The sequence below is a fragment of the Geofilum sp. OHC36d9 genome, from assembly GCF_052400685.1.
In the GTDB taxonomy this organism is placed as follows: Bacteria; Bacteroidota; Bacteroidia; order Bacteroidales; family Marinilabiliaceae; genus CAZHHH01.
The window spans coordinates 115344-173014 of sequence record NZ_JBQTGJ010000001.1; the positions used below are offsets into that span (position 1 = coordinate 115344).

Annotated in this window: 38 protein-coding genes (2 of these 38 cut by a window edge); 15 read left to right on the top strand and 23 right to left on the bottom strand. The window is 40.0% G+C overall.

Going from position 1 to position 57671, the window contains the following annotated elements; translation table 11 throughout:
• The 4 genes from ACT3CD_RS00435 to ACT3CD_RS00450 all read left to right on the top strand — a co-directional run.
• A protein-coding gene (locus tag ACT3CD_RS00435; RefSeq protein WP_444641865.1) for a SusC/RagA family TonB-linked outer membrane protein crosses the window boundary here: on the top strand, positions 1–1247 show its end. Its footprint begins 1960 nt before the window's first position; 1247 of the gene's 3207 nt are visible here — the last part of the coding sequence; its start codon lies off the left edge, out of view; the stop codon is at positions 1245–1247.
• Positions 1248–1259: 12 nt separating this feature from the next.
• A complete protein-coding gene (locus ACT3CD_RS00440; RefSeq protein ID WP_444641867.1) occupies positions 1260–2897 on the top strand; it encodes a hypothetical protein in 1638 nt (545 codons plus the stop codon).
• A 490-nt stretch (positions 2898–3387) separates the two neighbouring features.
• Positions 3388–6543: a LamG-like jellyroll fold domain-containing protein gene (locus tag ACT3CD_RS00445; RefSeq protein ID WP_444641869.1), complete on the top strand. Its 3156-nt coding sequence runs from the start codon at positions 3388–3390 to the stop codon at positions 6541–6543.
• 631 nt (positions 6544–7174) lie between these two features.
• Positions 7175–8017, top strand: a complete 843-nt coding sequence (locus tag ACT3CD_RS00450) for a tetratricopeptide repeat protein (protein ID WP_444641870.1) — start codon at positions 7175–7177, stop codon at positions 8015–8017.
• Between the two features lie 22 nt (positions 8018–8039).
• Here ACT3CD_RS00450 and ACT3CD_RS00455 read toward each other — a convergent pair whose 3' ends face one another.
• On the bottom strand, positions 8040–12182 hold the full coding sequence (locus tag ACT3CD_RS00455; protein WP_444641872.1) for a hybrid sensor histidine kinase/response regulator transcription factor: 4143 nt from the start codon (positions 12180–12182) through the stop codon (positions 8040–8042).
• Between the two features lie 731 nt (positions 12183–12913).
• Between ACT3CD_RS00455 and ACT3CD_RS00460 the strand changes: the two genes are divergently transcribed.
• The 3 genes from ACT3CD_RS00460 to ACT3CD_RS00470 all read left to right on the top strand — a co-directional run bounded on the left by ACT3CD_RS00460 (position 12914) and on the right by ACT3CD_RS00470 (position 19100).
• A complete protein-coding gene (locus ACT3CD_RS00460; protein ID WP_444641874.1) occupies positions 12914–14131 on the top strand; it encodes a glycoside hydrolase family 88 protein in 1218 nt (405 codons plus the stop codon).
• Positions 14132–14163: 32 nt separating this feature from the next.
• A complete protein-coding gene (locus tag ACT3CD_RS00465) occupies positions 14164–17280 on the top strand; it encodes a glycoside hydrolase family 2 TIM barrel-domain containing protein (RefSeq protein WP_444641876.1) in 3117 nt (1038 codons plus the stop codon).
• 476 nt (positions 17281–17756) lie between these two features.
• Positions 17757–19100, top strand: coding sequence for a BNR repeat-containing protein (locus ACT3CD_RS00470; RefSeq protein WP_444641878.1), 1344 nt, complete (start codon positions 17757–17759; stop codon positions 19098–19100).
• A gap of 214 nt (positions 19101–19314) precedes the next feature.
• Here ACT3CD_RS00470 and ACT3CD_RS00475 read toward each other — a convergent pair whose 3' ends face one another.
• The 3 genes from ACT3CD_RS00475 to ACT3CD_RS00485 all read right to left on the bottom strand — a co-directional run bounded on the left by ACT3CD_RS00475 (position 19315) and on the right by ACT3CD_RS00485 (position 25069).
• Positions 19315–20811: an ATP-binding cassette domain-containing protein gene (locus ACT3CD_RS00475; RefSeq protein WP_444641880.1), complete on the bottom strand. Its 1497-nt coding sequence runs from the start codon at positions 20809–20811 to the stop codon at positions 19315–19317.
• 8 nt (positions 20812–20819) lie between these two features.
• On the bottom strand, positions 20820–22946 hold the full coding sequence (locus tag ACT3CD_RS00480; RefSeq protein ID WP_444641882.1) for an amino acid permease: 2127 nt from the start codon (positions 22944–22946) through the stop codon (positions 20820–20822).
• Between the two features lie 464 nt (positions 22947–23410).
• Entirely contained in the window at positions 23411–25069 is a 1659-nt protein-coding gene (locus ACT3CD_RS00485; protein ID WP_444641884.1) for a SulP family inorganic anion transporter, read from the bottom strand.
• Positions 25070–25398: 329 nt separating this feature from the next.
• Here ACT3CD_RS00485 and ACT3CD_RS00490 point away from each other — a divergent pair, with 329 nt between their 5' ends.
• Positions 25399–27099, top strand: coding sequence for a Na/Pi cotransporter family protein (locus ACT3CD_RS00490; RefSeq protein WP_444641886.1), 1701 nt, complete (start codon positions 25399–25401; stop codon positions 27097–27099).
• Between the two features lie 363 nt (positions 27100–27462).
• Here the strand turns inward: ACT3CD_RS00490 and ACT3CD_RS00495 are convergent, their stop codons facing one another.
• The 3 genes from ACT3CD_RS00495 to ACT3CD_RS00505 are packed head-to-tail and all read right to left on the bottom strand — an operon-like array spanning position 27463 to position 33438.
• The gene (locus ACT3CD_RS00495) at positions 27463–30873 is read right to left on the bottom strand and encodes an efflux RND transporter permease subunit (protein ID WP_444641888.1); all 3411 of its coding nucleotides are present in this window, start codon (positions 30871–30873) and stop codon (positions 27463–27465) included.
• Between the two features lie 43 nt (positions 30874–30916).
• Positions 30917–32053: an efflux RND transporter periplasmic adaptor subunit gene (locus tag ACT3CD_RS00500; RefSeq protein ID WP_444641890.1), complete on the bottom strand. Its 1137-nt coding sequence runs from the start codon at positions 32051–32053 to the stop codon at positions 30917–30919.
• 29 nt (positions 32054–32082) lie between these two features.
• On the bottom strand, positions 32083–33438 hold the full coding sequence (locus ACT3CD_RS00505) for a TolC family protein (protein ID WP_444641892.1): 1356 nt from the start codon (positions 33436–33438) through the stop codon (positions 32083–32085).
• Positions 33439–33915: 477 nt separating this feature from the next.
• On the opposite strand from ACT3CD_RS00505, the gene ACT3CD_RS00510 reads away from it, so the two are divergent.
• A complete protein-coding gene (locus ACT3CD_RS00510) occupies positions 33916–34851 on the top strand; it encodes a hypothetical protein (RefSeq protein WP_444641894.1) in 936 nt (311 codons plus the stop codon).
• Here ACT3CD_RS00510 and ACT3CD_RS00515 read toward each other — a convergent pair.
• The 4 genes from ACT3CD_RS00515 to ACT3CD_RS00530 all read right to left on the bottom strand — a co-directional run bounded on the left by ACT3CD_RS00515 (position 34848) and on the right by ACT3CD_RS00530 (position 36996).
• Positions 34848–35396: a Spy/CpxP family protein refolding chaperone gene (locus ACT3CD_RS00515; protein ID WP_444641896.1), complete on the bottom strand. Its 549-nt coding sequence runs from the start codon at positions 35394–35396 to the stop codon at positions 34848–34850. The two genes, ACT3CD_RS00510 and ACT3CD_RS00515, sit on opposite strands and share 4 nt — an antisense overlap.
• A gap of 12 nt (positions 35397–35408) precedes the next feature.
• Positions 35409–35837 carry a hypothetical protein gene (locus ACT3CD_RS00520; RefSeq protein WP_444641897.1) on the bottom strand — a complete coding sequence of 143 codons (429 nt, stop codon included), beginning with the start codon at positions 35835–35837 and terminating at the stop codon, positions 35409–35411.
• A complete protein-coding gene (locus tag ACT3CD_RS00525; RefSeq protein ID WP_444641899.1) occupies positions 35818–36402 on the bottom strand; it encodes an RNA polymerase sigma factor in 585 nt (194 codons plus the stop codon). Before ACT3CD_RS00525 ends, ACT3CD_RS00520 begins: the two co-directional genes overlap by 20 nt.
• A 201-nt stretch (positions 36403–36603) precedes the next feature.
• Positions 36604–36996 (bottom strand): hypothetical protein, encoded by a 393-nt coding sequence (locus ACT3CD_RS00530; RefSeq protein WP_444641901.1) that lies wholly within the window; start codon positions 36994–36996, stop codon positions 36604–36606.
• Positions 36997–37269: 273 nt separating this feature from the next.
• Between ACT3CD_RS00530 and ACT3CD_RS00535 the strand changes: the two genes are divergently transcribed.
• Entirely contained in the window at positions 37270–38472 is a 1203-nt protein-coding gene (locus tag ACT3CD_RS00535; protein ID WP_444641903.1) for a homoserine dehydrogenase, read from the top strand.
• Positions 38473–38660: 188 nt separating this feature from the next.
• Here ACT3CD_RS00535 and atpG read toward each other — a convergent pair whose 3' ends face one another.
• From atpG to ACT3CD_RS00580, 9 genes are all read right to left on the bottom strand, one after another.
• The gene (atpG, locus tag ACT3CD_RS00540; RefSeq protein WP_444641905.1) at positions 38661–39545 is read right to left on the bottom strand and encodes an ATP synthase F1 subunit gamma; all 885 of its coding nucleotides are present in this window, start codon (positions 39543–39545) and stop codon (positions 38661–38663) included.
• 3 nt (positions 39546–39548) lie between these two features.
• A complete protein-coding gene (atpA, locus tag ACT3CD_RS00545) occupies positions 39549–41138 on the bottom strand; it encodes a F0F1 ATP synthase subunit alpha (RefSeq protein ID WP_444641907.1) in 1590 nt (529 codons plus the stop codon).
• Between the two features lie 10 nt (positions 41139–41148).
• Positions 41149–41691, bottom strand: a complete 543-nt coding sequence (atpH, locus tag ACT3CD_RS00550; RefSeq protein ID WP_444641909.1) for an ATP synthase F1 subunit delta — start codon at positions 41689–41691, stop codon at positions 41149–41151.
• A gap of 40 nt (positions 41692–41731) precedes the next feature.
• Entirely contained in the window at positions 41732–42226 is a 495-nt protein-coding gene (gene atpF, locus ACT3CD_RS00555; protein WP_444641911.1) for a F0F1 ATP synthase subunit B, read from the bottom strand.
• Positions 42227–42248: 22 nt separating this feature from the next.
• Positions 42249–42458 carry an ATP synthase F0 subunit C gene (gene atpE, locus ACT3CD_RS00560; RefSeq protein WP_444641913.1) on the bottom strand — a complete coding sequence of 70 codons (210 nt, stop codon included), beginning with the start codon at positions 42456–42458 and terminating at the stop codon, positions 42249–42251.
• Positions 42459–42477: 19 nt separating this feature from the next.
• Positions 42478–43557 (bottom strand): F0F1 ATP synthase subunit A, encoded by a 1080-nt coding sequence (gene atpB / locus ACT3CD_RS00565; protein WP_444641915.1) that lies wholly within the window; start codon positions 43555–43557, stop codon positions 42478–42480.
• Between the two features lie 59 nt (positions 43558–43616).
• Positions 43617–44006, bottom strand: coding sequence for a hypothetical protein (locus ACT3CD_RS00570; protein WP_444641916.1), 390 nt, complete (start codon positions 44004–44006; stop codon positions 43617–43619).
• A 405-nt stretch (positions 44007–44411) separates the two neighbouring features.
• Positions 44412–44789: a bactofilin family protein gene (locus ACT3CD_RS00575; RefSeq protein WP_444641918.1), complete on the bottom strand. Its 378-nt coding sequence runs from the start codon at positions 44787–44789 to the stop codon at positions 44412–44414.
• A 296-nt stretch (positions 44790–45085) separates the two neighbouring features.
• Positions 45086–46525, bottom strand: a complete 1440-nt coding sequence (locus ACT3CD_RS00580) for an adenylate/guanylate cyclase domain-containing protein (RefSeq protein WP_444641919.1) — start codon at positions 46523–46525, stop codon at positions 45086–45088.
• Positions 46526–46796: 271 nt separating this feature from the next.
• On the opposite strand from ACT3CD_RS00580, the gene ACT3CD_RS00585 reads away from it, so the two are divergent.
• The 5 genes from ACT3CD_RS00585 (at position 46797) to ACT3CD_RS00605 (ending at position 54449) form a co-directional block, all read left to right on the top strand.
• Positions 46797–47630: a universal stress protein gene (locus tag ACT3CD_RS00585; RefSeq protein ID WP_444641921.1), complete on the top strand. Its 834-nt coding sequence runs from the start codon at positions 46797–46799 to the stop codon at positions 47628–47630.
• A gap of 131 nt (positions 47631–47761) precedes the next feature.
• Positions 47762–48340 carry an RdgB/HAM1 family non-canonical purine NTP pyrophosphatase gene (rdgB, locus tag ACT3CD_RS00590; protein ID WP_444641923.1) on the top strand — a complete coding sequence of 193 codons (579 nt, stop codon included), beginning with the start codon at positions 47762–47764 and terminating at the stop codon, positions 48338–48340.
• Complete coding sequence (porZ, locus tag ACT3CD_RS00595) at positions 48337–50724, top strand: type IX secretion system anionic LPS delivery protein PorZ (RefSeq protein WP_444641925.1); 2388 nt, start codon at positions 48337–48339, stop codon at positions 50722–50724. The genes rdgB and porZ overlap by 4 nt, the downstream gene beginning before the upstream one ends.
• Before the next feature lie 26 nt (positions 50725–50750).
• The gene (locus tag ACT3CD_RS00600; protein WP_444641927.1) at positions 50751–53438 is read left to right on the top strand and encodes a DUF3352 domain-containing protein; all 2688 of its coding nucleotides are present in this window, start codon (positions 50751–50753) and stop codon (positions 53436–53438) included.
• A 24-nt stretch (positions 53439–53462) separates the two neighbouring features.
• Positions 53463–54449 (top strand): Gfo/Idh/MocA family protein, encoded by a 987-nt coding sequence (locus tag ACT3CD_RS00605; RefSeq protein WP_444641929.1) that lies wholly within the window; start codon positions 53463–53465, stop codon positions 54447–54449.
• Between the two features lie 89 nt (positions 54450–54538).
• Here the strand turns inward: ACT3CD_RS00605 and ACT3CD_RS00610 are convergent, their stop codons facing one another.
• The 3 genes from ACT3CD_RS00610 to ACT3CD_RS00620 all read right to left on the bottom strand — a co-directional run.
• Entirely contained in the window at positions 54539–55345 is an 807-nt protein-coding gene (locus ACT3CD_RS00610) for a DUF2797 domain-containing protein (RefSeq protein WP_444641931.1), read from the bottom strand.
• Positions 55346–55415: 70 nt separating this feature from the next.
• The gene (locus ACT3CD_RS00615; protein ID WP_444641933.1) at positions 55416–56663 is read right to left on the bottom strand and encodes a peptidase U32 family protein; all 1248 of its coding nucleotides are present in this window, start codon (positions 56661–56663) and stop codon (positions 55416–55418) included.
• A 94-nt stretch (positions 56664–56757) separates the two neighbouring features.
• On the bottom strand, positions 56758–57671 hold the final stretch of the coding sequence (locus ACT3CD_RS00620) for an LTA synthase family protein (protein ID WP_444641935.1). It continues 922 nt past the right edge of the window; the window shows 914 of its 1836 coding nt (coding positions 923–1836); the start codon falls outside the window, past its right edge; the stop codon is at positions 56758–56760.

Genomic DNA, 57671 nt, shown 5'->3' on the forward strand with positions numbered 1-57671 from the left:
GGGGCGTTTTTCCGTCGGTTAATTTTGCGTGGCTTATATCTTCTGAAAATTTTATTGGGGATACGAAAATATTAAATCATTTGAAGTTGCGAGCAGGATGGGGAATTTCTGGGAATGATGATATTAGTCCTTATGCTGCTCAAGCATATTTTGTTTCTTCAAAGTTTATGAACAGAGCTAATGGCTTAATACTTGGGGGTATTGCTAATTCCGAAATTCAATGGGAAACCACCTATAAATATAATGTTGGCTTGGATGCTTATTTATTTAATAATCGATTGGGATTGTCTGTTGATCTTTATAATAATAATACAAACGACTTGTTAGTACAAAGATCCTATCCTGATATAGTTGGTGATGGCTACTATTGGAATAACGAAGGAGAAATGAATAACAAGGGTGCTGAGTTGGCCTTTCGTTGGAAAGTTTTGAACCAGAAACATTTTAAGTGGGAGCTTAACGCTAGCATCGGGCATTATCAAAATGAAATTACAAGCCTACCTAACGGAAGTTTTATTACTTCCTTTAATAATGCTGAAATTTTAACTGCTGTTGGAAATCCGGTTGGGGTTTTTTACGGATACAAAACAAATGGAGTTCTCGTTACTCAGAATGATGCGAATGAAGCTAATTTAAGTCAGGTTAATTCTGTTGATGGAAGTGTAACTTATTTTAGTGCTGGCGATATTCTTTTTGTTGATCAAGAAAGAGATGGTGTTATAGATGAAAAAGATAAGCAAATTATTGGGGATCCGAATCCGGATTTTTATGGTTCTTTTTCTTCCAAAATTGGATATAAAAATTTAACACTTAATGCTTATTTTAAGTTTTCATCAGGTAATGATGTATATAATTATCAACGGTATACTCTTGAATCTGGACGAAACTATAGTAACCAGAGTGTAGCAATGTTAAATCGATGGACTGCCGATGGGCAGCAAACCAATCAACCGAAGGTTGTTTTTGGTGACCCAATGGGTAATGCTCGTTTTTCTGACCGCTGGATTGAAGATGCTTCATTTATTCGTTTGAAATCAATTCAGCTGAATTATAAGATACCTATAAATAGCCAGATTCTTGAAACGTTAGAAATATGGACCGCTGCTAATAATCTGTGGACTTTGACCAATTATTTGGGTGTTGATCCTGAAGTGTCTTCTGGCAATTCCGTTTTGTACCAGGGTATTGATTTTGGGCTGTTGCCCAATGCACGGAGTTTTGTGATCGGTCTTAAGATGAATCTGTAAAAGCACTTAATTATGAAATTGATACGTAAAATTGCTCTTGGATTGTTTTGTGTTGGCTTCGTTGCCTACAGTTGTGATGATATACTTGATGTAGATTATGATGGTGTTCTGCTCGAAGAGAATCATCAGTTAAACTCGCTTAATGATACCATATATTCTATGGTAGGTATTTTTAAACAATTGGAAGAGTTAGCAGAACCATATGTGGTTCTTGGAGAGTTACGTGGCGACTTGCTCGAAATTACTGAAAATTCATCTCAGGCGCTTCAGGAAATATATGATTTTGATATTTCAGAGGGTAATCCTTATGTAGGTGTTAAAAAGTATTACGCAGTTATTAATCATTGTAATTATTTAATTAATACTATTGATACTTCAATTGTTGCGAAGGGTGAAAAGGTTATGTACAAAGAATTTGCAGCAGCTAAGGCCATACGAGCGTGGACTTACCTGCAAATTGCCCTTAATTATGGTGTTGTTACTTATTACGAGCAACCTATTACAAGCCTTCAGGTTGCGCAAGAGGATTATCCTGATTATACGTTGGAAGAATTGCTGCCACATTTAATCGAAGATTTATTGCCTTGGCAGGCTGTCGCCTTACCAGGGGGAATTTCACTGGGCGATGATATTGTTAGTTCAGAAAAATTGTTTTTTCCTGTACGTTTTGTGTTGGGAGATTTGTATTTGTATCAGGGGAATTATGAAGCAGCGGCAAAGGCATACTACGATTTGATGTATGATCAAAGTTATTTGTCTACTGATTTTTTTAAGTCAGAATGGACTATCGTTAATGGCGAATTTGTAAGTACATTAAATTTTTGGCGATCTATGTTTTATCTTACAAGTTCCGAGCAGATTACTCTAATTGCCGGGTCCTCTGAATTTGGAGATGAATCGAAACTTGATAGTCTTTTCTTGTACGATTATGAACTGGCACCAACAAATGTTGCTATTAACAATTGGGAATCTCAAACATACTACCAAAACAGTGCTAACTTTAAATTAGGCGATTTAAGAGGTGACCAAAGCTCTTTTTATGAGGATGGTTTTTATTCGCAATATTATGATAATGTGACTGGGCCGGTAACTACTAAATTAACAGGAATGTCAACTCAGGATTCATGGGCTGTTTGTATTTACCGAACAGGACTTCTGTATCTTCGGTATGCTGAGGCTGTTAATAGAGCCGGAAAACCAAATTTAGCTTTTGCTGTTCTAAAGAACGGCCTGACAGCTAATACTTTGGCTGTAGATAGCATTGTGCCAGATTATGAAAAGGGTGCAGTGTTGCCAACTTATATGGATTTTGCAGATGTAAAATTTAATCGGTATGAAAATTCTAATTCAATTAATATTATTGGAATACATGGCAGAGGAAATGGGAACATCCAATTTGCTAAAGATTATAAGATCCCTTCATTAGCCAATCTAGCGGATTCAATTCTCTATGTAGAAGATAAAATTGTTGAAGAATTAGCTTTGGAGACTGCCTTTGAAGGCAACCGATTTCATGATTTAATACGTATCGCTAAAAGAAGAAACGATCCTTATTATCTGGCCAAAAAAGTGGCTAAAAAGTATACAAATGCTGACGTTATTGAAGCCAAACTCTCGCAGGAAAAAAACTGGTATTTGCCACTGAATTAACTATTGTTTTTATTTTTGGTCTTTTAATTAGCTTGAAGCGAGATCTGAGGACTTATATATAAATATGCAAGGGGATGGTTAGCCTGACGCTTTCCGCCCCTTTTGCGACCTGTTTAAAGGCTGGGCTGAAGTCTTTGCAACAAGAATCAGGTTTTAGCTTGGCCTATTTTATTTACCCGATCGGCTTTCAATATTTTCCCTTCCCAAATCCGTTTTTGTTTTATTATAATTTGCACACTGTTGGAGTCTAGAAAATTTACACGTTTCAACTTTTGATAATTGATGTTAAAAAGTCTTTAATGAGTTTTTTCAGTATGTAAAACATAGCTTGGGATACAATACAAACTATGGAATTTTTAAAATGTTGAACAAGTCGATTTTTTAACAGCTATTTACAAATTTGTGCAATTTATTACAGGCGTTTAGTAAATAATTTTACGCTTTAATTGGATAGTTTTATGAACCAAAACATTTATTAAATTAATTGTCTATGAAAACAAGAAATTTACTTTTAAAGAAATGGTATTTTATAACATTGCTTTGTCTTTTGGGAATATCAACTGCAAATGCTCAGGTTGTAGATACTTGTAATGTAATTGATCCTTCATTAACAGGAAAACATTTGATTCATTCAAAAGTGACTTTACATGATGGAGAAGAAAATGGCGTTTATGATGCTGTTTTTACATTGTCCCAAGATTCAATAAAGGTCTGGGGAGACTTTGTTGTTGGTGTTGTGTTTTACGAATCAGGTATTCTCGTAAAAGATGGTATTTCGAATAGCCACGTCAAAACCAATTTATTAATACCTGTACCTGAGGAGACTTACGATTTGTGGGTTGCACTTGATGTTATGAAAGGTACTTTTAGTACATGGGTTAAATCAGAGGAGATGGAAAATCCATTGCTGATTTATGCTGACGCAGGCTTTAATCACACTGATTTTTCTGAACTAAATATGTGGTCCACCATCCATAATCCCAGTGGACAAAAAGACTCATTAACAGTGTCTCTTTTCGAAATTACATCAAATTCTGATCCTTCTTTAGCAAGTTTGTCAACAAATATTGGCTCTTTTACAACCGAGTTTGATTCGTCTGTGCAAGAGTATGAAATGACTGTTCCATATGGTACTACCTCCTTGACTTTAGAAGCTGTTCCAAATGGTATGGGGGCTTCGGTTGAGATGTTTGATGGGCTTGGTGAGGCTATTAGTGATGATGGTGTTTTGACGTTCAATACCGATGGTATAGACGTGGAAATTCAAGTGACTGCCCTTGATGGTACTTTTGCCTCATATTATTTGAGTGTTTTTGTTGACGACGGTACTTCAGAAGCTACTTTGTCAGGGATTACATCCAGTATTGGAGCTTTATCCCCCAGTTTTGACAAAGAAATTCATGAATACAGTGTTGTTGTTCCGGTAGGCACCCAGAAGGTTAATATTACCGGGTTACCAACTTACCCACAGGCAGCTGTTAATGGCGATGGTGAAATTACTTTAACCAACGGAACTGCAACGGCAAATATTAATGTTATTTCATTTGATGAAAGTGAAAATGATAGTTATACTGTTAATATTGTTGAAGCAGATGGGTTAAATTATGCCATTCAGCTCGAAGGTGATAATGGAAATTCAAGTCATATTGATATTTCTGGCCTTCAACTTAATACTTTGCCTTATACAATTGAAATGTGGGTAAAACCAGACGGTGTACAGACGTATAATGCTGGTTTGATTTATAATCGTGCCAGTGAGGGAAATGCAGGGATTCAATATGCTTCAAGTTGGCAGGGATCCAATATGTTACGACTGATGACCAATATTGAAGGGGATTATGGTGTAACCGTTTCTTCTGTATCTAACGATGTTTGGCATCATGTTGTCGCGGTGGTTACTGCTTCATCAAGAACAATTTATCTGGATGGAACTGCCTATACTGAAGCTGCAACTAACTCTCCTTTCGATTTTTCTTTTGGAGAATTGTTTATTGGTTGGGATAATGGTGGAGAAAATAGAGCGTTTAAAGGGAGCATTGATGAGGTCAGAGTTTGGAATGATTCTTTGGACTTACAAACGCTTCAAGATAACAGATATAGTGTGTTGGAAGGAGACGAAACTGGACTGGTTGGGTACTGGAATTTTGATCTTAACAATGCATCTCAGGCTTATGACTGGACCGGTAATGGAGTAAACGGTTTAATTAAAGGGGGAACTATTGTAGAATCGTTCCCTAGAGCAAATCTGAACCTTGAAACACTGTCAGTCGATAAAGGAACGTTATATCCTGCAATAACTCCCGGTTTAACTCAATATGATTTGGTTCTGCCGGTTGGTACAACTTCATTTACTTTGAGTGCTTCTCCTGAGGACGAATCCGCAAGTGTTGACGGAACTGGCTTGGTTACTTTGGATTCAGACAGAGGTTCGGCTTCAATTGTTGTAAGTCAGGGTACTTCGAATATGAGTTATACAATTAACTATATTGTTGAGTCGGAGCTTACATTGAAGCATTCATATACTTTTGCTGATGGAACAGCTAGTGATGTTGTTGGTAATGCGAATGGTATTTTGAATGGTGGTAGAATCGAAAATGGGGTGTATGTAGCCGATGAAGATGGAGAGTATATTTCGCTTCCAGCTGATAGTATCGCTATCAATACTTATGCTTCATTTACCCTCGAGGTATATTTCGTCGCAGGGGATGGTGTTAATGTTGCCAATAGCATGATCTCATGGTTTGGAAATACCTCATCCAGCAATTATGGCGTTGATGGCATATTCCTTTCACATAAAAGCAGAACTGCTATTAGTTGTGGTAGTTATTCGGCTCCTTGGGGTGCTGAGAATGGTGTTAACTCCATAGAGCTGGAAGATGGACTTCCACATTATATGGTTAGTACCGTTACTAATGATTCTATTTCTTTATTTGTAGATGGAATATACATCGCTAGCTCTAAGTTGTCAGATGACAACAAAATATTCAACCTGAGCAATGAATTTGCCTACTTGTGCAAAAGTGGATATACTTACGACAGTTCATGGAAGGGCTCTATTCTAGAATTTAACATCTATTCCGGTGTTATGGACGAGGCTACAGTGGCTCAGCGTTCTGCTTCATATCCTGTTGAGGATGGGGCAGAAGATGCCACTCTGCTAAATATTGATCTAGATGGTAGTCCCTTTGAGGGATTTGCTTCCGATGTTTTTGAATACACTGTTGAAGTTGAAAGTTCAGATTATGAGCCATTAATTGCAGCTCAAGCGAAAAACGAAAATGCTACAGTTGTAGTGACGCAGGCTCCAGAAATTCCTGGTACTGCTACAATTGTGAGCACTGCTGCTGATGGCGAAACAGTGTTGACTTACACCATTGAGTTTACGTTGACATCAACTTCTATTGAAGATGTAGCAGACAAAGATGCAGTAATGGTTTATCCTACTATTACTAAAGGAGATGTTACGATTCGATCCAATGGTGAACATGGCATATTAACCGTTTATGATATGACTGGACATGTTATTATTAATCGTCAACTTCAATCTTCTGAAGAGGTTATCAATTTACAAAGTAATGGATTGTATCTGATTCGGATTGTTGAGGGCAATGATGTTAGTGTCTTTAAGGTGATGAAGGTTAATTAATAGTTCTAAATTGGACAATGTGTGTCTATTTTGTCACAATAGATAAATGTTTTTACACCCCCCGGGTCATCCGGGGGGTGTATTTATTATAGGTTATTAATTAACTAGCAAGTCCTTTTTGGTATGCCTGCATAATTGACTTATGAATCTTATGTTATGTGAGCATTTTTTAAACTCTGCATATGAGTGATTAATTTTCCTTCATATTTCAATGACTTAATTTTTAGATGTATTTATTTGATTTAGTATAAAATATGTTGTGGTATTGTTTCCTTAAAAGCGAAATTTGTCCTAATCTTGATTAGATATACCTGGAAAACTTTATTTTCTTGTTTTTAAATTTGAGTTTTTGCTTTCTATCAAAGACTCAAATATATGTTTGTTAAAATATCTTTTGTGCGAAATAATTACATGAATTGTAATTTTTGGAATAATTAGAACAAGTTAGTTGTGCTAATTTTAACACGATCAATAATAATTTAGGCTTGAACCATATTCTATTTGCGATTCACTGATGTGCAATATTCGGTCTGTTTTTTTGTAGACCTTACAATTGCTTCTTCGATCGATTTTGTACGTGGTGTCTTACAGATAATTATTTTTAAACAAAAATTTTTAAAATAATGATGTTATGAAACAACTTTTTTTGACAATTCTTTTTTTTAACATTCTATTTTTAACTTATGGACAGGATCCGGATGTGATAAAAAGTGATGCAATAATGGCCGAAAGTATTGATGATTTTTCATCTGCTGCTCAGCTATATCTGTCTGCATTTGAAGCATATGAGCATGCTGGAAAATTTGATACTGTGTGTATATATAGGGCTGGTGTTAATTATTATAAAATAAAGGATTTTGAGAGGGCCATTTCCCTTTTTGAGAGAATGGAAACCCTTAAAATGGTATCGGTTAATTTATATTTTAGTCTAAGTGATAGTTATTTAAGCCTCGCTAAATATGATGAAGCTAGAAATGCTCTTTTTAAAGTTATTGAATTGTATCCCGAGGAGAAAAATTCAGCCTATCGGCGTTTGGTAACGATTTTTTATAAAAGCCATGATTTTGGCAGTACTCTCGAATATACAGATAAATATTTGAAGGGTTCTCCGAATGATTCTTATATACTTTTCATTAAAATGATGGCCTATGCACAGCTTAGAAAACTCGATGAAGCTGTTTCTGTCGGTGAACAACTGCTGAGTGTTGATCCTGAACACCAACAAGGGAATGAACAAATGGGAATTATTTTGTGCAAAATAACAGATTTGAAATACGAGCGAGAAAAACGTAAGTATGCGTCTTTAAGTAATCCCAGTCGGGTAGATTATTCAAATACCACTAAAAAGTTAGCCGCAATAAGCCAGGAGTATCGTAAAGCCATTCCTTATCTTGAAAAAGCTTTGAGCAAAAATCCCAATAATGCTTCACTTAAGGTCGCACTTGACAATGCCCAACGTCGTTTGAAGGAGTAACGTGGAAGCTATTTACTAGTTTTTAATTGCCCTCTGAGTTTTGTTGTTCCATATATTCAGAGGGTGTGTAACCATACAATTCTTTAAAGCACCTTGAAAAGTATGAGGGGCTTGTAAAACCTACCATATAGATAACTTCGGAAATAGTGCGTTTTCTTTGTAGCAGTAGATTGGCTGCGGTTTTAAGTCTTTGATTTCTGATAAATTCCTTGGCCGTTTGTCCGGTCAAGGCTTTAATTTTTCGGTATGCCTGATTGGGGCTGACTTTTAACTCGCGACTGAATGCTTCAACATCAAAACTAGGATCGTCGAGATTTTGGTTGACGGATTCAACGGCTTCTTTTAGGAAGAGGTCATCTAATGATGAAAGTTCTATATCTTCGGGTTTAAGAATACTTTCAGTTCGAAATTTTTTATGTAGTATCTTTTTGTTGGTTAGTATGTTGTGTATTTTAAGCTTAACAGAAACCAAATTAAAAGGTTTATAGATATAGTCAACTGCGCCTAGTTTTAAGCCCATTATTTCATCTTCCTGCATGGTTTTGGCAGTGAGGAATATGATAGGTATGTGTGAGGTTCCCATATTTTTTCGGACGGCCTGGCAAAATTCAAAACCATCCATCTCAGGCATCATTATGTCTGATAGTATTAGGTCGGGGATTAGTTCTTGCGTTTTTTCCAAAGCTTCTTTTCCATTGGATGAGCTGATAGTCTGGTAGTCAGATGACAATCCCATCCTTAAAAAATCATTGAGGTCTGAGTCATCTTCAACAATCAGAATGATTGGTTTGGTATCATCTTGAGGTTCGGAGTTCCTATCTGTATCACTATCCATTGATAGGTCGTATTTTGATTCTGAATTTAAGTTGGTGATGGCAATCTCCTTTTTTTGTTTTTCTTTTTTCAGGAGCGGATTAACAGGAATTTCGACTGTGAAGCAACTGCCTTTTTCTGGTTCGCTTTCTACTTGTATTTGACCATTATGTTGTTCGATTAACGTTTTTGCCAAAAATAGGCCTATGCCGCCTGTACTTTGTGTCTTTAGCTGATTAACCTGATAAAATCGTTCAAATATTTTTTGTTTGTGTTCATCTGAGATGCCAATTCCTTCATCTTTTATTCGTATAACTATTTTTTTGTCTGCTTGATCGCTTGCTTGCAAATTGGCTGTGATGGTTATTGCGCTGTTATCCTTTGAGTATTTAAAAGCGTTGGAAACCAGATTAAATAGTACTTTTTCAATTTTGTCAGGATCTACAAAGGCATTTAGAGGCTTTTGTATAATATTTAGGCTCAGTTTGATTTTTCTTGTGTCGGATAGGGGCTTAAATGAGTTGTAGACTTCCTCTAAGATAAGACCGATGTCGCATTGTTCTGCTTGAAGTTCATCGATGATGCCTTTCTCTATTTTTCGGAATTCCATTAATTGATTCACCAGTCGAAGTAATTTTTTGGCATTATTTGTAATTAATTCAACTTGTTTGAGTGCATATTTACTCATCTTTTTATCTGCCGCAAGTTCATTTGCCGGACCAAAAATGAGAGTGAGAGGTGTTTTAAATTCGTGCGTTATATCGGTGAAAAATAGTGATTTCATCTCGTCTAATCGAGCTATTTCTTCTCTTTTTAATTTCTCAAATTTTAATTTGTGTTTCTCTTTTTCTTTGATAATGGAGTATTTATTAAAAAAATGGATTAAACCTAAAATGATCAGGGTATACAAAAGATAAGCCCATGTTGTTTTCCACCATGGGGGGGCAATGGTAATATATAATCGTGTTTCATTTTTGCTCCAAATGCCGTCGCTGTTTTTTGCTTTGACTTTAAAAATATATTGGCCGTGTGGAATATTTGTGTAGGTTGCTGAATTTCTTGATCCGATGTAATTCCATTGGTCATCAAAACCTTCTAGTTTATAGCTGTATTCATTTTTTTTTGTGTTTTTATAATCCATAGCGGAAAAAACGAATGTGAGCATTTTGTCTTTATAGGTAATGTTTACATTGTCTGCGTATGGAATTAGTGTTGGTTTATCGGCCAGATAACCGTTGATACTTTTATTTAGAATTGCAAAATCCGTGATTACAACGTTTGGGGTTGCTGTATCTTGGTTGCGACTGTTCGGGTTAAATGTTAAGAAACGATTGAGATCAGCTATTACGATTGCATTTTCCGTGTTTTTAAATGTGGTGTTGCGATTTAAGCGATTGTTTTCGAAATCTTTAGAGAAAAAGGTGCCGGATATGATTTCGTTCTGAATATTGAATTTTAACAGTCCACGGTTGGTGCGTACCCAAAGGTTCTGTGATTGATCTTCGAGAATGTTTGTGACAATTTCATTTTTGAGGTACTTGATGTTTGGATATCCCTTAAATGAGATTGTTTTGAGCCCGTTGTTATTATCTTTTTCAATTATTTTGTTAAGGCCAGTATTGGTTCCCACCCACATGTTTCCGAATGAGTCTTCATATATCGCATTTATGATGTTGTCGTTTAAAGAAGTTGTATCAGATGGTGAATAGTAAAATTTTTCAAATTTCTGTTCTATTGGATTAAAGCGGTTGAGACCTTTTTGAGTGCCAACCCATAGCAGGCCCTCGGAGTCTTCGTATAGGCACCTGATATTATTGTCGGAGGTGTAAGTACTCCCTTCTCCATTGTAATAGGCTTCTGACGCAACGGCAGTTCCATTCTTTACTACAAGTTTAGCGAATCCATTTTGCATGGTTCCAACCCAAATTACATTTCTATATTTCTTTGATTTAAAAAGACAGGTAATCTTGTCTCCGGGCAAAGAAGCCTTTTTTGTACTTTGGTTGTAAAAGGAAGCTTGATCGCTGTCAAGTTGCATGTCGTTAGTGTACGGATAATAGGCCAGACCGGCGTCATCGGTTCCAACCCAAAGTCCTGATGAGTCTGCTGTTAGGTTCAGGATAACGGCATTATTAAAGGTTTCTCCGTTTGCGATGACGGTTGGGTTGTATGTTTTTATTAGCTTATATTTTCCTTCGTTTAGTTTGTATTGGGCGATTTGGTGATTGTTGGAGACCCAAATGTGATTTTGGTAACCTGCAATTGCACTACTTGTTGGCTTGTAGTTTGGGTATAAGTGATTAAATGGAAGTCGGTAGTAATTAACGCCTGTTTGATGGATAGATGCGCAAGCGATATCGGCGCCGCCAACCCATAATATGCCTGTTTTATCAACCATAAGGGCCGAAATGCGATCGCCGGCAATACCGGAGGGATTGTCCTGTTCTTCATGGTAGTTGGTAAATAACGCTTTAGCCGGTGCCGCCTGTTGTTGTTTTTCTGTTAGTCGGTATAGGCCATTGGACCAAGTTCCTATCCACAAGTTATTAAATTGATCATAGTAAAGTTTTGAAATAATGTTATCTGCCAGTCTGTTTTGGGTGGTTTCCGACATGAAGTGGGTGAAAATTAGCCGGCTGCCTTGGTCTAATACCTCTACCCTGTTTAAGCCACCACCCCATGTGCCAACCCAAAGATTGCCATCTGCCGACTCTGTAATTCCGGTGACGGTAGCATTGCTGAGTGAGTTTTTGTCTGGGTTGCTAAGGAAACGCTGATAGTCTTCTGTCTTTTGGTTGAATTTTACCAGTCCATAATAAGTTGCAACCCAAAGGATGTTTCTTGAATCAATAAATATATCGCTGACAATGTCGTTGGGTAAATAATTTTTGATTTTACCTGTTGATGGCGTTAGTTTGTGTAAACCTCCATACCATGTACCAATCCAAATGTTTTTTTCACGATCTTCACATAAGGTGAGTATGCGGTGTTTAAAATTATAGATGGTAATTTTGCCTGATGTGGGATTGAAGCAGTTTAATCCGTTAGATGTGCCAATCCAGATATTGCCGTCAGAGTCTTCTAATAAATCTACAATTTCCCTGTTTGAGATGGCTGTTGTATCATGGAAATTTGGTTGATATACCTCACAGTTGTATCCGTCGTAGCGGTTTAATCCATTCCATGTGCCAACCCATATAAAGCCTTTCTTGTCTTGAATTATGCTGTTAGCCCGGCTGTTTGTAAAGCCTTCCTCAATTCCTAGGTGGCTAAAGTGTAGCTCGTTTTGTGCCAGACATTCAAGGGAAATAAAGGCAAGTGTTATGGCAAATGAAATTTGTTTTAAACGCATGGCTTATTAATTTAGTCGTATTTTGATTTAGGACTTCAAATTTATACGATACAATTCTATTCTCGAAAGAGAATAAATGGGATAATGTAAGGTTTGAATGTTAAATGTGCAACTCTCGAATTGATTAATATGTTGATTGTCAAGTGCTAATTCTTTGTCTGGAGTCTTGATTTTTTACATTTAACATTAAATATGTGTCAGATTTTTACAAAAATAAATTAAATAATTTATAGCTGTTTGTAATTTGTGATAAACTAAATCGATTTTATATCTAACGATGTTAGTTTCAAGTCCCATTTTTGTAATATGAGATTTTAGTTGGGATATTGTAAAGGGGTACTCTTTATTATATGGATACATGAAACGATCAGGGAAAAGGGATTCTCACACAAGAGAATGATTCTTTTTAGTCTTTATGAGATTTGTTGGCTTTAGGGTAATCATTTACTATTTGTCCATAAAGTTAGGCGTTTGAGTTATAAAGTTTAAATTCAAGACTTGTACAACTCTTAAAATTTTAGTTCAATGGTGTACATGAACATTTTGAGAGCAAGCGTAAAGCTGAAGTCAGATTTTATGAACAACATTTGTGACAGGTGTCTTTTTATGTTAAATATTATAGAAGAAGGGTTGTGGCGCGTTGATTTTTTACAATTTAATTTGAGGCACCTTTAGTAATAATTATTATAGCAATTTAAGGTTAAATATATTTTAATTGGAAAGATAAAATTATGATTAAGCAAATAGTTTTAGTTTTAATTGTTTCAGTTCTCTTTTTAGGGTGTAACTATAAAGAAAATGAAGATCAACAACTGAAGAAAATCGTTAATGAGTCGTTGGAGCTGGCTACCCGTCAAAGTTTATTGATGGCTGAATCCTTGTCAGATAAACCTACCAGGCTTCCCCAAACTATCAATAAGAAAGGGAACTTAGTTACATGTAATTCGGCATGGTGGGTGAGTGGTTTTTTTCCGGGGGTACTCTGGTATCTTTATGAAAATAATCCAACGGATAGTTTAAAATACTGGGCTGAAAATTACACGCTTCGTGTGGAGGATCAAAAATATACAACCGACAATCACGACGTTGGGTTTATGATATTTTGCAGTTTCGGAAATGCTTTTAGGATAACAGGAAATTCTAAGTATAAAGAGGTGATTCATACGGCCTCTAATTCGTTGATGACTCGTTTTAATCCAACGGTCGGATGTATTCGTTCGTGGGATTACAAACCGTGGAGTGCAAAATGGCAATATCCGGTTATCATTGACAATTTAATGAATCTTGAAATGTTGGAGTGGACTGCTAAAGCTTTCCACGATGATAAATATTCTGATGTTGCCGAATCGCATGCCAATAAAACACTGCAAAATCATTTTAGGGAAGATTTTAGTAGTTACCATGTGGTTTCTTATGACACGATTACCGGCGCAGTGGAAAAAAGAAATACTTCTCAGGGTTATTCTGATGAATCGGCTTGGGCTCGTGGTCAGGCATGGGCTTTATATGGCTATACTATGATGTATCGCGAAACAGGTTTGGCCGATTACCTGAAGCAGGCACGCGGTATTGCCGATTTTATTTTAAATCATCCAAAGCTTCCTGCCGATAAAGTGCCATATTGGGATTTCGATGCTCCGGATATTCCAAATGCTAAAAGAGATGCCTCGGCAGCTGCGATCATTTGTTCGGCTTTGATTGAATTGAGTGATTTTGTTTCTGAGGATGATTCTAGTAGCACATATCTGAAAGCAGCCAAGGATATGATTCGTAGTCTTAGTTCTCCTGAATATCGCGCTGAGTTGGGAACTAATGGAAATTTTATTCTTATGCATAGTGTTGGACACATGCCCAATGGTTCAGAGGTGGATGTGCCGCTTTCCTATGCTGATTATTATTATGTTGAAGCTTTGATGAGAATGAAAAAGAGGCTTAGCGCTCAAAATTAATTGATAACTCTTAATAGACTTAAATAATTATTATGAAGAAAATTATTTTAAACTTTTTCATACTGTTTTGTACTGTCTCTGCGATTGGGCAAACCCCTGTTGACTGGGAAAATCCTAAGGTTTTTGGCATTAACAAAGAGGCTCCCCGGGCTGCTTTTATACCATATGCCGATGCGAAATCTGCTCTTCAGAGCGATAAAACACAATCTCCTTATTTCTTTAGTCTTAACGGATCGTGGAAGTTTAATTGGGTTTATTCACCGGCGGAGAGGCCTGTTGATTTTTATAAAGACGATTATGATGTTAGCCGTTGGGCAGATATAAATGTACCCGGTAACTGGGAACTCAATGGGTTTGGTACGCCTATTTATACTAATATTACGTATCCTTTCCCCAAAAATCCGCCTTATATAAGTCATAGCCATAATCCTGTGGGATCATACAAACGTACATTTGATTTGCCTGCTGAATGGAACAACCGGCGGGTGATGTTGCATTTTGAGGCTGGCACATCGGCTATGTATGTTTGGGTTAATGGCAAAAAAGTTGGTTATAGTCAGGTGACAAAGAGCCCCGTCGAATTTGATATTACTGACTATGTTAAGCCGGGCAGCAATAGCCTTGCCATCGAAGTGTACCGATGGAGTGATGGTTCATATCTTGAAGATCAGGATTTTTGGCGTCTTTCCGGTATCGATAGAGATATTTATTTGCTTAGCACTGACCAGGTTAAAATCAATGATTTTTTTGTTAAAGCCGGGTTGGATGACAATTATAAAAATGGAATTTTTAGCCTTGATTTAGTTGTTAAGAATTATAACGAAGTGCCCGCTAAAGGGTCTTTGAAGGTTAGTATCCTGGATGAGTCGGGGCGGAATTTATTCCGTGGCGATAAAAATTGGCTGGCCGATGCTGAGGGCAAAACCGAGATGTCTTTAAAGTCAACCATAAAAAGTGTTAAGCATTGGAGTGCTGAGACTCCCCACTTATATCAGTTGCTTTTATCTTTGTATGACGACAGAGGTCAGCTAATTGAAGCAACATCTCAAAAAATTGGTTTTCGTACTGTGGAGCTCAAAAACAGTCAGTTGTGCGTTAATGGGCAGCCGGTGCTGGTTAAAGGCGTCAATTTACATGAGCATAACGAGCATACCGGACATTATATTGATAAAGCCACGATGATTAAGGATATTGAAGTGATGAAGCGGCACAATATTAATGCAGTACGCATGTCACATTATCCGCATAGTACCCTTTGGATCTCATTATGCGATGAGTATGGTTTATATCTTGTTGATGAAGCCAATATTGAAACTCATGCGATGGGAGCCGAATGGCAGGGATGGTTTGACAAATCCAAACATCCTGCTTATTTGCCTGAATGGCATGATGCTCACATGGATCGTATTTATCGTCTGGTGGAGCGTGATAAGAATCATCCTTCTGTCATTTTATGGAGTTTGGGAAATGAATGTGGTAATGGCCCGGTCTTTCAAGATGCATATAAATGGATTAAGAATCGTGACAATACACGTTTGGTGCAGTTTGAACAAGCTGGGAGAAATGAAAATACGGATGTGGTTTGTCCTATGTATCCGGGTATGAAAAGTATGACCGATTATGCTAACAAGGAGAATCCCGGACGACCGTATATTATGTGTGAATATGCTCACGCTATGGGTAATAGTACTGGTAATTTTAAGGAATACTGGGATTTGATACGATCATCACCTTATTTGCAGGGCGGTTTTATCTGGGATTGGGTGGATCAGGGTTTGCTGTCAGTAAATAGTGCAGGTGATAATTTCTGGGCATATGGTGGCGATCTTGGTGGCTATAAATATCAGCATGATGAGAATTTTTGTGTTAATGGCCTGGTCTTTCCTGATCGTACCCCTCATCCTGGTTTAATGGAGGTAAAGCATCAATATCAAAGTATTCATGTTAAATTGGTTGATCAGAAGCGAGGCGTGCTTGCTATTCACAATGAGTATTCATTTATTGGGTTGGATCAATTTGATTTTAATTGGGAGTTGCTTAAAAATGGAGAGAAAGAGGCAGCTGGTACTTTTGTGTGCAATGCTGCACCGGGAGAAACTAAGAATGTGAAAATTAAATTGCCCAAAATATTGCCTGAGACCGGCATCGAATATTCTTTGAATGTTTTTGCAACGACGAAGAAAGCCGTAGGCTTGGTGCCTGCTAATCATGAGGTGGCTCGTGATGAGATTCTTTTTGAAGAAAATAATTATTTTGCATTCAACGAACCAGTGACCACTAAGCCTGCAGTGAAACAGGATGGTGGTTCAATTATTTTGAGTACTCAAAACGTTGAAGTACGAATTAGTAAACGCTCGGGGTTATTGTATCGTATGGTGGCAAATGGTCATTGGTTAATTAATTCTGAGTTGACTCCCGATTTTTGGCGGGCACCTACCGATAATGATTTTGGAAATGGCATGCCAACTCGTTGTAATGTCTGGAGAACTGCCGGCCGCAATCGTATTCTAAATAGTATAAATGTTGAAGAATTGGATAGTACCGTTGTTGTAACGGCTGATTTTTGGCTTAAGGAGGTTAGTTCTGATTATCAATTGAAGTATATTATGTCGGGTGACGGAAGTTTAAAAGTGATGGTTAGTTACCAATCCAAACAAGATCATTTGCCGGATATGCCTCGTTTTGGTATGACACTTCGCCTTTCAAATGATTACGATCAGTTTTCATATTATGGCCGGGGTCCATGGGAGAACTATAATGATCGTAATTCGGCTTCTTTTTTGGGTGTTTATAGCAGCGATGTAAGTGAGCAATATACGCCTTATATTCGTCCGCAGGAAAATGGCTATAAAACGGATATTCGTTGGATGTCACTCACTAATGACGATGGTTATGGATTAAAAGTTATTGGCTTACAACCACTGAGTGGAAGCGCGCTTCATTTTGACACTTCTGATTTTGATCCCGGATTTACGAAAAAACAACAGCATGCTTCTGATGTGCATCCCCGCAATGCCGTGTATCTGCGTGTTGATCTTGAGCAGTGTGGTGTTGGTGGTGATAATAGTTGGGGAGCCTGGACTCATAAGCAATATCGTTTGGAAAATAGTTCTTATGAGTACGGATTTATAATTAAACCTGTTAAATAAACGAGATTTATGGCCCAGGTAATTTTTAGTTGAGATATTTGTTGGCAGTTATTTTTTAGTCGTCGTTTTAAGTCGTGCCAGCAAGAAAACTTATGTGCTTGATAAGAAATGTTCGAATTTCATTTTTGCGAAGTCTGAAAAATGTGAGTCTGCTTCAGTAAACGATCCTTTTGAGGACAAGTATAATGCAGAAGTTGGCCTTTCTTTCAAGCACTAAGTATTGCTTAAACTTAAGAGTTCATGAACAGGCATTAAAATCGGATTTTACAAATTAATATTTGTTATTAAATGGTATGTATCAAACGACCATGATAAAGGAATTCTCACATAGGGAGATGATTATTTACATGGGAGTTTCATCTAACAACTAAAACAAATTATAAACAGATGAAACGAGCCATGAGAGGGAACTCTCACAAATAAGAATGATTATTTCGGTGAGTTCCATGAGACCTAAACAAACAAATTATAAACACATGAAAAGAATAAATTATCTGCTTATAGGTGCTTTTCTGGTTTGCCTGATTTTTGTTGGGGCAAGCTGGCAGGGGGCGCGCAGGCATCGTAAGCCGACTGTTTCGACCAACCTTAGCGAGGTGGGTTTGGGATGGTCTGAGAACAGTGTTAATGCAACAATTTTTAGAAAAAATTCAGTCGTATCATCCAGCAAGTATCAGTTTGTTGCCTATTATGACAGTTCGTCGCATGTGGTGATTGCCAGGCGTGAGCATGGCAGTGATAAATGGGAGGTTAGGCAAACGCAATACCATGGAAATATTAGGGATGCCCATAATGTCATTAGTCTTATGGTTGATGGCGACGGTTATCTGCATGTCAGCTGGGATCATCACAACAATGCGTTGAATTATTGTAAGAGTTTGGAGCCTGAAGGATTACAAATGGACGAAAAAACTGTTATGACGGGGAGCAATGAGCAAGCCGTTTCTTATCCTGAATTTTACCAAATGGCTGATGGAAGTTTGCTTTTCGCCTACCGGGATGGTGGCTCTGGAAACGGGAATCTGGTGCTTAATAAATATGACCTGAAGTCTCGTAACTGGACACGACTACAAAGTAATTTAATTGATGGGCAGGGGAAAAGAAATGCTTATTGGCAAATGTTTGTCGATGGCAAGGGGGTAATACATGTTTCATGGGTTTGGCGCGAAAGCCCCGATGTGAGGTCTAATCATGATATGTGTTATGCCTGCTCTAAGGATGGTGGTGTAACATGGACCAAATCAACAGGTGAATTGTATGCGTTACCGATTACGCTGGAAACAGCTGAAATTGTTCAGCATATTCCACAAGGCAGTAATTTGATTAATCAGACATCTATGACCACGGATGCCTCCGGAAATCCTTATATTGCGACCTACTTTAAGACGGCGGAGGACAGTTGTACTCAGTTTTATGTGCTTTATCGGCATAACGACTGTTGGAAAATGTCTGCGGCCAGTGAGCGTAAGCTCGATTTTGATCTGGGAGGCATGGGGTCGCGTAGTATCCCTGTCAGCAGGCCGTTGCTGTTGTTTTTGAAGACTGGTTCAGGACAACAATTGGCATTGGTTTATCGGGATGAGGAGGTTGATAACAATGTGATCTTGGCATTGGCTGAACCCGATGACCATTTGTACTGGCATTCTCAGATTATTAGCCCTTATCCGGTTGATCGGTGGGAGCCATCGTACGACAGCGAGTTGATAAAAAAACGGAATAAGTTGCATTTATATTTTCAAAAAGTAGCGCAGGGACAAGCTGAAACAACGGTTGCATTAACGCCTCAGCCGGTTGGCATTTTGGAGGTTGATGTGAAGTAGTAGCATTTTGTTGGCGGTTGTTATTCAATGCTTATAAGATAACTCCAGTTTTGGGGCTTGCGTAGCTTGAAAAATGTGAGTCTATTTGTTTAAATGGTTATTTTGAAAAATGAACTTAACGAAAAAATGATGTTTTTTTATTGACACTATTTATATTTTATCAAACTTTTTAGTTATGTGGGCGCCTGTAAAATTTTTGCATGGCGCCTTTTTTTTAGCAAATCTTTCCATTCTCAGTTAGTTGAAGGTGGTGAGTTACACTGTTGGGTAGTTGTTCCTGATGATGGGTAACATAAATCCAGGTTATGTTGCTTCCTTCCGATAATGCATCTATTATTTCTTTGAAATATGATTGTTGTGCCGTGTCAAAGCCCTGGCAGGGTTCATCGAGAATCAGGAGAACAGGATTTTTAACCATGGCGCGAGCCAGCAAACATAACCGTTGCATACTAACGGGCAATTGTCGTAACGGCTTATTCTGATAATCGGTCAGGTTTAGTAATTTTATCCAGTCGTCAACAATTTTTTCCTGTTGGCCGGTCACTTTTCTGAACACCCCCATTGTGTCGTAGAATCCGGACTGGATGATATGGCGACAATTTTGATCGGCGGGGAAAAATTGAAATAATTCAGGCGACATAAATCCGATATTACGTTTTATGTCCCATATACTTTCTCCGGAACCACGCTGGCGGTCAAACAGAATTATATCGTTGGCGTAGGCCTGTGGATGGTCTCCGCAAATAAGGCTCAAAAGCGTTGATTTTCCGGAACCGTTGGGCCCCGATAAGGCCCACTTCTCGCCTTGTTTAATGGTCCAGTTGACATTATCAAGCACTTTACCTGATCCGTAGCTTACTGAAGCGTTTCTTAGTTTTGCTATTATATTAAACAGAGGCCGGTGTGAAATTAAGGGTTTTAATAGTTGTTCATTTACCAGCGGGTAATTGGTGTGTTTAAAGTTATCTGGACTGAAATTTTTTCGTTCGATAAATTGTGGTGAAGCACCTTTTTTCATAACAGCGACCGTGGTTATTACGGATGGCATTTCTGTCGCATCGCATACCATAATAAGATTGATACCCGAGTTGGCGATGGTGGTAAAAATGTTATTGAATTGCTGTCTCGATTTTACGTCAACACCGGACAAAGGCTGATCCAGTAATATCAGTTTCGGATTTTTTAGTAAGGCAGCCCCTATCCTGAGACGTCGTGATTCCCCATTTGACAGCTTGATAAGGTGCTTATCGAGTAATGGCTCCAAATGCAACAGGGCTATTGTTTGCGGTAAGTCCCATGGCCCGGAACAGGTTGCTGAGAGCGCTTTTTGCGCCAAATATGTTTTTACTGTTGGTGCATCTTCGGCAAAGGAGGCGTTGTATCGCTGCTGGTAAAAAAAGTCCTGTTGGTTTTGCAGATTCCTGAAGTCGTGCCGCACATCCATATAGGCTATAAGATGATTCAGCGAGAAGGTTGGATCCTGAATAACGTTCGTTTCTTTATAACGCTTGTAAAAGGGCCTCTCAATGGTTCCGTCTATAGCCGGTTGCTTGCCGGCAATGGTTCGAAGTAGTGTGCTCTTTCCCGTTCCACTATCACCGATAATGGCCAGGTGATCGTTGTTTTTGAGTTCAAAAGATAAGTCGTTGAAAATGGTTTCGTTGCCAATGACTACCGCTACATCTTTTAATTTAAGTATGGTTTGACACATCTGTCTTGTTAATTGTCAATAGGCCGGCCAATATATTTGTCAATGAGAATATTGATAGATTTTGGTTCGCCGATTATCGTGAGTACATCATATTTTTGAAGCACGGTAGCTCCATGTGGAGTGATGGTTTCGCCATCGCGTTCGATTAGGGCTACCAGCACCTCTTCTGGTAATTTAATTTCCTTCAGTTGTTTACCAATCACTTCAGCCTGATTGGTACCAGGTATCAATTCAACTGTTACATAGTGTTCGTTGTGCAACAGGTATTCTTTCAAAGCCCTGTCGCTGGTTATGGCTAATGCTTCGGTCAGGAAGTTTTGACGTTCAATGATGTCCACTAAACGGGATAACATTCTGAGTTGCTGACGCGATTCGGCTTTGGGGTTGACAAGGAAGAAGAAGATGCGGATGTAATCTTCCGAAGAGATGCCCCCTTTATGAACCGGTTTCCTGACACCCGGTTCTTTAGTCACAACAATGTGAAGTGAAGGGTGGTCAATACCTTCATTTTTTGCGTACAGAATGGACACTTTTGGGATGATCAATGCAGGCTCAATGGGTGACGTGGCATAAAACTCTTTAATCAGCTCTTCTTTTGGCGCATGCATCTCAACAGCAAAGCCCTCTGCAATATAATCGGTCAGTTCTTCGTAGTTAAATGGTTTATCGAGATGTGTAATACGAGCTCTGATGATGGTTTCGTCAAAAGGATCGCCGCGGCGTAATCCTTTTTCTTTGAGGATACCCATAAATTCATTTTCCAGATCCTGGTATTGGTATTTACCCAGAAGTGCAAACCAGTGAAAAATAGCTCCTTCGCGCTTAACCCTCCTGCGTGCATAATAATAGTACCATATATATCCTAATGCAATGATAAAGGCGGTGAATAAAATGGTTGTCCATCCCATATAAATAATCAGAACGACAGAGATGAAAATTCCGGCTACCTGCATACCCGGATAAAGGGGAGAACGGTAGCCCGGGTCATAGGTGTCAATGTTACTCTTGCGAAATACGATCACCGAAAAGTTGATGAACATAAATACCAATAGCTGAAAAGTACTGGCTAACTTCACAATGCCTTCTTCCGTCAAAACGAGGATAAAAAAGAGGATAAGTCCCGATGTCAGCAGGATGGCCGGCGCAGGTATTCCTTTTTTATTGACTTTGGAGAATATGGGCGGAAACAGTTTGTCGCGACCCATTGCCAGCGGGAAACGTGATGACGCCAGTAAGCCGGCGTTGCCGGTTGATGCAAAGGCCGCCATTGCAGCACCGGTCATGAGGTAAACGCCTACATTCCCGGGCAGCCACCTGAATAAATGTTTGGCGGCAGCTGCAGCAGGGGCCATTTCGGTGGCCAGTTGGTTGGGTTCAATGATCGAGACCATGATAAAAACGCCCAATACATATATTAACCCTGTCACCACAAGCGATAGAAGCATCCCTAAAGGGATATTACGTTCAGGATTTTTTATCTCTTCGGCAACGCTGGTTATTTGCGTAAGGCCCAGATATGATACGAAAACGAAACCGGCAGTTGTTATGAGTCCTTCAAAACCATTGGTTAATAGTGGACTGAAATGCTTGTTGTTTTGAGGTATTTCAATATTGGATGTGAAAAAGATGTTGCTTAACCCATCAACAATGAAGGCGCAAAGAACAATGATCAGGAAAATGACAAATATGTTTTGAAGACCGGATGTTTTTTTGGCACCAACCAAATTCAGTAGCATGAAAAATAATGTGGCGGATAAAGCTACCCCTTTTACCGGAACGTCCCAAAACATGACGGCATAAGCGCCAATACCAATGATGGCAAATGAGGTTTTAAATAGTAGGGAGAAATAAGTTCCGAGGCCCCCTATGGTTCCCATTAAAGGGCCCAGACTGCGGTCGAGGAAGAAATAGGCCCCGCCTGAACGTGGCAAAGCTGTTGATATTTCAGCCATACTGAACATGGCCGGCATAATAAGCAACCCCGCCAGTAAATAGGCCAAAAATACCGACGGCCCGGTATATTGTGAGGCCAAACCGGGTAACAGGAAGAAGCCCGAACTAAACATGGCTCCGGTACTGATGGAAAACACATCAAATAGCCCTAATTCCTTTTTTAGTTTTGTTGTGTTTGCCATATATATTGTGGTTTGATGGTCTGGTTTATGAATAGAATTAGTTTCTATAACAAATTATCGTCATAAAAGATTATGCGAGTCATCAAAAATACGAAAAATCCTTTAATTAGTATTTGTCTATAAAGTCAACTTCTGCGTTACGCTTGTCATAAAAACAGTCATTTACGAAAAGTAAACTTCTTGATTTTTATGACTTCGCAAGCCTTGAATTTTAACTTTATATTTCAAACACTGAGTTTATGGACAGGCACTAATTAGTGCTTGCACGTAAAGTTCATAACAGAAGGCTTTGGTGCTTAAAAAGTTATTTTAATCGCATTTATATTTCATGAAATCAGCTTTTTTCACTTTTCGCCGGTGGCTGCCGGATTTTTAGTTTTAAAGCTATAAACGCAGTAAGTCCCGCAACAATGAATATTTAATTTTCATTATCCCGGGACTCTGACAAAAAAGACAAATAGATCTTAACCTACTTTGGCTTTGTTTCTTGCTATTTCAAGTGCCGTATCGAAACTTGAACAGACATTATCTTTGCCAACCAAATTGACGATATTGTGTTTTTCCAATTCGGCGCGAACATTTTCATTGACGCCCGAAAGAATAATCTGCTTTTTCATGTGAATGAAATGTTTTAGCATCGCATTGAAGTTATAAACGCCTGTGGCATCAATCATAGGAACGTTACGCATCCTGATAATGACAATGGTTGAGCGGTCGGCGATGTTATGTATTAGTTCTTTGAAGCGATTGGCTACACCAAAGAACATAGGCCCTGAAATTTCAAATACATCAACATTGGCAGGAAGTTCCAATGAGATCATTCCTGTATCGTCGGTATCGTCGGTAGGGTACGAAACCAGGGGTTTAACCTCAGCCACATCTGCCATCCGTTTCATAAATAACATGGCAGCAAGTACCATTCCCACTTCAATGGCTACGGTCAGGTCTACAACTACTGTTAGGATGAAAGCAGTTAGCAGTACGCCTGTGTCGTATTTTGAGCCTTTGGTGATGGCGACAAAACTTCGCCATTCGCTCATATTGTACGCCACAACGATCAATATTCCCGAAAGGGTGGCCAAGGGGATTAGTTTTGCCCATTTCCCGGCAAATAGCATAATAATGAGCAGTACAATAGCATGTACAATACCTGCGACAGGTGTGCGACCGCCATTTTTAACGTTAGTGGCGGTACGTGCTATGGCGCCGGTTGCCGGGATACCCCCAAAGAGGGCACTTCCCAGGTTGGCAAAGCCTTGTGCTATCAGTTCGGTGTTGCTGCGGTGACGGCCACCAATCATACCGTCTGAGACTACCGCCGATAACAACGATTCGATGGAGCCAAGCATGGCAATCGTAAAGGCTGGCCCAATATATTTAATCAGATCAGTAATGGCAATATGAGGCATTGAAGGGGCAGGCAGACTGGCTGATATTTCGCCAAACTTACTGCCGATGGTTTCAACGTCCAGCCCCAAAACCGGAACGATGATGACACTTATTATTAGAGCGATGAGTGATCCGGGGATTTTTTTGCTGACGCGGCTCCATAGCAATGTGACTAACAGACTGATGACGGCAATGCCCAAAGCTGCCGGGCTGACGGTTGAAAATGATGAGGCCAGGACACCTATTTTACCTATAAAGTCGGCCGGCAGTTCACCTGTGGTCAGACCAAAAAAATCTTTTATCTGGGAGGTGAAAATCAGCAAAGCAATACCACTGGTAAAACCGACTGTAAGCGGGTAGGGTATAAAACGGATGACGGCTCCCAATCTGAATACGCCAAATAAAATCATGATAACGCCGGCCATCATGGTTGAGATGATAAGTCCTTCGAAGCCATAAGTCGCTACAATACCAGCTACTATAACCACGAAAGCGCCGGTTGGGCCACCTATCTGAACGCGGCTTCCTCCCAGAAGCGAGATAGTAAAACCGGCAATTACTGCAGTTATCAACCCTTTTTCGGGACCTACACCTGAAGCAATCGCGAAAGCTATAGCTAGAGGCAGGGCTACAACCCCGACGATTAATCCCGCCATAACATCTCGCATGAACTGATGGCGCGAATACCCACCACGAAGCGTCGTTAACAGCTTCGGCAGAAAAAACGACTCCATAAAAATATATTTATAATTTAGTGTTTAGTAGCTTTGTCGGAAAGTGTCCTGTTTGAGCGTGCAAACTTAAAAGAAATATCTGCCGTTATTCAATATCGGCTTGTAATTTTTAACCATGAGGGGTTGTTTTGTTTTTTTTCAATATTTTTTAACGTTTTGCCATTTTGTACTACTTTTTCTAATGTTGGTCGACTATATTGCGAAAAGTGAAGATTTTACACTTTGGTTGTGAAAAAATAATTATATTTTTGTCATGATAAAGTTAACAACGGATAATTGGTTGAAAATCAATCGAAAACAACCACTGTTTTCCGTAACCAGAAAAACGCATGAATTATACATTTTTTGATTTCCTTACGTTGATTGGCTCACTGGGAGTATTTCTTTATGGCATGAAGGTCATGAGTGAATCTCTGCAGAAAGTAGCCGGTTCAAAAATGAGAAGTATCCTGTCGGCGATGACCTCCAATCGGTTTTTTGGTGTTTTGACAGGATTTTTTGTGACCGCGGTGGTGCAATCCTCATCGGCAACAACAGTGATGGTTGTTGGATTTGTTAATGCCGGTCTGATAACGCTGAAAGAATCAATAGGCGTTATTATGGGGGCCAATATCGGCACAACTGTAACAGGTTGGATAATCAGCCTTTTTGGTTTTAAAATGTCTATTAGCGATTATTCGTTACCCTTAATTGCAATAGCCTTACCTTTTATTTTTTCAAAAGTCAGTAACCGTCGTTCGTGGGGGGAATTTTTATTGGGGTTTGCTCTTCTGTTTTTAGGTCTCGATTATTTAAAAAATGCGGTACCTGATATTAATCAAAATCCTGAAATTTTAAGTTTTGTACAGAGCTATACCGGTCTGGGCTTTTTATCGACGCTTATATTTTTAGCTATAGGAACTGTTTTAACAGTGGTGATTCAATCATCGTCGGCTACCATGGCTCTGACTTTTGTGATGGTTAGTCAGGGTTGGATAGAATTCCCAATGGCTGCCGCAATGATTCTTGGCGAAAATATCGGAACAACTATAACGGCTAACCTGGCGGCATCTGTGGGTAATTTGAGTGCCAAAAGGGCCGCACTTGTTCATCTGCTTTTTAATGTGATGGGCGTTGTATGGATGTTATTGGTATTTAATAGCTTTACTGGCTTTATAGACCAGTTTGTGACCAATCGCAATGGTGTTTCTCCTTCTGAATCCTATGCGGCAATCCCTACAGCTTTGGCTTTATTTCATACGTCGTTTAACATTATCAATGTATTGCTTTTTATATGGTTTACGCCGTTTTTGCAAAAGATGGTCATTAAAATGATACCTCAGCGGGATAAGGATTCAGAAGAGGAGTTCCGTCTGAAGTTTATTACCACGGGCATTTTATCAACGCCTGAACTGTCGTTGTTACAAGCTAAGCGAGAAGTCCAGTTTTTTGCCAAGCATACCACCAAGATGTTCGGGTTTTTTAGAAAATTGTTGTATGAAACGAGTGACAAAAAATTCAATAAACTTTACACTAAAATACAGAAATACGAAGGCATTTGTGATAATGTTGAGGTGGAAATAACCAATTATCTGAGTCAGGTGTCTCAACACAAAATGAGTGAATCGGGCCGTCGGCGTATGCGGTCGATGTTAAAATTAGTGGGCGATTTGGAAAGTGTGGGCGATTGTAATTTTAACCTGGCACGTACCGTTAGCCGGATGCGTGAAAAGCGGATTAATTTCAACGATGCGGCTATGAAAAAGCTTGAACTGATGTTTAATCTGGTGGACAGATCACTTGAGGAGATGCGCGACAATCTTGCCAAGGAAGAGGTCAGTGTTAATCTTGGCAAGGCTATCGAAATTGAGAAACAGGTAAATAATTATCGTAGCCAGCTGAAAGCTGAACATCTCGACAATCTTTCTAAAAAAGTTTACAGTTATGAGGCTGGAATTCTTTTTAATGATTTGTTCTCCGAATGCGAAAAGTTGGCCGATTATGCCATTAATGTTTCTGAGGCTTTGGAAGAAGTTAGCTCCAGAAAATAGCCTGTCGTAATTGTTAGTAAGATACGCTGTTTAGACCGTTACGCCCGCTTTAAAATGGTTATGAAAGTTCCATACGCCTTATAAGGATACCCTATTTAGTGCCTGTCCATAAACTAAGTGTTTGAAATATAAAGTTCAAATACGAGGCTCGCGACGTCATAAAAATCAAGGCGTTTACTTTTCGTAAATGACTGTTTTTATGACAAGCATAACGAAGTAGTTGACTTTATAGACAAACACTATTTAGTGTACAAGCATAGCGCAGAAGTTGGACTTTTCTGGCAAGCACTAAAATAAGAAAGCTTCTTTTTTGAAGCTTTCTTATTTTATATATGTGCTTTTGGCAAGTATGATTAGTCGCTATTAAATTGATTCTTCTTTTTCTTTCACGAATCGGTTTCTAATTCTGACCGCCAGGTTATACATTACAGGAACCATTATTAAAGTCAGAAAAGTTGACGTTGTTAGTCCAAAGATAACGGTGCTGGACATAGGTCCCCAAAAAGCAGCATTGTCGCCCCCAAAATACATTTTGGGATCCAGCTCATTAAACAATCCATAAAAGTCGAAGTTCAGACCTATTGCCAATGGGATTAACCCAAGAATGGTTGTGATCGCAGTTAAAAGCACGGGGCGTAGCCGCGTCTTTCCGGCAGTAATAACAGCTTTTTTTTCATCTTCTGACGATAATAGCCGGCCTTTTTCAGGCAGTCCTTTGTCGGCGCGTATCTGGCTCCGCTTAATATCTATGTAATCAATAAGCACAATGCCATTGTTAACCACGATTCCGGCCAGAGAGACGATACCTACACCCGTCATAAGTATGACAAAATCCATCCGGAAAATACCCATGCCTAAAAATACGCCTATCGTACTCAGCAAAACAGTGGTGAGGATGATGATGGGTTTGGCGCCCGAATTGAATTGTGTGACCAGAATCAGGGCTATCAGTGCCACAGCTATCAGCATCGCAGTAAGCAGAAAATCCGACGTTTCTTTCTGATTTTCTTGTTCGCCTGTAATTTCCCAGTTATAGCCTGCCGGCATGCTGTAGTTGCGCATGGTTTGCCGTATCTGCTCGTTGATGACATTGGCATTGTAACCCTCTACAACATTTGAGTAGAGCGTTATCATGCGGGAATTATTTTTTCTCTTAATGTTTTCGTAGGTGGTGTCGTAGGTGAATTTTGCTACCGAAGAGATGGGTATGTGATAACCTATCCCGTCTTTTTCAACCTTCAATTTCATATTCATTAACGACGCGACATTGTTACGATAGCTATCGTCTAGCCGAAGGATAATATCGTATTCGTCTTCACCATCTTTAAATTTGTCGACCCGGCTGCCGTAAAGAGCAGTTCGTAACGCGCCTGCAACCATTTGGGTGGACAGGCCCAGGCGACGCACTTTATCGCGGTCGATATCTATACGCATCTCCGGTTTGTTGATGTTGATGTCCATTTCCAGATTTTCAATGCCCGGAATGTGTTGTTCATCAATTGTTTTTTTGATGTCGGTCGTCAATTTTACCAGCTGGGCAAAATGATCGCCGGTAATTTCCAGATTGATAGGTTTGCCTACCGGCGGGCCTTCGTCTTCTTTTTCCACAAAGAATTTGGCCCCTGTAAATACGGTAAATGCGGTTGATAATTCCGACATAATTTTTGAGGTGCTGATGCCCTGCCTGTCGATGAATTCTACGAAAGTAATTGTAAATAACGCTTTGTGTGGCGCTCTGTTTGACTCAAATGCACCGCCTTTACCGTTTCCAACATTTACACCCACTGATTTAACGATGTCGTTATATGGGAGTAACGTTTTGTTTATGACTTTTTCGGCTTGTATGGCAACCATATCTGTTTTGTCTATATCGGTTCCCAAAGGTAGTTCCATGGTAATATATACCGTTTTTGGATCACTTTCAGGGAAAAATATAACATTGGGTTTTGATGCGCCAAAAAACAGAATAGAGAAAACGAGGAGTCCAAACATCGATACCAATAGCCATTTGGAGGTTTTGCGTCCCAGTGCCAGAAGCAGTGTTGCTTCGTATTTCCTTTCAAGCCAGGGCAAAATATGGCCTTGAAATTTTTTGGCAGCGGGCTTTAGCACGAATAGGTTTAGTGTACTCATCAGCAAGGGTAAGATGAGTATATTTCCGGCCAGAATATTCCCATTTATATAAAAAATGAAGGCCAGCAATGCCAAACTGCCTGTTATAATGAAGAGTCTTTTGTGATGCACCGGTTTCGATGGATCTTCAATTTTCATGAACCGGGCCGAAAAAACAGGGTTTAAGACCAATGCTACAAATAACGATGAGGATAACACTACGATGAGTGTTATGGGTAGGAATTTCATGAATTCACCCATGATGCCAGGCCAGAAGATGAGAGGTAAAAATGCTGCCAGCGTAGTTGCTGTTGATGTGATAATTGGAATCGCGATTTCGCTGGTTCCTTTTTTGACTGCTTCAAGACGTGAATACCCCTCTTCATGAAGCCTGTATGAATTTTCGACTACAACAATGGCATTGTCTACCAACATTCCCAATGCAAGTAGCAAACTGAATAAAACCATGGTGTTGATGGTGTAACCCAGTTCGCCAAGAATAAGAAATGAAATGAACATGGACAATGGAATGGCAATGCCGGTAAACATGGCATTACGTACACCCATAAACAGGTACAGCACAACCATGACCAGAATCATGCCCAAAATGATGGAGTTTTCCAGGTTGCTGATTTGGTCGCGGATATATACCGACATATCGTCGGTAACCGTCACCTTTAAGTCGGGTGGTAGTTGATGGTTCTTTTGGCGTGATTTTATAATCTCAAATATTTTGTCGGTGGCATCCAGCAGGTTTTCACCGCTTTTTTTTACGATGCTGACCGTTACTACCGGCTGGTTGTTGAGACGCGAAATGGAACTTTTGTCTTCAAATCCATCTATAATTTCGGCTACATCCCGCAGATAGACGATCTTTGCGTTTTCATGTTTGATAATGGTTGATGCCAATTCGTCTATGTCAACATAGTTAGCCTCGGTGCGCAACGAGCGTCGGGTCCCATCAACCAGTATCTCGCCGGCACCAACAGTTACATTTTCAGTCATTACAGCCAATTCAATGTCGGCGAATGATAAATTATAGGCTTCCAGCTTAAGCGGATCAGCATGAATTTTTATCTGACGTTCATCTACCCCCTTAATATCTGCTTCGCGCACTTCGCGCAACGACTCAAAATCATCCTGCAGATCTTCGGCCATTTTTTTTAACTCATAAATGCTGTAGTCGCCAGACAGATTGATGTTTAAGATGGGAAATTCTGAGAAGTCAATGTCTTCAACAATAGGATCGGTGTCTAAGTCGTCAGGTAATTCACTCAATGATTTGTCAACCTGATCTTTCACATCCTGAAGCGCTGATTGCACATCTTCGTCTGCTTCAAATTCGACCAGGATGAGACTCATATCCTGGAATGATGCGGATGTGAGACGTTTCACGCCGTTTAATCCTTTCAATTCTTTTTCGATAGGGCGTGTAATGAGGTTTTCGATATCCGGCGGACTGTTACCGGGATAAGGCGTGGATACCATGATGTAGGGAACCACTATCTCAGGAAACAGTTCACGTTGCATGCCTCTGTATGTCAGTACCCCGCCCAGTAGCAGGATGACAACAAGTATGTAGATGGTATTTTTATTTGCCAGTGCCCAAAAAGTAGGCTTAAACTGGCGGTGACTGATGTCACCATCTTTAATATGTTCCATTTTTTAAGGTTGAACAGGTTTATAAAAAATAAAAAACCGAAGTTTAAGGCTGTACTTTTAGCAATGAACCATCGGATACCTGGGCAAAGCCTTCTGTGATAATGCGGTCGCCGGCTTGCAGGCCTGAATCAATAAGCGTGCGGTTGTTGTCGTTGACGCTCGTTTGTATGTAGCGCTTACGGGCAACCATTTGTTCGTTATTGTTGGTTTCGGCAACAAACAAAAATTCGCCGTCAAAATCTTTTTTGACAAGGATGGATGGCACCACTAACGCTTCGTTTTTTATGAAGGTGCGGAGTTTTATAACCGCCATCAGATTGGGCAGTATTTGATGGCTGTTGTTGTTCATGTCTATTCTAAGGCTGAAGGTGCGACTGTCGGGATCGAGAACAGAAGCGGTACGGCTGATGCGTTCGTGGCGCGTTAAGTCAAGCACCGGAAATTGCACTTGCACCTGATCCCCTTTTTTTATTTTGTTGAGATAGACTTCGGCAACCTCGCCTGTTACATAAACCTGATCCAGATTAACGACACGTGCGAATGGCTGCACAGATGACGCCATTTCACCCTGTTTTTGCATTAAATCATCAATCACACCATTGATGGGCGATGTGATGACCGATAAGCTCTTTTGTGCTTTGAGACTTTCCAAACGTTTTTCCAACGTCTCTTTGTTCGACTTGGCCTGAAGGTATTGCACCTCACTGCCAATATTATCAGCCCACAGTTTTGCCTGACGTTCATAGAGCGTGTTTACCAATTCCAGGTTCACTTCCATTTCCTGAATAGAACGATCTAAAGCATCTGTATTCAAACGTGCCAACACTTGCCCTTTTTTTACTTTATCTCCTTCTTTTATCAATATTTCAACAATATTACCGGTTGTTTCAGGACTGATTAACAAATTTTTGTCGGAATGCACCAATCCCATTACTTCAATAAAGTGTTCAAATGTTTCCGGTTTCAGAGGCGAGAGGGTAACATTGATAGCCCCTTGTGCAGAACTATTTGCCAATTCTTTTTCAAGGACCGCAATTTTTTGTTGTAATTGGTTCGCCTGAACGCGATATTCGCCTAACAACTCTTTTTTGTTATTTTTGTCCTCATCTGCTTTCTGGCTACAACTGTAAGTAAAGGCTGCGATGGTAATTATTATAAGGCTTAAATAATATCGTTTCATATTTGTTGAGTTATAAGTGATTGAATATTCTATAGTTGTCCCGAAGCCTTTAGTAATGCTATATGGGCATTCATGAGATTAACGGCCGATTGAACATAGTTGAGTTGGGCCTGAATATATTGGCTTTGTTGCTGTGCAAATTCCGAACTTGACACAACTCCCTGGCTGAATTTGATCCGTGTTTTATTGAGGATATCCAGAGCCAGATTTTTGTTTTGGATGCTGTACAGGTACTGATCGTTATTGTTTTTCATGTCTGCTTGTGCTGTCAGGTAGCTGTTGTTGAGCTGATGAACAGCCATTTCTTTTTCTGTTTGGCTTTTCAGATAGTCAATTTTGCGTTGTTGAACTTTGGCACGTCTCATACCTGACGAAAAGATGGGCAATGACATCTGTAAACCAATGTATTGAGTTTTGTACCAGTCCTCCTTAAATACATTCCATTCATCAGAGTATCCCACTTTTTGATAATTGTAAAACGCATTTATTTTTGGGAGATACTGTACTTGTTCATTTTTGAGAAGTAGTCGCTGGCTTTCTTCATTGGCCATGGCCAGAAGATAATCAGGGTGATTGTTGGCATCCATTTCAACAGCTGGCATTCCCTCCGAGATTATTCTTTGAGACAACCATGACAATGAGTCGGTTAATGAAATGTCGATGTCGTTGTTTATTCCCAACGTGAACTTCAAAACGGCCTGGGTGACTTTTTCATTTCTCTCAACTTCCTTCAGGCGTTTTCGGGCATCGTTAACCAGTAATTCCATTTGTGAAACATCGAGTGCTTCTACAAAACCATTGTTGTACATGGCTTTGGTTTCATAAAGTAGTTCTTCATTAATTTGAAGTAGTTCTTCAAAGGCGGTTTGGTTTTCGTGAGCGCTTAGTACAAGGAAGTAGGCCTGAGCCACACTGCTTTTTATTTCAAGGTTGGTTTTTTTGCTTTGTTGCTCAGCCAGATCAAGATAAACTTTGGCTGCCTGCAGACCCACAAAATAGGATCCATCGAAGATAAGCTGTGTTACATTTATACCATAATTGGCATCATAGGCTGTCCCAAAGGCGACGGCAATTTTGTCACCCGATTTGGCGCCTTCGGGCCAGTTGTCTTCGGGAAAAAATTCAACCGGTAATAAACTTTTGGTAAGGTCCATGGAATGATTGTAGCGTCCTGAAAAATCAACTTGTGGTAAACCTGATGCAATGGTTTCACGTATCTTTTTATGGGCCGCATCTATTTCATACGCCGAGCTGCGATTCATATAAGCGTGTTTTTCCGCGTAGTTCAGGGCGTCTTCCAACGACAGAGGAAGTTCCTCTGACTGGGCAAACCCTCTGGTAATAGATAGAATTGATAGACTAATTATTAGAAATGTTAACCTCATACTTTTTCCTTTCAGGTTGGATGTTACAGTTGATTGTAAGGTAAAAGTAGTTGTGAGCGGGCAAAGCCTCAACGGGATTTCGGTGAGTGGTTTGTTTTGGCAGGTCAGTAACGAATAGCGCGGGTGATTTAATGTGACACAGATTTAATATGTATTTCATTAATTAATAAACGATTATACGAATAGTTAAAAAAATACGTTATTTTTATAATTCGTATTAGTGAGAAAGCTCAAGTGTTTGATAAGAAATGTTCAAATTCAAGGCTTACGAAATCGGAAAACTCAGAGTTTAATATGGTAAATGATCATTTTGACGATTGGTCTAACGCAGAAGTAGTTTTTTTGAGTGCGCTAATTAGTGACTGTCCATAAACTAAGTGTTTGACTTTATAGACAAACACTAGCTTTTTATTGTAGTCTTGTTTTTACACTTACATGATGTCTTTTCGTAGCGGGTTCATATTATTTTTTATAGCGATGGTTTTGTTTCCATGTGAAAGCAAGGCCCAGTTACGTTTGTTTAAAAAGAAAAGCCAGGCGGTAAAGGCAACCCGCGAATTGGAGAAACGTCGAGTGAAAGCGGGCCAAAATTCTAATTCTTTTAATCCACTGCAGCCTATGGGTGGGTCACGCAATACGCAACGCGATGACTTTATCTGGTCGGACGGAACGGCTTATATTACGGCTCGGGGTAACGGGAATTTAAGTGTTGCCACTCCATCGCGTCTGGGCATTCGATCGGGTTATGAGCTACAGAGTTTATTGGGAGCTGATTATTGGGTTCCAAATGTGATGTTAAAAAAGGGATGGCAGGCAAAGACATGGTGGTGGGCGTCGAGGCATGGAATTTATTCGGCTTTTCCTGGTCTTGAATGGGCTCAGAAGCGTGCCTTTCAATCGGTTGTCGATTCAACCACCGTGATACCTCCTACCTTAACGCTTCGCAATGAATTAATGGTTAGCAGGCCTTTTTTTAATGCGTTGAATTGTAATTCAAAAACTCCTTATCTGGTGTTGTCTGCAGCGGTGGCTGCCGATTATGGGTTATCGTTCAAAAAGAATGAGCTGGTTCAGATACGTGAGCATATAGTGGGTAGTCGTTATCCGGCATTAACAGGAAATGGTTTGCTGGTTACAATGCGACTGCAAGCTGATGCCAATTTAACCGATGCCTTGTTTATAAGAGGTAATTTGAAATACTTGATGGGTGAGATGCGATACAACGCGTTTGAACATGAAGCCCGTGTTGAGTATTTATTCTCTTCACGGGCTTCTGTTTCCGGTGGTTATATTTTTTCTGTTGGAAAGTATGCTTCCTCAACCCTGGGCGTTTTGCCTTTTATTGATATCTGTTTTTATTTCGGTCGCAAGGCGCACGTTTCTAATCGTCTTTTTGAGCAACCGATGTTTTAGCGAATTGAATCCGGGGACACAAAGCGTTGACCGTGTTTGAATTGTTTTCTTTTTCCAGGACCAAAACCTCCGCCTCCTTGTCTCCGTCCGGCTCTTTGTTCCATTCGAGAAAACAAAATTGTAAATTGTTTGAGCTGTTGGGGTGTACACATTGATTTGACAGCCAGAAAGTGATTGATGGTTTGTTGTTTTATGGAGGTCTGGATCGCGCCGCTTTGGAGGGCAAAATTATTCAAAGTGGTGCTATCGGGTTGCTCTGATTGTAATTCGTGCATTATGAGAGACTGAATTTCTTCCAGTTTTAACTGCAGTGTCTTAATGTTTTGGCGGTATGCTGTTTCCAGTATTTGAAATTCTTGTTTTTGTGTTTCATCGAAACCAATAAATTCTGCCAGGCGTTGCTGACCTCCTTCTTGTGATTCAAAGCTTGTGATATCTTCCGGTTCCGTAAATGGTTGTTTGAGTTTATAAACTTTGAAAAGTGACCATCCTAATACAAGTGCCAGAATAATGATCACAACTGAAAGGATTGTTTTTTTGTTCATAGTATGTGTAATTTAATTAATGTTGTTTTCAGATTGCGTCGTCTCTTCAAACCATGCTGTTTCTATCTCAAAAGCATTATTTTCTACATCAAAATAGTCGGTTAGCAATAAGTCCGCCATAACGGTCTGACGTTTGTCTGAGAGGTAGGCAAAAGTAAAGCCAATGGTCATGGTGAGCGTAACGGCTATAACTCTTAACCATGGGATGATGGCCGGTACTTGCTCTGCATTGTCAGTCTCAATGGCTGCCATTATTCGGGTGGCAATGAATGGTGATACTTCTATTTTTTTTTCAGCGTCAGCAAATTGTAAAAAATGATTATAGGATTGTGATAATGCTTTACATTGAGAACAACTGCTGAGATGCTGTTTAGCGGCATCTGACAGTTCTTCCAGTGTTTTTACGCTTGTGAGTTCAGCTTTATATTGTTGGCAATTCATCACTTGTGGTTTTAAATTCTCTTTTTAATATTTCCTGTAATCGTGTTCTGGCTCTGAAAAGTAAACTTTCAGCCGCTTTAAGGGTAAGCCCCATGACTTCGGCCAGTTGGGCGTTGGTCAATTCCTGATAGTGGCTTAGTATTATTGCTTTGCGTTGCGAAGCTTTTAACTTTCGCAGTGCTTGCCTGATAATTTTTTTTTGTTCCAGCTTTAGCAGGTCTCCGTCGGTTCTGTTTGGTGATTGTGAATGTATCATTATTGCACCATTTTCGGGACGAATAAATTGTCTGATTTTTTGTTTTCGAAGATGGTTTGTACCCATATTGACACAAATGCGAAATAGCCATGTTGAGAATGACGACTGACCTTTGAATTTGTCCAATTGCTGGTATACTTTTATGAAAATGTCTTGCGTTAGGTCGGCTGCCTCGTCTTCGTCATGGAGAAAACCCATGCTTGACTGAAATACTTTTTGTTGGTATTTTTTTACCAACAGCCCAAAAGCGTCGCGGTTACCGTTTCGTATTTCATCGATGATCTGATTGTCGGAATAGGTGTTCTGCATGTGGTTTTTACTTCATGTTTTTGATATATGAAGGTATCCGGCAATAAACCGGATACCTTACTTAATGTCAGCAATAAAACGCTATTCTTTCTTTGCCTTCAAAATGGTTCTTATCATAATAAATTCACATTTTCAAGATTCGAAAGTTTCAATAATAGAGTTTTCTTAATCTATCACTTGAATTTTTGGGCAAGGACTACTTTATTTTTTTTGTTGAACTGCTGCATTACAATTTGGGCCGCTGCCGTCGCGCAAACGTTGTCCATTCCCTTTTTCAGTACGGTTACCTCCCCGTCCTTTGCCGTTAATACGTCCACTTCCATCTTTTAAGCCCGAGCCTTGTCCCAACCCTTTGCCTGTGGAACGTCCTTTTCCTTCGCCGTTACCAGGACCTAAACCCTTCCCGGCACGCTGCCCGTCGTAATTGTCGCAAATTCCGTCAGCGTTGGCATCTGTGTAACCCGGGCGGTCTGTGTTTAAGACTTTGGTCTCTTTTTGTTGTTTTGTTTGTTGGCTGTTCTGAGCCACTGCAATCTGCGTTCCAAAAATGACAACTCCTGTCATCATCATCAATGTTAATACTAATTGTTTCATAATTTCTTTTGTTTTTAAATGATTGACATTGTTACAAATTTTTGAGTTAACTCTTTGTAATGTTGCTTAAACCTTTTTGTTCTTTAGACACGCCACATTAAAAAAACATTCGTTTATGGGTCGTTTTTTTTTTGCGAGATACTGTTTCATCAGAAAAGTTTTTTGATGCGAGGTATTGAAACGTTTTTTTGTCGTCTTTTTTAATTCGATTATTCCCATATTTGTAGAAAAATACGTTGGTTGTGGATAGGTAATCAACAGAAAATTACGGCTATGAGGAGTGAAAATAAAATACGTATCGGATTATTTGGTTTTGGTGTCGTTGGACGAGGTTTGTATGACGTCATCAGTCAAACACCTGCACTTGATCAGGCTATCGTCAAAATATGTGTGAAGTCGGAAAAGGAGAGAGGGTTGCCCAATGAGCTTTTCTTTTATCATCCTGATGATTTGTTGGACGATCCGGAAATAAATACTATTGTTGAGTTGATTAACGACGCCGGTGAAGCCTATGCCATTGTGAAAAAGGCCTTACAGAAGGGTAAAAATGTGGTGTCAGCCAATAAAAAGATGATTGCCGAAAATATGGCTGAACTCATTGAACTTCAAAAAGAGAATAACGTCTCGTTGCTTTATGAGGCTTCTGCTTGTGGCAGTATTCCCGTGATACGCAATCTGGAGGAGTATTATGATAATGATTTGTTGCTTTCGGTTACGGGGATCCTAAATGGTTCTTCCAATTATATCCTTTCGCAGGTGTTCGATCATCATCGTGATTACAAGGAAGCGCTTAAAGAAGCTCAGGATTTAGGTTTTGCTGAAGCCGATCCGTCGTTTGATGTAGATGGGTTTGACTCGCTTTATAAGCTGATTATTCTCACCATGCATAGTTTTGGGGTAATTATTAACCCTGATGAGGTGTTGAATTATGGCATTTCAACTATTTCTGATTTTGATATTACCTATGCGCGCGAAAAAGGTTTTAAGATTAAGTTGGTTGGACAGGTGGAACGTTTACGTGACAAAAAAATTACACTTTTTGTTTTGCCCCGGTTGGTTTCGCCCGACAAATATATTTACAGTGTTGAAGACGAATACAATGGGGTTGTAATTAAAGGACTTGCATACGATAAGCAGTTTATGTTTGGTAAAGGAGCAGGTGGGCATCCTACTGGTTCGGCGGTGTTGTCTGACATCACTGCATTGATGCACAATTATCGTTATGAGTACAAAAAAGCAGCCTATTTTGGTGGATACAGCTATTTTAAAGACGCAGCCATTGAAATTTATTTGAGGTACAAAAATCCGGATATTTTGAAGCTGATTAAATTTGAACGTATTTCAGAGGCGTACACCAGCACGACCAATTCGTATAAAATCGGATTTGTTTCTTTAAGTCACTTGTTAAGCATTCGTAATGAATTGCAATCATCCGACATCTTTTTAGCCGCTACCGGTAAATCTCTTAATTATTGAGAAAGTTTTTTATGACGAAATTGGAGTTTTTGGTATCCACCGTAATAGCCAGACCATGCAAGAAAACTAATGTGGCAGAAGGTCCATTTTTAGTCTATTCTTTTGGATAGTGGTTGTTTATAAAGATTATCACGGAACGCAGCAGTTATATTTTATAAATCAGACTCAAAATTGTTTTTATCGGCATGTTAGCCATTGTTTAAAGCTTCTGCACCGCCTGTTATTTCCACGATTTGATTGGTGATGGCCGTTTGACGTGCTTTGTTATAGCCCAGTTGTAGTTCTTTAATAAGGTCGGTAGCGTTATCAGTTGCTTTATGCATGGAGGTCATGCGGGCACCATGCTCTGAGGCCTGAGATTCCAGAACTATTTGAAACAGCATGGCATGTAACATATTAGGAACCAGAGAATGAATAATGGTCAATGGGTCCGGCTCATAAATGTAATAAGATGATTCCGGTTGGGCTTCGTCCGGAATGGCAATTTCGAATGGCAAATATTGGTATGATTGTACCGATTGCACGGCTGCATTAATAAATTCGTTATATACGACGATTACTTTTGAGTAAACACCTTCACTGAATTGCTGCATTAATTTGTCTGCGAAGTTTGAGATTTCGCTGAACGAAGCGGTTTGTATCAGGTCATGGTGTGTTTCATCGACTGGAATATTCCGGCTTTTAAACATTTTTTCGGCTTGTCGGCCAAGGATGCTGATTGATATTTTCCCCGATTTATAATCCTGTTTTAAATCTCCATAAATTAGGGATTGCACGGCTTTAACAACGTTTGCATTAAAGCCGCCGCATAATCCGCGATTGGAAGCAATAACCAATATAAGCGTTTGACCGTTTTTTTTGGGTATGGAATAATCGAATGCAACGGGCTTGTCGAGCGAAGCGGCCAGATGAGCCATGATGCCAGCCATTCTTCCGGTGTAAGGACGGATGTGCGAAATGTTATCCTGAGCCTTTTTAAGGCGGGCTGCCGATACCATTTTCATGGCACTGGTAACCTGTCGGGTGGTTTTTATTGAACCAATCCGTGTTCTTATGTCGCGTAGATTAGCCATTTTTTATTTTTCTTCTTTGTCACGATAGCGAATGCAAAGATCCGCAGCTGTTTCTTTTAGGATGTGTTGCATGCTATCATCAAATTGTCCAGATGCTATTTTCGACAGAACGTTGTCATGCTGGTGCCGAAGATTCTCAATGAAATCGTGCTCGAAATCTTTAATTTTTTCCTGAGAAATATCCTTCAATAGCCCTTGTGTACCGCAGAATATGAGCGCAACTTGCTGTTCAACAGGCATGGGGCTGTATTGCGGTTGTTTCAATAGTTCTACATTCTTCCGGCCTTTATCAAGGACGTTCATTGTGGCAGCATCAAGATCCGATCCGAATTTAGAGAAGGCTTCCAGTTCGCGGTATTGTGCCTGATCCAGTTTTAGTGTGCCTGCCACTTTTTTCATGGGTTTAATTTGGGCGTTTCCACCTACCCTTGAAACTGAGATTCCCACGTTGATAGCCGGACGAATACCTGCGTTGAACAGACCTGATTCCAAAAATATTTGTCCGTCGGTGATGGAAATTACATTGGTAGGGATATAGGCGGATACGTCACCGGCTTGTGTTTCAATGATGGGCAATGCCGTTAAAGAACCACCACCTTTTACCATGGAACGAATGGATTCAGGCAGGTCGTTCATTTTGCTGACAATTTGTTGCGATTCAACAATTTTTGCGGCGCGTTCCAGCAAACGGGAGTGGAGATAAAATATATCACCGGGGAAGGCCTCTCTGCCTGGTGGACGACGCAACAGCAGTGAAACTTCACGGTATGAAACGGCTTGTTTTGAAAGATCGTCTAATATAATAAGTGCATGACGACCTGTGTCTCTGAAGAATTCGCCGATGGCCATACCGGCAAATGGCGCATAAAACTGCATCGCTGCGGGGTCCGATGCTGAAGCGGCGACCACTATAGTATAGTCCATAGCGCCGTGTTGTTTTAGTGTATGGACTAACTGGGCTACCGTGCTTCCCTTTTGACCAATGGCCACATAAATGCAGTAAACAGGTTCCCCTTTGTCGTAAAATGTTTTTTGATTAATAATGGTGTCGATGGCAATGGCCGTTTTCCCGGTCTGTCGGTCGCCAATGATTAATTCCCGTTGTCCGCGTCCTATGGGTATCATGGCATCAATGGCCTTAAGCCCCGTTTGCAGAGGCTCTTTTACCGGCTGTCGAAAGATCACTTCAGGCGCCTTTCGTTCCAGCGGCATTTCATATAAGTCACCGCTGATGGGGCCTTTGCCGTCGATGGGATCACCTAGTGCATTCACAACACGACCGGTCATGCCTTCACCAACTTTTAAGGATGCTATTCGTCCGGTACGGCGAACAACGTCGCCTTCGCGAACCAGATGTGACGGGCCAAATAGCACAATACCCACATTGTCCTGCTCCAGGTTTAAAACCACACCCATGCAATTGTCCAGCTCTACCAGTTCATTTGACTTAACGTTTGTTAAACCATAAACTCTGGCAATGCCGTCTCCAATCTGGAGTACGGTCCCTACTTCTTCCAGTTGCAGGTTGGTTTCAAACTGTTCTATTTGTTGTTGTATTAATTCTGATACTTCAGAAGGCTTTATTTGTTCCATTGCCGTAATTCTAAATAACCATTAGTCTTTTTTTGAGCTGCCTTAATTGTCCCGATATGCTGCCATCAATCTGTTGACCATCGATGATTAAAATGATACCACCGGTGATATCCGGGTTAACGGAACACGACAAATCGATGGGCGAGTTAATGCCTTTTTCGACCTGCTGTCTGATCTTGCTGCATTCTTCCTTGCTGAGTGTTATGGCTGTTATTAACTGCACATTTTTGATCCCCATTTTTTTGCGGTGCAGATCCAAAAAATTGATGAGCATGCTTTTTAATAACTGAGGTCGCTCATTTTGAATCACTACTTCCATAAACTTCAACACCAGTTTGTCCACCAATGCGCCATAGACATTGCGAATAACCGTTATTTTTTCAGATGGTTTAATGGTCGCATTTTGCAACAGCTGATCCATCTGTTTGGACTGCTCCATTACAGATACGATTAACTGGCAATCGCTCTTAAATTTTTCCATCAGATTCGGTTTTTCCAACCCTATATTAAATAAGGCATTGGCGTAACGTACTGATATCAGACTGGCATTCATATACAGTTTTTTTGTTGCGAAAATTTTATAGCAGAATCAATTAGTTAAAACTAATATCTTCCAAATACTGGTTGATGACTTCTTTTTGTCGTTTTTCATCTGCCATTTCTTGTTTCAGAATTTTGCCGGCAATTTCCAGCGACAATCGACTTATTTGTTGTCTGATGCCTGCCATGGCTTCATTCTGTTCGCGTTTGATTTGTTGACGAGCTTGCATAAGAATTTTGTCAGCTGCCTGTTCGGCTGCTTTGCTTGCTTCTGCAACAATTTGATTTTTCGTCTCCCGGGCTTCCCTTATCATGGCTTCTCTTTCAAGACGCGCCGAATTCATCATTTGTTTTTGTGTCTCGGCAATCTTCTCTATTTCTTTTTTGGCTGCATCGGCATCACGTAGCGAAAACTCTATATATTCCTGTCGCACTTTTAGTGCACGCAAAATTGGTTTCCATGCGTAGCGACGCAGAATCAAAAGTAATATTACGAATGAGAGTGTGGTCCAAAAAACCAACCCGGGATCTACAGATAGTATCCCCATTCTGTTTCTGTTTTGTTAAATATTAACCTTTCATCCAGGCAATTACAATGGCAAAAAGAGCTGCTCCCTCAATAAGAGCTGCAATAATAAGCATTGCTGTTTGAATTTTTGAGCTTACTTCAGGTTGTCTTGCCATAGCTTCCATTGCCGAAGCTCCGATTTTTCCTATTCCTAAACCTGCTCCAATTATTATCAGGCCTAACCCGATTGAGATAAAACTTAGTCCTTCCATTGTATTAAATTTTAAAATTTTATTGTTCTTTGTTTACAGCAATACCAATAAATAGCGCTGTTAATAAGGTAAATACGTACGCCTGCAGGGCTCCCACCAAAAATTCCAGTGAATACATTACCAATGAAAGTAAGACGGTAAGAGGTGAGGCATATATAGTTTGTAATACAAATATGATCGAGGTAAGGCTTAATATAATGATATGTCCGGCTGTTATATTTGCAAAGAGTCGAATCATTAAAGCAAATGGTTTGGTAAAGATGCCAATAATCTCGATGGGAACCAGTAATACTTTGATGTATAATGGCGCGCCAGGTGCCGTAAAAATATCTTTCCAGTAATGTTTCGATCCAAATACGTTAATGGCCAGAAAGGCAAAGACTGACAAAGTGAAGGTAAATGCAATGTTGCCCGAAAGGTTCGCATTACCCGGGAAAAAAGGTATTAGTCCCAGTAAATTATTGGTCCATATAAAGAAAAACAGCGTCATCAAAAAGGGCATGAAGAAATCAGCTTTGTTCTTATCTATTTGCGATTTTACAATATCGTCACGAACAAACAGAACGATAGGTTCTAAGACTTTTTGAACCCCCTGAGGCGCAGATATGCCATCTTTCCGGTTGTAGTTTTTGGCCGCAGGAATAAATAACAGCAGGAGTATGGCTATGGATAGAAACATACTCGATACGTTTTTGGTAATTGAAATATCTAAGGGTTTTTTATTGGTGACATCACCGGCAGCATTGTATGATAAGGATCCTTCCGCGTCCGTTTGATATATTTTTTCATTAAGTAACGTATAATAACTGCCGCGTGAGTATACTATTTTTTCTGCTTTGCCGGTGTGAAATTTTGATGACAGAAATAGGTGCAACCCATGGTTATCCCATAATATTACCGGCAACGGCAGCGTTATGTCAAGTGTTTCGCCGGATGATTTTGGGAAGCTGATAATATGAAATTCGTGTGAATCGCCGATGTGATGCATGATCAGTTCGGTAATATCAAATCCTTCATCTGACGTCTGGCTTTTAGTGTCGTTGGCGTGCAAGGTGAAGCCTGCATAAAATATAAATAGTATGGTGAGCAGTCTTTTCATTCTGTGAAATTAATACGTCTAATTTAATAAAAAAACTAATCTCCTGTTTCTGCTTTAGCTTAATAAAACAGCCATTTAACTTTCCAGTGTGTGTCTGTAATAAAGAAAATAAAGTAAGAGACCATAAGACTAATGGCAGCTATACGATGATTTTTGTTCTGGGGTTCAAGAAAAAGGAATAAAAAAAGTAAAATAATTAATTGAGCCAACATTGCCATAGTGGCAAATGTAAGTCCAAACCATTGTTTTTTGTGCTTCTTTTGACGATTAAAAAGCAGAGTGCTACAAATGAATACAACACATAGCAACGACAGACAAATAAAATATTCTGTAAATACTACCCAGTTAGTTACCTGACCGATAAGAAAGCCTGCTAATAACAGGATAAGGCTTAAAATCGTTTCTTTGAGTAGTATTTGAACCATTGCTGGTGAGTAAATTAAAATCACCTGCTACCATAATTTTTTTGGAGCAGGTGATTGTTAGTGTTTGTCCGAATATTCGTATTGCAGATACGAGTGCTATGTTTTGATGCTTTTAAAATTTGAAACGGGCCATGGGAATTGTTTCACACACAGAAGTACGATTATCCCGGCGAGTTCCATATGACCTTAAAAAACAAATTCTAAACATATGAAACGAACATGAATTTTAGCATTCTAAAATACACACAGGAGAATGATTAAAATTCATCGAGAGTTCCATATGACCATTGAAAGATAAATTTAAACATATGAAATATGTGACTTTATAGTCGTAAATATCCGCTTTTACAGTACGCATAACGTCGAAGTTGAGTTTTATAGACAGATTTTTGTTATGCGATTTCGGTTTGGTATGAGGTTGATCTGGTTTTATTTTTTCACCTCAGTTAAAGGGGTTTGCATTTTCGCATCGGATCCCATTGTACAGGTGCCGGTAAAAATTGCCCCCGGTTCAATTGATAATTTTGCGGCACGGATATCACCGTTAATTTTTGAACTTGACTGCATGGAGAGAAGTTCAGAAACAACCAACTTTCCGTTTACCGAACCCGAAATAATTGCGTTTGAACAGATGATTTCGCCTTTAACAAAGCCATTAACACCTACAACAACTTTTCCTTTGGAGCTCACGTTTCCTTCTATGTTTCCATCAATTTTAAAATCGCCATTGGTTTGTATGTTACCGACGATTTTAGTTCCCGGACCAATCATATTCGGGAGTTTGCTTTCCACCTCTGTTGTTTTCATCTTTTATGTTATTTGAGCCGTTGTTTTTGTCGGCGTGTGTTTTATATAACCCCAACCGCTATGTTTGTTGTGGGTAAATACTTTTTTGGTCAACAAATGTAAAAAAAAACAGAAAGGTTCTAAATAGAAAGGTTGAAATTCTCATACTATTTAGTGCTTACATGAAAAGTTCAAAAGCTACGTGAAGCTTGTCCTCAAAAAGATCCTTTATTTATATAAATACATATTTTCCTGACTTCGCAAGCCTTGAATTTGAACTTTATAACCAAACTCCCGACGTTATGGGCAGGCACTGTTTAGTTTTTGCAATTGACCAACTGGCGTAATGTTCTTAAATGAATATTTTTAGCGTATTGTCGCATTTCTAATGCTGTTGATGTGTAAAATTTATGGTTTGAGAGAAAGGAAATCTGACTTAAGAGCCACTCGTCCTTTTTTATGTGTGGATTAAATATCTTTTGTTCGTTAAAAAGTAATTCAGAGAGATTAAAAAAGTCGGCCCGTCCGAGATGATCTAAATCAGCATCTTTAATGATGCGTTCAAGAAGAGTTGTTGGTAGATGTTGTGGGTGGGTAGCGTTAATCAGCTTATTTATGTTTTTTGTTTGTTCAGGTGAATAACCAAAATTATTCAAAACCTCGGTGGCTATAATGGTACTGTGATATTCATGGTTGTGATAATTGGTCAGGAATCCCGTATCGTGCATTAAAGCGGCTGTTTTTAATAAGAGCAGCTCCTCTTCATTTACTTTTTCATTCCGGGCCAGTATTTCAACCTGGGTTAAAACGTCAATCGTGTGTCGTGCATTGTGGTATTTGATGTTTGTTGATAATTCAACGCTAAGTCTGTTTAAAACAGCTTCTTCCAGATGAATGAAGCGAATATGTTGCAGTCGTGTAAAGAAGGTTTGTGTCGGTATCAGTCCTGAGCCGTTTAGCGATAGCTCCGGTCGTATTGCTTTCACAAAGTACATGTCAATAGCGCCTTTGTACTTTATGGGCATTTGGCCACGGTACTCGCACACGAAAAAATCTTTAATCATTTGGTATGTGGAATCAGTTATATTGATTTCACCGGCATTGCCCGACGATTCCATCCGGCTGGCCGTGTTAACGGTATCGCCCCAAATATCGAAGGTGGTTTTTTTCCGTCCTACCCTGCCGGCGATAACCGGACCGGTATGTATTCCGATTCGTACTTCCCAGAAATCTTCATGCTGACGAGCTTTTTCTTCTCTGAGTTGTTTCATGTAAGTTTGTATTTCCAATGCAGCCATTACCATTTCGATTGCATGTGAACTGTTTTTTTCCGGCAATCCCGATGCTGCCATGTAGGCATCACCTATTGTTTTTATTTTTTCAATGCCGTAATGGTCTACAATGTTGTCGAATCGGACAAAAAAATCATCGAGTTGATCAACCAGCATCTCGGGGTTTAGTCGTTCAACTATTTTTGTGAACCCTTGTATGTCGGCAAATAGAACTGTAACGCTTTTATATCTTAATGTTTTAACATGGGGTTTTTTATCTTTTTGGATATAGGCATCATTTTCCGGGCCTGTTTTTATGCGCAGCGCCAACGTTTTAATTTTCATTATTTCATTTACCCGTTTCTCAACCAACGCATCAATCCGCTTAAAGAACCATCGCCTGATTATTATACCGGTAATAACCATAAGCAGGGTTAAACCTGAAATGGTTATTGTCTTCGGAATATGTTGAATGAGTTCAGCCATCGATGTTGATTAATAAATGATCGTAAATCATTATTTAGGTACCTATTAAAATATCTCAAAAAAGATAAGGAAATTAAACTGTTTTTTAATTACATTTAAGGCCTTTAAATTATTTTTGATGTTATTTTTTTGTAAAAAAAGTTATTGTAGGTGATTAAAGTGTTAATTTCAACCTGGATTTGGTAGTTTGAATAGCAAAAGAAGATTTATTATTTCTGATAATTTGAATGATGTTTTTAAAACTCATAAATATTAACCTCAATTGATAAATATGGAAAGCCTGAACCATAGCATTGTTGTGCCCTATGATTTTACGGCAATGGCAAAGAATGCTGTAGCGCATTCTGTTATACTGGCGGCACGTTTAAAAGTGGGAGTTACCCTGTTGCATATTGCCAAGAAAAAAGATGAGATTGCTGGCAGGGAACGGGATTTGGCAGCTGAGGTGGAAAAATTATCAGCCGAAATGGGTATTAAACCTGCTTTTCTGGTTCGTAATGGTTCTATTTTTAAAACCATTAATAAAGTGGCCAATGAGTTGGAAGCCACTATTATTGTGATGGGTACCCATGGTGTAAATGGGATGCAAAAGCTAACCGGGAGTCGTGCTTTAAAAGTTATTTTGGGTTCTAAAATTCCATTTTTAGTGGTTCAGGATGCACCTAAGCCAGGTTTAAGTTATCGCAATATTGTTTTCCCGGTTGATTTTAAAACTGAGAATAAGGAGAAGTTGAAGTGGGTACAATTTATGTCGCAATATTTTAGTTCCAACACCATTTTATTTGCCGATTCAAGTAAGGATGGTGTGGTTGAGCAGCGTACGCGTGCCAATCTGCTTTTTTGTAAATCTTTTTTGGAAGAGAATAAAATTAATTATGAGTTGGTTTTGGCGGGGCATAATTTACCTTTTAGTGAGGAAACATTAAAACATGCCGTTGATAATGATGCAGATCTTATTATTATTATGACGTCTCGCGACATTGCTTTTCATGCTTATATTTTGGGTGCTCAGGAGCAGTATATGATTGCTAATTCTGCGAAAATCCCTGTTATGGTAATTAATCCCCGAACCGATCTTATGAAGTATGGTTATAACAATTTCTAAGATATTTTTCGTATTTGAATACTTTACGAAACCCTTCTTTGTTTTATACTAAAGAAGGGTTTCTTGTGTATACGAAACAAATATTTTACCTTCACTACCGGTAATTTACGTCATAAAGAAGAGGGTATTATATGGATTTAATTTTTGCTTCGCATAACAATCATAAAATAAGTGAGTTAAAGGCTATTCTGCCGGCGGGTTTTATTCTAAAAGGATTACCTGAGATGAATTATCTCGAAGAGATACCAGAAACCGGGGTTACTTTGGCTGAAAATGCGTTGATAAAGGCAAAAACTATTTTTAATCTGTTTGGGCTGAACACAATTTCCGATGACACAGGTCTCGAAATAGAAGCGCTTGATGGTGCTCCTGGAGTTTGGTCGGCTCGTTTTGCCGGTGAAGAAAGCAATTCGCAGAAGAATATGAATAAGGTGCTGACGCTTCTTAACGATCAAACCAATCGAAAAGCGCAGTTTAAGACTGTAATTGCGCTCATTATGGATGGTACTGAATATTTGTTTGAAGGTGTGGTCAAAGGTTCTATTCTGAAGTCCCCACGTGGAAATGGAGGTTTTGGTTATGATCCGATTTTTGAGCCGGAAGGATACGACTGTTCTTTTGCTGAAATGGCCCCTTCTGTAAAAAATAAAATTAGTCATCGGGGCCGCGCCGTCGAAGGCCTGCTTAATTTTTTAAAATCTGTTCAATGATGACACGTAGCTTTTTTTCACGGTTTTTTTTGATGACGACCGTGTTTTGTTCTGTTGTAGCAAACGGCCAGTCGGATGGGCTTTGGCAGTCTTATTTTTCGTACGCCAATTGTTTTGACATAGAAGAAACGGACACACAATGGATTGGGGCTACCAGTGTGGGTTTGATACGAGTAGAAAAAGCCGATTATTCGATATCAACTTATACAACTACCGATGGTTTGTCTGATTTTGGAATATCCGCTATTCTTGGTTGGGGAAATCGTTTGTTTATAGGCTATGCTGATGGTAATATTGATATCTTACAAGATGGTACAATTTTTAATATCAATGATTTGAAATTGAAAATAATGGCCGGTAGTAAGCAGATCAATCATTTTTTGGTAATAGATAATTTATTGTACTGTGCCACTGATTTTGGAATTTTGGTTTTGAATTTGGATAAATTGGAGGTTGTATCGACTTACTATATTGGTGATAATGCATCAAATTTAAAGGTTAATCAACTGGCTTCGGATGGTGAGTATCTTTATGCGGCGACATCTGCGGGAGTGCTTAGAGCCTTACTGTCAGCAACAGACATTCACGTGTATACGGCATGGAATCTCTACTCACCTGACATTACAACTTATTCTTCGGTGGCTTTGTTCGGTGAAAAAGTGATGGCTGTGAAAGGCGATACAGGTACAGGCGCAACTCTGCTTCAGCTTACCGATGCAGGTGCAACAACGGTGACTTCGATAACAGGGTTTCAATCAATGGAAACGGATGCGAATCAGCTTTGGGTTGTTGGGAAATCTGAAGTACTAAAGTTTGATGATTATTTGTCGAACATCCAGACTATTAAGAGTCCGTTGGTTAATGAAGTGTCACTTACAGCAAATTTTTCAGCTGTAGCATCGGATGGCGGCAAAGTATGGCTGTCTGATCGCAGTAATGGCATTTTATTTTGGGAAAACGATCTATGGCAACAATTTTTGCCTCAGGGGCCGGTTAGTAATTATGCCAATCAAATTGCCTTTTTTAACAACAACTTATGGGTAATACCCGGAGGAATAACTTCATCCTGGAATAATTTGTATCGTTGGGCAGCGTTGTCGGTGCTGACCTACGACGGATGGAGACAACTGACCAGAAATAACACGCCGGAATTAGATGCTTCGTTTGATATGATGTCAGTAGCATTTTCGGCTTCTGATCCCTCTAAGGTATATGCGAATTCATGGGGTAGTGGTGTTTTTGAAATAGAAATAGTGGACCATAAAGTTAGCGTTACCAATCATTTTTTCACTCCCGAAAACGGTCTTGTTAATATTACTGGCGATGCGCGTCAGTATGTAAGGGTGGCAAGTTCGGCTTTCGACGAAAACAATGTTCTTTGGATGACCAATTCAGAAGTTGAGAATCCGATTGTCGCCTATTTTCCTGAGGAAGACAAGTGGCAACGATATTCTTATGGTGCTATAAGTAAAAATCAGGGACTTATGCCTTTGATTAATACGTCGTGGGGCGATAAGTGGTTGTCTATTCGGAGAGGTACTTCTACAGGGCTTTTTGTGTGGAATGATAATGATACCCCCGAAGATCAAACCGATGATTATTATAAAAGCGCGGTGTCGCCAGAAGCTGACGATGACCCTCGCAATTTGGGACAATTTTTATTAATTGATGGTGATGGAGAGGAAGTCACCAATAATGTGTATGCCATTGCCGAGGATTTGAACCGACAAATTTGGCTGGGGACTGATAAAGGTGTGTTGGTTAATTATCAGCCTTATACGCTGCTTACGGATGACTCGGCTCCTGTTTTTTCGCGTATTAAAATAGCCCGTGACGATGGATCGGGTCGGGCTGATTATCTTCTTGGTGAAGAGTCTGTTACAAGTATTGCTGTTGATCCGGGTAATCGTAAGTGGCTGGGGACTATGGGGTCGGGCGTTTTTCTGGTCTCGGCCGATGGAAGTGAACAACTTAATGCTTTTAATACCACAAACAGTCCATTGCCTTCCGATTATATAAACGATATCACGATTGATGAGAATACCGGCGAAGTGTTTATTGCCACCGGTGCAGGTATTGTTTCTTATCAGGGGCAGGCCACCAAAGGCGAGACTACTTTTTCACAAATGTATGTATATCCCAATCCCGTTCGTCCAAATTTTGAAGGAGACATTACGATTACGGGTTTGATGACAAATACCAATGTTAAAATTACGGATACAGCGGGTCGTTTGGTGTATGAAACGACCTCAGTTGGTGGGCAGGCTTTTTGGGATGGCCGTAATTTTTGGGGCCAAAAGGTTAAAACTGGAGTTTATCTTATTTTTGTTGCGACGGCCGATGGTTCTGTCTCTGATGTGACAAAGGTGGCTGTCGTACGCTGATTTTTTTGAAATGATAATTTAGTAGTATGTTCAAGAGGTTTATTTCCATCACGGCAGTTGTTTTTCTTCTTATCATTATTATTTTGGCTTTTTTCTATTTAAGAAGAAATCAACCATATAACGCCAATGAGCCGATGAATGCAGTTACGGGTGATGCCGCACTTGTGGTGCAGGTGAATCAGCCCGCCGTGTTAATGGATTTGCTGAGTAGGCAGGTCAGTTTTGCATCTGCTTTATCTGACTTTGAGTGTTGGCAGGCTATTCAGGCTGTGGTTGCATGGACTGACTCCTCGGCTTTTATGAACCAGCCGGTAGCCAGAGATTTGCTTCAACGTCCATTTTCGTTTTCCTTGCATCCCGATACCGCAAATTCGGTTAGCTGGCTTTTGAACTTGTCGGTTAAAAATCCTTCGGAGGCGTTGCAACTGTCAAATGCTGTTGATATAGCAATGGGGCGATCGGTTTCGTTTAACGGACGGGTAGGTATTTGGCAAGCAACAGTCGATTTACCATTAAATTTATATTATTGCTTTCAGGATGGCATTTTGTCGGTCAGCCCTTCGGCTGCAATTGTTGAGAGGGTGCGCAAGGCTTCTTCTTCTGAAAGGATTGTTGCTGATGCTTCATTTGAGAGAATACGAAAAACATCACTCAATGAACAACCTGTGTCTGTTTATTTAAATTTTAGAAAGTTACCGATGGTTACCCGTCAGCTGTATTCCGGTATTTCTGAAGATCAATGGACAGCATGGGCCGAGTTGGATATGGATATTAGGAAAGCGTCTGTTTATCTGAATGGTTTTTCGTTCTCGCCTGCTGATTCACTTTTTTCTTCCTTGTTTAATGGGGTTGAACCCATGCGTTCAAATGTGGCCGATGTTATACCTTCTTCTGCAAAGATGCTTATGAGTTATAATATGTCACCCCGCTTTAAGGATAATTTGACCCGCTTTAAATCATCGGATGGTTACGGCAAGTTGGCCAATGGTTTCCGCAAGCGCCATGGCGTATCGTTTCCGCAGATGTTTTTACCGTTGATTGATCGTGAGGCAGCTCTTGCTTATGTTGCGAGTGAGCCTGCAGGTCAATATCATAAGTTGCTTGTATTTAGTACGTCTGGTCAAACCGAAGCCATGGCTGTATTGAAAAAAATGATGACTGATAACAGACGTTCTGATTCTGAAACATTTTGGATCTCATTGGACGATGATACCCGTTTCCCGGTTTATGAAATGCCTGAAGCAACCGTGATGCGTAATTATTTTCAGGTTCTTTTCCCGGAAGTGCCGTCGGTTTATTTTTCGTTTTATCAGAATTATATGGTTTTTGCCGATAGCAGTGACGCTATTCGTGAATTTTTGTATGCCAACGTATTAAAAAAGAATTTGTCCTCCCATCCTTATTATTCATCGTTTGTGGAGAATTTTGGCTTTAATGATAATTTTTTTCTGTTTGTGGAGATTCCTCATATTTTTAATCTCATAAAAGGACATTTAAATAAAAACGTTTTTCCAACCGAAAAGCAGGACAAAGCGTTAACCGGGTTTTATGGTGTTGGTCTCCAATTGTCGCAAACCACCGATTTGCTCTACACTACCATTTTTGCCAATTATGCGCCATATCGTGATAAGGAGCCGCGTACCATTTGGCAAAGCCGACTTGATACGGTCATACTGGGCAAACCGATATTGGTCGATAACCATGTTTCCGGTGAGAAGGAGGTGATGGTGCAGGATGCTAAAAATAATCTATATCTCATTAATAATATGGGGCGTATTTTATGGAAAAGGCCATTGGGCGAGTCTGTTATGAGTGAGATTTACCAGATTGATTATTATAAAAACAATAAGCTGCAATATCTTTTTAATACGGCGAGCCGTATTTATTTGCTCGACAGAAATGGAAATCATGTGGCTCGTTATCCGATTTCGTTGCCAGATAAGGCGACCAATGGTTTGTCTGTTTTTGATTATATGAATGATAAAGATTACAGGATTTTTGTCGCATTGGCCGATAATCGTATTTATTTGTATGATAAAACAGGGAACCGAAATCCTGGTTGGGATGCACCCAAGTCAGAAGGGATCGTGACTCTCCCTTTGCAACACTTTGTGAGTCAGGGACGCGACTATCTGGTGTATAGTGATCAGTTCAGAAATTATATTACCGATCGTAGGGGTAATGTGAGGGTGACACCCGATCGACCTTTTGTGCGTAATGCGACCTCGATGTTTTATCTTGAAGGAGAGGATCAAGGAAGGCCGCTTTTAACAACGACTACCAAACGCGGTGAGTTGGTGCAGGTTGCTTTGCCTTCGGGTAAAACATCGTTGACCAGTCTTCATAAAGAATTGGGCCCTCATTATTTTACCTGGTTTTCGCTCCCGAATGGACACAGCCGATATGTATTTGTTACTGAGGATAGCTTTCAGCTATTTGATGAAAAGGGGCATCTCACCGCCAGCCGTAAATTTGATGAGCCGATATTGGTAAATGTGGATTTGTATCAATTTTCATCTTCTGATATTAAATTTGGTTTGGTTGAGAAACATGATGGACATATTCATCTGTTAAATTTGGATGGGTCTGAATACGATGGCTTTCCTTTGAAGGGAATTAGCCGTTTCAGTATTGGGTTTTTAAAATCTTCTTACCGTTTTAATCTTCTCACAGGTGGGGCGAATGATTATTTGTATAATTATAGAGTTGAATAGTTTTGGTTATTAAATGTTTACATTATGAATAAGATAAAATATGGGGTTCTTGGTGTCTCTAACCATTTTTACAAACGTATTGCATTACCTCTACAGCAAACAGACAAAAGCCAACTCTACGCCATTGCTTCACGTGACAGGAATAAAGCGGCCGAGGCTGCTTCAGAGTACGCTATACCAGTGGTATGTGATGGTTACCAGCAATTGATTGACAATCCAGAAGTGGAAGCCATTTATATCCCTCTGCCAAACCATTTGCATGCCGAGTGGGCCATTAAGGCTTTGAATGCCGGTAAACCGGTTTTGTGCGAAAAACCATTGGCCATGAATGCTGCGGAAGCCGAAAAGGTTGTGCAACTGTCAGAGACGTTGGGGGTGCCACTGATGGAAGGTTTTATGTATCGTTTTCATCCATTATGGCAACATATCCGGGATATTATCCGATCACGCCAAATTGGCGATGTCAATGCGGTTCATACTACTTTTACATATAATAACCCTTCGCCAACTAACATAAGGAATATAAAGGCTTTTGGAGGTGGTGCTTTGATGGATATTGGCTGTTATGCCATTTCAGTGGCCCGGTTTGTATTTGGAAGGGAGCCCGGTAATGTTTTGGCTACAATGGATAATCATCCTGAATTTGGTACTGACAGAAGTACTTCAGCCTTACTTCAGTTTGGAAACGCCACCGCTACATTTTTTGTATCAACCACTTCCGAGCCGTTTCAAAAAGTTGATATCATTGGAACAGCTGGAACCATTACTGTGCATGTTCCTTTTAATACTTATGTGGACACGCCGTCGACTATTACGGTGAGTACAGGGCAGGGATCACGTGAGGTTCAGTTCCCGGTTTGTGATCCTTATGGAATTATGTTTGACGCTTTTTCGCAGTCGCTTTTGCAGAAGCAACCGGTGCCCACGCCATTGGAAGATGCCGTGAATAATATGAAGGTAATTGATGCGGTGCGTCAATCAGCCCTTTCAGGTCAGTGGGCGAAATTGTAAAGTATCGTTTAATTTTTAAGAAATAACGCTTACAGGTATTGAGCTGTCATCAGGCTGCCTACTTGTGAGCGTTTGTTTTTTGTGCCCGGTTACTCCCATTCCAGATCCACTAAGTAACCGGTATGGCGGCGTATGTTAATAACGCGTTCATCGTCGAGCAGTAAATATTGCCCTTTAATACCTTTCAACACGCCCGAGATGGAGGCTTCTTTATCCAGATTGGTGTTTTTGGGATGTGTGGGATAATGCAGAACCGGGTAATTAAAGCGATAAATCTGGTCGTCGCTGCAGATGAGATTTTCCATTTCCGGATTTAATAGTGTTAGTGCTTTTTGCCGAAATATTTGCATATCAAGTGTGGCATCCACTTCGTTAGTCACCATTTTTTTCCAGCTTGTTTTATCGGTAAAATGTTGCCCCAGATGCATCTCTATAAGGCCGGCCATGCGACGGTTGGGGGTCATGCATAATTTGATGGCGGCCGTTGCTCCCTGATCAACCCATCGGGTTGGAATTTGCGACTCACGGGTCACCCCAACCTTAATATCGCCGGTATTGGCAAGGTACACGAAGTGCGGTTTCAGACAATGTTCACGGGCATAAGTCATGTCGCGGGCTATACCCAAATGAGCCTTGCACAGGGCGGGACGAAGCACACATTCTTCGGCCTGGGGAACCGTTTGCATGCAGTTAAAGCAATAGCCCTGGGCATACGATTTTTTGGTAACTTTACCACATGCAACGCAATGGATGATGCCGCTATAACGCAGTGTAATAGTTTTGTTCATCAAATTGTTCATAGTTATTTCTTCGCCATCAAGCGACAGGTAATAATTGACCTGCTGATTGCTGGTGACTTCGCTACGCATTTTTTGCAGATGACCTTTGACTTGCATTTTTTTATGTGTTTTTATGCATCCGTTAGGGAGTTGAGATGCGTTTTAACCGTATTTCTGTAAACCAACGCTATTTTTCCTTGGCATCTACAATGCGAAATAATTTGTCGTTACGACGAATTTTTTCATTAACTGGCATTGAGAAACGATCACCTTTTGTTACTTCATCAACAGGCTTTAAGTCCACGCGCAGTTCGGGTACCGTCATTTCAACAACCCCTGTGGTTGGCCCGGTTATGAGAATCTGGTCACCGACTTTAAGATGTTGGGTTTCCAGCAGAAATTCGGCCACGCCAATTTTCGGGAAATAATTGCTGCCTTTACCGATGTAAATTTTTCGTTTGGAGGCCTGCGATCCATAGTTATGACTCCATTCACCCAGCCGTTGTCCCAGGTAGTAACCATTCCAGAAGCCACGGTTAAAGACTGATGAAAGTGCCTGATCCCATTTATTTATGGCTTCCTCATTATAGGAACCATTGAGATACGCATGTATGGCTTCATCGTAACTACGACAGACCGTTTTAACGTATTCGGCACCACGTGCACGTCCTTCAATTTTAAAGACACGAACACCGGAATCTATCATTTTATTCAGAAAATGAATGGTCTTCAGGTCTTTGGGCGACATGATGTATTGATTATCTATCGCCAGTTCGTCGCCGGTTTCTTTTTCTGTTACCACGTAGCCGCGCCGGCATGGTTGCAGACAAGCACCACGGTTTGCCGAAGCATTCATTTGATGCAGGCTTAAGTAACATTTTCCGGATACGGCCATACACAATGCGCCATGGGCAAACATTTCGATACGCATCAATTGGCCTCCCGGGCCGCGTACATCGTCCTGTATAATGGCATCATGAATAGCTTTTACCTGATCCATGTTTAATTCGCGGGCCAACACAACCACGTCGGCAAACTGGCTGTAAAATTTAACTGCTTCTATATTTGATATATTCGATTGGGTGGAGATATGTACCTCCATACCTTTGCGGCGTGCGTATTGAATAGCGGCTATATCGCTGGCAATGATGGCTGAGATGTTACTTTCAACGGCAACATCCACCATGTGGTGCATTTCTGCCAAATCCTGATCGTAAAGGGTGATGTTAAGTGTCAGGTATGATTTTAAACCATTTTCAGCACATATTTTGGCAATTTGTTTTAAATCATCGGGTGCGAAATTGGCCGATGACCGTGATCGCATATTTAAATTGCCGGCACCGAAGTAGACCGCATCGGCTCCTCCCTGAATAGCTGCCCTGAGTGACTCATACGAGCCTGCCGGTGCCATTATTTCAAAATCTTTTCTGGTCATGATGTCTGCCTGTTTTTTCTGGAATTAAACCAATCTGTTTTTGAGGCTCTAAAAAAAAATGGTTTGCTATGTTAAATAATTGAATTGTAATAGATTATCGCTTTAAATGGTCGGCTGAGAGCACTTGCAAATAGGCTTTGCCCCGCAGGCTGTCTATCTGACTGACGGAGCCAGTTTGCATCACATATTTTTTTGCTGTATTGTCATACACCTGGTAAGAAGTCGGTGTAACATAGCCAAAAGCGTCGGGATAAGTGAAAAATGCGTATTCGTGGGTGCCTGTTGATAGAATGTTTTTACTAAATCTGAATTCAGAAGCATCAATATTTAATTGCCCCAGCAAAGTGGCAACCATGTCTTTTTGACTGCCCAGTTTGGTGATGGTAGTGTCGGTGACGGCCAATGCTCCTCCGGTCCATATCATTGGTATATGGTAACGCTCGGGCATTTGCGAAGTGGCTTTCCGGGGCCCGGGTGTTCCGTGATCGGCAATGAGAATGAATAGCGTATTATCCCATAGACCGTTGTCTTTGACCTGCTTGATGAATTGGCCTAAGCACCTGTCGGTATAATGAATGGAGTTTAGATAAGGATCTCGATAGACGGTTTCCATCGGAACATCAAACGGTTCGTGGCTGCTCAACGTGAAAAAGAATTTAAAGAATGGCTGGTCCGATTGATCGTTTTTCATATCCTTTGCCAGGCGGCTGAAGGTGAACTCATCGTGAACGCCCCATTTTTTGCCTCTGGTTGAAGATGGGAAATCATCGATGGTTATCACTTTGGGAAAGCCAGACAATGTTACAAATGAATTCATGCCTTTGAAACCGATGTCGCCGCCGTACATATACGAGAGATGACCGTAACCGGCCTGTTTCATTTTTTGGGGCAAAAAAGACAAAGATTGCGATTTGGCCGGATACTGAATGATTGAATACGCAGGCATAACCTGATAGCCGGCCAGCGTAGCTACAATTCCTTTGTCGGAGCGGTCGCTGGCGGCATAGA

Coding starts and splice junctions, on each gene's coding strand:
- ACT3CD_RS00510 (WP_444641894.1), top strand. CDS start 33,916: ATGGTTTTGTTTCCATGTGAAAGCAAGGCCCAGTTACGTTTGTTTAAA.
- ACT3CD_RS00515 (WP_444641896.1), bottom strand. CDS start 35,396: ATGAACAAAAAAACAATCCTTTCAGTTGTGATCATTATTCTGGCACTT.
- porZ (WP_444641925.1), top strand. CDS start 48,337: ATGATGACACGTAGCTTTTTTTCACGGTTTTTTTTGATGACGACCGTG.
- ACT3CD_RS00530 (WP_444641901.1), bottom strand. CDS start 36,996: ATGAAACAATTAGTATTAACATTGATGATGATGACAGGAGTTGTCATT.
- ACT3CD_RS00450 (WP_444641870.1), top strand. CDS start 7,175: ATGAAACAACTTTTTTTGACAATTCTTTTTTTTAACATTCTATTTTTA.
- ACT3CD_RS00495 (WP_444641888.1), bottom strand. CDS start 30,873: ATGGAACATATTAAAGATGGTGACATCAGTCACCGCCAGTTTAAGCCT.
- rdgB (WP_444641923.1), top strand. CDS start 47,762: ATGGATTTAATTTTTGCTTCGCATAACAATCATAAAATAAGTGAGTTA.
- atpE (WP_444641913.1), bottom strand. CDS start 42,458: ATGGAAGGACTAAGTTTTATCTCAATCGGGTTAGGCCTGATAATAATT.
- ACT3CD_RS00505 (WP_444641892.1), bottom strand. CDS start 33,438: ATGAGGTTAACATTTCTAATAATTAGTCTATCAATTCTATCTATTACC.
- ACT3CD_RS00455 (WP_444641872.1), bottom strand. CDS start 12,182: ATGCGTTTAAAACAAATTTCATTTGCCATAACACTTGCCTTTATTTCC.
- ACT3CD_RS00585 (WP_444641921.1), top strand. CDS start 46,797: ATGGAAAGCCTGAACCATAGCATTGTTGTGCCCTATGATTTTACGGCA.
- ACT3CD_RS00490 (WP_444641886.1), top strand. CDS start 25,399: ATGAATTATACATTTTTTGATTTCCTTACGTTGATTGGCTCACTGGGA.
- atpG (WP_444641905.1), bottom strand. CDS start 39,545: ATGGCTAATCTACGCGACATAAGAACACGGATTGGTTCAATAAAAACC.
- ACT3CD_RS00600 (WP_444641927.1), top strand. CDS start 50,751: ATGTTCAAGAGGTTTATTTCCATCACGGCAGTTGTTTTTCTTCTTATC.
- ACT3CD_RS00475 (WP_444641880.1), bottom strand. CDS start 20,811: ATGTGTCAAACCATACTTAAATTAAAAGATGTAGCGGTAGTCATTGGC.
- atpA (WP_444641907.1), bottom strand. CDS start 41,138: ATGGAACAAATAAAGCCTTCTGAAGTATCAGAATTAATACAACAACAA.
- ACT3CD_RS00610 (WP_444641931.1), bottom strand. CDS start 55,345: ATGCAAGTCAAAGGTCATCTGCAAAAAATGCGTAGCGAAGTCACCAGC.
- ACT3CD_RS00580 (WP_444641919.1), bottom strand. CDS start 46,525: ATGGCTGAACTCATTCAACATATTCCGAAGACAATAACCATTTCAGGT.
- ACT3CD_RS00605 (WP_444641929.1), top strand. CDS start 53,463: ATGAATAAGATAAAATATGGGGTTCTTGGTGTCTCTAACCATTTTTAC.
- ACT3CD_RS00535 (WP_444641903.1), top strand. CDS start 37,270: ATGAGGAGTGAAAATAAAATACGTATCGGATTATTTGGTTTTGGTGTC.
- ACT3CD_RS00615 (WP_444641933.1), bottom strand. CDS start 56,663: ATGACCAGAAAAGATTTTGAAATAATGGCACCGGCAGGCTCGTATGAG.
- atpF (WP_444641911.1), bottom strand. CDS start 42,226: ATGGGGATACTATCTGTAGATCCCGGGTTGGTTTTTTGGACCACACTC.
- ACT3CD_RS00460 (WP_444641874.1), top strand. CDS start 12,914: ATGATTAAGCAAATAGTTTTAGTTTTAATTGTTTCAGTTCTCTTTTTA.
- atpB (WP_444641915.1), bottom strand. CDS start 43,557: ATGAAAAGACTGCTCACCATACTATTTATATTTTATGCAGGCTTCACC.
- atpH (WP_444641909.1), bottom strand. CDS start 41,691: ATGAATGCCAGTCTGATATCAGTACGTTACGCCAATGCCTTATTTAAT.
- ACT3CD_RS00525 (WP_444641899.1), bottom strand. CDS start 36,402: ATGCAGAACACCTATTCCGACAATCAGATCATCGATGAAATACGAAAC.
- ACT3CD_RS00480 (WP_444641882.1), bottom strand. CDS start 22,946: ATGGCAAACACAACAAAACTAAAAAAGGAATTAGGGCTATTTGATGTG.
- ACT3CD_RS00485 (WP_444641884.1), bottom strand. CDS start 25,069: ATGGAGTCGTTTTTTCTGCCGAAGCTGTTAACGACGCTTCGTGGTGGG.
- ACT3CD_RS00465 (WP_444641876.1), top strand. CDS start 14,164: ATGAAGAAAATTATTTTAAACTTTTTCATACTGTTTTGTACTGTCTCT.
- ACT3CD_RS00500 (WP_444641890.1), bottom strand. CDS start 32,053: ATGAAACGATATTATTTAAGCCTTATAATAATTACCATCGCAGCCTTT.
- ACT3CD_RS00575 (WP_444641918.1), bottom strand. CDS start 44,789: ATGAAAACAACAGAGGTGGAAAGCAAACTCCCGAATATGATTGGTCCG.
- ACT3CD_RS00470 (WP_444641878.1), top strand. CDS start 17,757: ATGAAAAGAATAAATTATCTGCTTATAGGTGCTTTTCTGGTTTGCCTG.
- ACT3CD_RS00440 (WP_444641867.1), top strand. CDS start 1,260: ATGAAATTGATACGTAAAATTGCTCTTGGATTGTTTTGTGTTGGCTTC.
- ACT3CD_RS00520 (WP_444641897.1), bottom strand. CDS start 35,837: ATGAATTGCCAACAATATAAAGCTGAACTCACAAGCGTAAAAACACTG.
- ACT3CD_RS00445 (WP_444641869.1), top strand. CDS start 3,388: ATGAAAACAAGAAATTTACTTTTAAAGAAATGGTATTTTATAACATTG.